We start from the raw sequence: 57,671 nt of genomic DNA on the forward strand, positions 1-57,671 counted from the left end.
TGATGTTCTTTTTCTCAAAGACATCATCATGAATAAGCCCATCACTCGTCAACAACACGGCGGTATCGACTATGCCTACAGTGCCGCCGTTGCCATCTTGCCCGAACTGCTAAAATTTAAAGAACAAAAAAGCGCTACAACACTTTGCCGTGCACTGGCTGGTGGTGCGCTTGTGTATAGCCTGCTCACTAAAGCAGAATGGGTTGCTGCTAAAATTATTTCTTTCAAAACTCATTTGCTGATCGATTTTACTACAAGTTTGTTTGCCTTAGGTGCGCCCTGGTTATTGGGCTTTTCGGCCAATGCTAAAGCACGTAACACGTTGGTAAGTGTTGGGCTGGCCGGATTAACTGCATCGCTGCTCACTCAACCTACTGAAATGAAGCCGTAACTACTTTTATGATACAGCACTGATATTTAGCTGCCAACATAGTTCATTATTATATGTTGCTACATCTGTTAATTAAACAAACCATGGCAAATAATATTCAATTTAAAAAAACATTCGAATTAGGCGGCGACCTGAGCATTAACCGTTTGGGTTACGGCGCCATGCGTATTACCGGCGAAGGCATCTGGGGGCCGCCTAAAGATCATGATGAATCTGTCCGCGTTTTAAAACGTGCTGTTGAATTAGGTGTAAACTTTATTGATACCGCCGACAGCTACGGCCCTAACGTTTCGGAAGAACTGATTGCAGAGGCGCTTTACCCATACGGTAATGGTTTGGTAATTGGTACCAAAGGTGGCTTGCTGCGCACCGGCCCTAACCAATGGCCTGTTGATGCCAGCCCTAAACATTTGCAGGAAGCATTGGAAGGCAGTTTAAAACGCCTGAAACTGGAGCGTATTGACTTGTACCAGTTACACCGCATAGACCCCAATGTACCGGCCGAAGACACTTTTGCCTTTTTGCAAAAAGCACAGCACGAGGGTAAGGTAAAACACATTGGCTTATCAGAGGTGAGTGTAGATGATATTAAAAAAGCCCAGGAGTTTTTTGAAGTGGTATCGGTACAAAACATGTATAGCGTAGATAACCGTAAATGGGAAGAGGTACTGCAGTATACCAAACAGCACAACATTGCCTTCATCCCGTGGTATCCGCTAAGTGCCGGCAATGTTAAAAGCGAAACCGCCTTGCAGCGTGTGGCCGAAAAACACCAGGCAACGGCTCATCAGGTTGCTTTAAGCTGGCTGTTACATCACGCCGATAATATTCTGTTGATTCCGGGAACTTCTAAAGTATCGCACCTGGAAGACAACATGAAGGCTTTGGAAGTAAACCTAACCGAAGCCGATATGCAGGAACTGGAAAGTATAACACAGGCATAATCACAAAACTAAGGTCTAACTTAACAAAGGCAACTGCTGATGAATGCGGTTGCCTTTGTCATTATAGCTGGCTCTGTCGACCTTAAGCAGTAAGCGTTCGCGACTTCTTGCCGCAACAATAGCAACTAATGTTGCCGAAGCTAAAACAAGCCTGCCTATAAAACCTTATTCTAAAAACGTTTATGCAACTTTCACATAATACTATACTAATCACCGGTGGCACCTCGGGCATTGGCTTGGCTTTCGCACAGGAGTTTAAACAGCGCGATAATACCGTTATTATTTGCGGCCGGCGCGAAGACCGCTTGAACGAAATCACCGTTCAGCATCCAGGCATTATTACCCGCGTATGCGATGTGGCTGACGAGCAGCAACGCCGTGAACTGGTAGAATGGCTGGTAACCAACTACCCTGATGTTAATATTTTAATTAACAATGCAGGCGTCCAGCTATTAACTGACCTTACCCAGCCGACCGATTTAAGCCGGGTTCGCTCAGAAATTGAAACTAATCTGATTGCGCCCATTCACCTGTCATCGCTGCTGGCGCCTCACCTGCGCGATAAAAACGGAGCGGCTATTATTAATATTTCGTCGGGTCTGGCCTTTGCACCTTTAGCATTTATGCCGGTGTATTGTGCTACTAAAGCCGCCGTTCATTCCATAACGCTGTCGCTAAGGCATCAGCTAAAGGATACGCACGTTAAAGTTTTTGAAATTGCTCCGCCAGCAGTGGATACCGAACTGGGGCACGACCGCCGCGAAGATAAAAGCCAGTCGCATGGTGGCATGCCTGTAGCGGATTTTATTGCCGGCGCTATTGATGCCCTGCAAAACGACACCTACGAAGCCGCTATCGGCCAGGCCGAACACCTCCGCACCAAACGCGAAGAACTGTTTGATGCAATGAATAATCAATAGAAAGTCAGCCCCACCTAAGTCCTCCCCTGAAGGGGAGGACTTTTTGATTGCATACCTGACAAATATTTAGACGGTAGCTTGTCTAAACGGTTTTACATCAATAGTTTCCCATACGCGTTCGGTTACGTAGGGGTCGCTGTTTTTCCAAGCTTCCATTTGCTCATCGCTCTCAAACTGTACAATCATCACCGAACCTATCATTTTATCTTCGGCGTTTAAAATCGCACCTCCTGCTATATAATTGTTGTTTTCTTTCAACTCTTTAACTTTATCTAAGTGGTGAGGACGTACATTCATGCGGCGTTGCAGGGCATCAGCATCGGTAAAATCGTAAGCGGTAATTACGTATTGTTTCATAATCTTAAGTATATACCAAGTTCAACAAGCTACCAGTGCTGCCTGTTTTGTTAGTTTTAAAGTTTAGCAAATACTGTTTAAACCGATTGCATACAGCCAAATTAAGCGTTTCTGTTTTCTCCTTACCAAACTTAGTAAGTGTAAAAATTACAACTAAATAAATCGCCCAAAATTTGAGTAGCTTTTATACTTTTGCTTACCATGAATTTAGAACAACTTAAACAGCAATTTGAAACGGTTTTTGACCAACAGGCACTTGGAAGCTACTTTTGCCCTGGCCGCGTTAATTTGATAGGCGAGCATATTGATTATAACGGCGGTTTAGTAATGCCTTGCGCCATTAACTTTGGCACCTGGATGCTTATTGCACCTAACCAGGATAATGTTTTCCGTTTCAGAAGCATCAATTTTGAGGAGTTTTATGAAATTGGTGTACAAACATCTTATACCAAAACCGGCCGCGAATGGTACAACTATCCTTTGGGTGTTTTACACCACTTTGTAGCCGATGGTAAAAAGGTAGAAGGCCTTGACGTGTTGTACTACGGCAACGTACCTATCGGTTCGGGCTTATCATCATCCGCCTCTATTGAAATTGCTACGGCGTTTGCATTTAATCAGTTTTTTAAAAGTGATTATAGCAAGCTTGAGCTGGTTAAAATGGCTAAATCTGTTGAAAATAATTTTATCGGCTTAAGCAGTGGTATCATGGACCAGTTTGCCGTAGCCTTTGGCGAAGCCAATAAGGCCCTGATGCTGAATTGCGACACGCTGGATTACCAGGCTGTTGATGCCTATTTAGGCGATAACATTTTAGCAGTAATTAACACCAACAAACCCCGCAAACTGGCCGAGTCTAAATACAACGAGCGTGTACAGGAATGCAAGCAGGCTTTGGCAAATTTGCAAGAGAAATTGAAAATTAATCACCTTTGCGATATAGACGGCGCCACTTTTGAACAGTATCGTTACCTGATTAATAACGATGTTATATTAAGACGTGCCCGCCACGTGATTGAAGAAAACGACCGTGTTAAATTAGCTGCCGAAGCTTTGGCTCAGCATAATTTAGCTGAGTTTGGCCGTTTGATGTATGCCTCGCACGAGTCATTACAAAATGATTACGAAGTAAGCGGTGTAGAACTGGATACCATTGTTGAATATAGCAAAACTGACGAAAATGTAGTGGGTGCTCGTATGACGGGAGCTGGTTTTGGCGGGTGTGCCATTGCCATTGTTAAAGCCGATGCGTTCGATAGCTTCCGCCACAACCTGGTTGCTTACTATACCGACAAAGTTGGTTATGCTCCTTCAGTGTATGCGACCAGCATTTGTGATGGTGTGCACGAACTGAGCAACTAACAAGAAAAAGACATAACTTAATGGTTTACTGCTGATGTAACAGGCCTAAATTAGCCCTATCGCGTCAGCAGTGAACCATTAATGTTTTATAAGTATTTATGCGAAAATTAAAGTTAGACGAGCTTAACCGGGTTTCGGTTGATGAGTTTAAAGAGCAGGAAAAACTGCCCATAGCTATAGTGCTGGACAATGTGCGGAGTATGCATAATGTAGGCTCTATATTTCGTACCGGTGATGGCTTTGCCGTTGAGCAAATTTGCTTATGCGGCATTACCGGGCAGCCGCCCCACCGCGAAATTGAAAAAACCGCATTGGGTGCTACTCAATCGGTTAACTGGACCCACCACGCAGATACCGCAAGCGCGGTAGACCAGCTTCGCGAAGATGGTTATATTATTATAGCTGTAGAGCAGGCCGAAAACAGCACCATGCTGCACGAGTACCAACCCTTGCCCCAGCAAAAATTTGCACTTATTTTTGGCAACGAGGTAAACGGCGTGGCCGACGATGTAATGGCCAAAATAGACACCTGTTTAGAGATCCCCCAGTTTGGCACCAAGCATTCATTTAATATTGTAGTATCTGCAGGTATCGTATTATGGGACTTCTTTGCCAAACTGAAGCTTACCCGTTAGAATGAATGCTGTTGCCAAAAAATTATTGATGAAACCGGGGCAAAGCTGGTTGTTATACAACGCACCCGAAAATTATCTGAACACGCTCGCCCCGCTGCCTGACAATTTGCAGATCAGTTATGCACCGAAGGGCCAGTTTGACGGCATTCAGCTATTTACGTTAAACCGAGCCGAATTAGTAGCAAACCTAAAGCAGATACAGCCGGTATTACAACCCAACACCGTCTTGTGGATTGTTTATCCTAAAAAAAGTTCGGGCATAGCATCTGACCTGGCCATGATGAGCAGTTGGGACGAAGTAACGCCTTACGGCTTAACAGGCGTGGCTGCCGCAGCTATAGATGCCACCTGGACGGCCTTACGTTTTCGCCCGATTGAGCATTCAAATATATCGGCCACCCGCAATAGCGAGATTGAGAAAAACAATTATGCAGCTTACGTTGATATAATTAATAAAAAGGTAACCTTACCTACCCAAATGGCTGTTGAGCTGGCAAAAACACCATTGGCTTTAACTAACTTCGAGAAGCTCTCGTACAGTAATCAAAAAGAATATGTTTTGTGGGTATTAACCGCCAAGCAGGATAAAACCCGGATAGACCGGATAACAAAAACCATCGAAAAATTGCTGGACGGTAAAAAGAATCCGTCTGATAAATAATCGGCTTTTTTCATATCCTACGCGTCAACCATATGCGGTTTGCGCTGTTGTAGCAGCATGACAGCAAAATTTATTGAACTTACAGATAAAAATGACCGCCCGGTCCTTATTAACGTTAATCATGTTACTTCAATCGTAGTATACACCGAACCCGAAGAACGTGTGCATGTATATGTTACAGGCGACAATCAATCCTTCGTTACCGTAAAAGAAAGTTACGACCAGGTAAAGCAAATGGTAATGGCAGCTGAGTAAGTGATTTATCGATTTCATTGATTTGAGGAAGATTTCACTGATTTTTTTGATTTCGCAGATAAAGGATTGATTTGATTGATAATGGTTGTTATGCAGAATAGCAGACGAATATCTGTCTATCTTTCTAACTATTACAGAGCAAAGTTGCTTCGCATAATTCATCCAACCGCTAATAAATAAAACAGTATCAATAAAATCATTAATTGTAATTGATGCAATCAATCAAAAATCAGTGAAATCACACACTTACTAATCAGTGAAATCAATCCCCAATCAGCGAAATCACAAAACCCAAAAAATCAATCAATAAGAAACTCAATATTCCGTTTCAAACCGGTGAACTTGGTGCGTTTAACGGCTGATTTTTTAAAGACTTGCTGGAAGGTTTCTTGTGTAATTTCCTGCCAGTCGCGTTGGGTCATGCCTAACAAATCCGGGTGCGGGTTAAAGGCCGGTTCATGGTGAGGGGTAGAAAACCGGTTCCAGGGGCAAACGTTTTGGCACACATCGCAGCCAAACATCCAGTTGTCGGTTTGGCCTTTAAATTCTGTTGGGATGTTGTTTTTGAGTTCTATAGTTAAATACGATATGCAGCGGCTACCATCAACCACGTAAGGGGCAACAATGGCATCAGTGGGACAGGCATCAATACACCGGGTACAGGTTCCGCAATGATCGGTGGTGGGCGCTACATCGTACCCTAATTCGGCGTCTACAATCAATTCGGCCAAAAAAAAGAAGGAGCCGTTTTTTTTATTGATGAGGTTGGAATTTTTACCCACCCAACCCAATCCCGCCCTTTTGGCCCAGGCCTTATCCAATACCGGGGCCGAATCTACAAAAGCCCGGCCGCCTACATCGCCAATCTGTTCCTGGATAAAATACAGCAGTTCACGCAGCTTTTCTTTAATCACCTCGTGGTAATCCAGTCCGTAAGCATACTTGGATATTTTGGGAGCCAGAGGATCGGTTTGCTGCTGGTCGTTATAATAATTTAACGCCAGTGATATAACCGACTTGGCACCATCCACCAGTAAACGCGGGTCGAGGCGTTTATCGAAATGGTTCTCCATATACTGCATTTCGCCGTGCCGGCCCTGTTGCAGCCAATTTTCCAAGCGCGGTGCCTCCTCTTTCAGAAAATCTGCTTTGGCAATACCGCAAAACATAAAGCCCAGGCGTTGCGCTTCGGCTTTAATTAATTGGCTGTATTTGTACAGATTTTGGTTCACGATACAAAGTTACGCATTTGAATATCAGCTAATAGTTTGTTTTTGCTTTGTTGATATGACCTAATATTAAACTACGAAGGAGTTTTAGGCTAACAACTTAAGTTTGATAGAGTATCATAAACATCACGCTTGTAGAGTTATGAGTAGCTGCGTACAGTTCGTGACGCTATAAATCGACTTATTAAGTCGCACAAGCAGGCAAACACAATACCCCTACCCGCGTTGTATAAGCAAATAGTAAAAGTTTAATGCTGCAATTTATAAACGATTTACCCGAAAACATTATAGGCATACATGCCGTGGGCGAAGTAACTAAAGAAGATGTAGACACGGTGCTTATTCCCCGTTTAGACGATCTGGTAAAACGCCAGGGCGAAATAAATTACCTGTTGGTATTAGAAACTGACGCCCAGAATTTCACAGCCGGCGCCTGGCTGGACGACATCAAAATAGGTCTAAAGCATTTTACTAAATGGAAAAGGGTAGCTGTTGTTACCGATCAAAAAAGTGTAGAATGGTTTACCAGCCATATCTTCCGCTTTTTAATACCAGGTACGGCACAGGGTTTCCCGCTGGACGATTTGAAAAGCGCAGTACAATGGATAGCAGAATAATAGTTAATCATTAATTACATATACATAACCTATGGCAACTGAAAACACCCCGAATGGTAACGAAGATACCAGCCCAAACAACGACCAACTTGGCGAAAACGCTGGCGACAGCGAATTGAGCAAAGGTAATACCCCTACCGAGCATAATAAAGATGATGCTGAACTGGTAGACACGGTAGTGCCCGATAACGACAATGGGACACCCGGCCCACCGAGCGATGAGAGCTCAAATAAAGGCCAAGGCCCTTCAAACGAAAACTTATAAAAATAACAAAGCCCCTGCTCATCGTTAGCAGGGGCTTTGTTATAAAATGGATATAATTAAAAGCTGTTTCGGATACTGTTGCTCAGCGTTTTGGCGCTCCAGTAACCACTGTCTAAAATACGGCGAACGGTCATCAGCGGATCATTAGGATCGCGTTTTTCGGCCAGTTGGAATGCCATTTTGAACCCGCGTTTATGCAATTCGGGTAAGCCCTGCGCATTCCACAACCCAAACGGGTAAGCAAAATAATCAATCTTTTTACCGGTAATTTCTTCCAGCTTTTTGGTAGGCTTGTCAATTTGTGTTTCCCAGTCTTTACCGGCAAACTTTTTAAAGTTATGATGGTCCCAGGTGTGGCTGGCAACAATATTACCTTCGTCAGACAACTGTTTGATCTGCTCCTTGTTCATGTAATGCGGTCGGCTTATAGATACCGTCATGATGAAATAAACTCCCTTAAAACCATATTTCTTCAATTCCGGATTAGCTATGGTAAACTGGTCAAGATCGGTATCGTCAAAAGTAAGCATAATGGGTTTGCTCGGTAAAGCCGCTCCCGTAGTAAGATACTTGTACAACTGATCGGGCAGAATGGTATGGAAACCGCTGTCAGCCAGCATTTTTATTTTCTCTTTAAACGCAGCTATGGGTACAATATAGTCCTTAGCGCTTTTAGAGTCGCTGCCGCGCCAGTCTCGTATTTGGTGATAACACAAAACAGGCACCTGTTTACGGGCTATAATTTCGGCATTGCTTGCCATTTTACCGGGCTTGGTTTCAGTATCCTTGGCTCCGGCGGCTGTAGTTGTTGCACTGGTAGTAGTAACCGTGCTATCAGTAGTAGTATTGGCGCCTTTGCCCTGCTGGCAGGCGGCTAAGCTGAGTGTGCAGGCGGCTGCAACGGCTGTAAATAATCTAAACATTTGGCTTTAACAGAAATAAGTAGCTGCCGCAAATTAAAGAAAACCATTTTAAAAAAGAGAGCCTGATAAAATTTTATCAGGCTCCTGCAGCTAATTGCTTCAGCAAATAGCTTGCAATTGCATCAATTGTTTTTAAAATAACCTGCTCCGGCTCATCGTCAACAAACAGGCGAAAGTGCCAAGGCTTGTCTTTAAAAAAGCCATGGATGAACATAGTGCCTACGGGCTTTTCGTCTGTTTCGCTGCCGCCCGGTGCCGCCAGCCCCGTAACTGCAACAATAACATCCGCCGATATCAGTTTGCGCAAACTAACGGCCAATTGCTCAGTTACCTCAGCCGATTCGGGCGTATATTGCTCAATCATTTCTGGAGAAACACCCAGCAAATTTTGTTTCACACTCACATCGTAGCATACAATGCTTCCCTTTAGCACGCAACCGCAGTTGGGTATTAAAGCAAATTCCGAAATTACTTTGCCGGCAGTAACGCTTTCTGCAAAGGCAATGGTTAAGTTATGATCTTTTAAAGCATGACTACAGCTAATTACAATATCTGATGGCATAACAATAAATGTGTTTATTGTTGGGTAGACATCGAAAAAGGGTAATCTGTTTGCTTGGTTCCTCTTATTTTATTAGGTGAATTTTGTAATTTAAAATTAATTACGCCTCCCTTTTGCAATTGTTCGTGGCTTAACCAGTTGGCATTGTAGAGCTTATCGTTGTAATCTAAGCTGTTTACATATTTATTTTCGGCGCTGTTTGCCGGAGAGTTAATCACCACTTTTTTTCCGTTCTCTAAATTCAAAGTCATCTTTTTAAACAGTGGAGCACCTAGCACGTACTGGTCTGACGCCGGACAAACCGGGTAAAAGCCCATGGCCGAAAACAAGTACCAGGCTGATGTTTGCCCGTTATCTTCATCGCCGCAATAACCATCCGGAGTTGCTTTATATAAACGGTTCATGGCCTCGCGTACCCAATATTGAGTTTTCCAGGGCTGACCGGCGTAGTTGTATAGGTATATCATATGTTGTATGGGCTGGTTACCATGCGCATACTGCCCCATATTCATAATCTGCATTTCGCGTATTTCGTGAATTACACCGCCATAGTAGCTATCATCAAAAACAGGCGGCAGGCTAAATACTGAGTCGAGCTTGTTGGTAAACTTATTTTGCCCCCCCATCAGGTTAATGAGGCCTTGCACATCATGAAAAACAGACCACGAGTAATGCCAGCTGTTGCCCTCGGTAAATGCATCGCCCCATTTAAACGGATTAAAGGGTTTCTGAAAATTACCATCCTTATTTTTTCCGCGCATCAGTCCGGTTTGCGGGTCAAACAGGTTGCGGTAGTTTTGCGAACGTTTCTTGTATAAATCAATTTCTGCCTGGGGGCGTTTCAGGGCTTTAGCCAGTTGGTAAATGGCAAAATCGTCGTACGCATATTCTAAAGTACGCGCTGCATTTTCGCTTATTTTTACGTCATAAGGTACGTAACCCAGGTCATTATAATATTTTACCCCGTAACGGCCGGTGGCACTAATTGGGCCTTCATTGTTGGCACCGTGTACTAAGGCCTCATAGAGTTTATTAATATCATACCCTCTTAAGCCTTTTACATAAGCCTCAGCTACAACCGAAGCCGAATTGTTGCCCACCATAATATCGGCGTAGCCCGGGCTGCTCCATTCGGGCAGCCAACCACCTTCCTGGTAATCGCTGATAAGGCCTTGCTGCATTTCTTTATTGATGGAAGGGTACATCAGGTTAAGGAATGGATATAAGGCGCGGAAGGTATCCCAGAAACCGGTACCAGCAAACATATAGCCCGGCATGGTTTTACCGGTGTAGGGGCTGTAATGCACTACCTTGTTTTGAGCATCCACCTCATACAACTTGTTCGGGAACATTACAGCCCGGTACAGGCATGAGTAGAAAGTACGGGTTTGGTCAACGCTGCCACCTTCCACCTGCAAACGGCCTAATACTTTATTCCAGGCTTGGTGCGCTTTTTCTTTTGTAGCTTCAAAATTGTCGGTGTCAATCTCACGTTTTAAGTTAAGTTCGGCCTGGTCAAAGCTGATGAATGATGACGCCACACGCAGGTGAACTTTTTCGCCTTTAGTAGTTTTAAAACCGATGATGGCACCGGTATGATTAGCACTGATCTCTAACGAATCGTGTGCCAGGGTTTTGCCATGCCATGCTTTGGCAACGGTAAATGGCTTGTCGGTATAAATTACAAAGTAGTTCTTAAAGTTAACCGGCTTGCTGCGGGCATTTTTGGTGCTATAGCCGATAATCTTATTTTCTTTTGGGAAAATTTTAATATACGAGCCTTTATCGAGCGCATCAATCACAACGAAAGAACTGTCGCTCTTGGGATAGGTAAACTGAAAGTGAGCCGCACGTTCGGTGGTCGTCATTTCGGCAGTAGTGTTGGCATCGGCTAAAAAGACACTATAATAATAGGGTTTTGAAATTTCTGATTTATGGCTAAACCAACTGGCCCGGCTATCCTGGTCAAACTTCATTTTTCCGGTAACCGGCATTATAGCAAACTGGCCGTAATCATTCATCCAGGGCGATGGCTGATGCGTTTGTTTGAAGCCGCGAATTTTATCTGCTGCATACTGATACATCCAGCCATTGCCCATAGTACCGGTTTGAGCTGACCAGTAATTCATGCCCCAAGGCAGGCCGACGGCAGGATAAGTATTGCCGTTAGAAAGGTCGGGTTTAGAATCGGTACCCATTAATGGGTTTACCCAGTTAGCCGGATCGCTTACGCGATTTACCTGTTGAGCAAATACTGCTGCAGGTGCCAATAGTGCAAATAGGAAAAGGCGGAGTGTTTTCATCAAAAAATGAGTTGTAGTTTTCAAATATATAAGCTTTGCCCGAATTACCTACGCTGGCAGCAAACCGATAAGCTAAAACGTTTAATTTATTGCAGAAGCTTATACAACTTGCCTGCTTATTCAAGGCCGCTAACTCAATGTTTAGTCTGCTGACAATAGTTTACTGAAGGGCCGTTTTCGGTTTCGTTATACTCAATATTTTCTCTAAAAAACAATTTTATTTTTCTCGTAACTATTGATTCACCGATTCAGTATAAGTGCTTAATTATAAAAATAATATGCGCTGCAATGCTCAAAAACAAGATTTAAAATATTGCAGCTTATCAAATAATTGAATTAATAATATAAAATAGCTATCCATGTCTAAACTAATACTCTTTTTGTTTACCCTGTTATTATTTGTGTGCACAGGGCTATCTGATTCACACGCACAAATCATGAATGAGCGTTACAACAAACTGGCCTTTCAGCTTTCAGCTGGTACGCAAGGTGTAGGCGGCGATTTTCATTTTGGTGTAGCCAGGCAACTTTCGCTGCGTGCAGGTGCTGCTTTTATACCGGTAAAAGCTAACAATGTGTTTACCATCTCAGGGTTTCAGAGTACCAATAACGTATCGGTCAAATTCAGCAACATTCACCTCATGGCCGACTTTGCACCGTTTGTAAAAGCTCAGGGGTTTAGGTTAGTTGCCGGTGCCGGTTACTTGTACAAAGCTACAGGCGGTTTAGAAGTAATTCCAACCGGAACCTATAATGTAGGTAACTACAACTTAACCCCGGCCGATTTAGGTAAACTGAACATTGATGTAAGCTGGAAGGGTGTAGCTCCATATTTAGGCATAGGCTTGTTTAAAGGCATACCTAAACGCCGGTTCAATGTAAACTTCGATTTTGGAACCTATTACATGTCTCAGCCACGCACCCGTGTAGTGGGTACCGAAATGCTGGCCGACAACTACAAGCTGGAACCGCAGTTTAATTCAAACCTCAAAAATTACCGCTGGATGCCGGTAATGCAAATGAACTTCAATTTTAGAATCCGTTAATCAAACTTGTTTAAATAGATACTCATGAAATTATTTACTCCACGCCCTGTAATTGCAGGCTTAGTAAGCGCTTTGATGATTGTGGGCATCCATGCCTGTAAAAAGCCGACTGAAGATATTAACTTAATGGTAAATACCAGCACACTGTCTAAAGCGCCTACGCTGGTACAGTTTGTGAATGCCAACGCATCTACCGGTACTACCCTTCCAACAAGTTTTACTGTTAAAATTACCGGCACTGATGCTAAATTGGTACAGGTAGATGGTGGCGGCACCAACTTTACTGCTACTAATGGCGTGTTGCCTTTAAGCCTTACTAAACAGGCTAACCCAAGTGTAACTAACCCTGTAACCTATACTATATATGCAGAAGTACCGGGCTTTTTACCGGTAACCAAAACAATTACCGTAACCGGTAACACGGCATCAATGCCGGTTATACCTTTGGTTGAGTACGCTAAGCCGGCGCAAGGCACGGCTGCGGTAACTAAACAAACAGAATTAAATAACGGTGTTACCACTACCACCATGGTTGCCACCACCACTACAAATGCAACCACTACTGAAAACAGCGCAATCAGCATACCTGCTGGTACACAAATGCTTGACGCGAGCGGTGCTGCTATCAGCAGTTCACAGTTGAATGTTAATGCCGTATATTTTGGTACCGGTAATAAGGAGTCTTTAACTGCTTTCCCTGGTGGTTTTAAGGTTACTAACGCTATTGGCCCTAACGGTCAGACTATCTCAACCGGAACTACTTTTGTAACTGCGGGTATGTTATCTATTAACTTAAATGCTGGATCAACCGCAGTAAAAGCATTTTCTAAACCGGTAACCCTTACCTTAGAGATCAACGACAAACTGGTAAACCCGCAAACCCACCAGGTTGTTAAGGCTGGCGATGTGATACCAATATGGAGCTTAAATGAGCAAACCGGCCAATGGAAATACGAAAGCACAGCTGCTATTGCTCGTAACAATGATGGCAAACTGTCGGTATCGTTCCCAATCACCCACTTATCGGGTTGGAGCGCTAACTGGTATGGTTCAACTTGTCCGTCACCTTTAACGGTTAAAGTACATACTGCACAAGAATTAAACGGCGATTTTGTATTGAGCCTAACTACTGCTAATGAGCAGCAAGTTAGCTCAAGCGAGGTTACCCAACTAAAAGAAGGCTTCTCGACTGTGTTGAATGATTGCCCGGCAGATGCAGGTGATGTAAAAATTGTAGTGTACTCACGCAATGGCAGCACTTTAACCAAGCTTGGAGAAACAGCTACGTTTAGCCCTTGCGGACAAGGATCGATAGATGTAAACTTAAACACACAACCTACGGTTGATTACATCAAAACCACCATCCACATGACAGCTAAATGTTCTACACAGCAGGTAGTGGCTTATCCATCTACCTGGTTAACTCTGAAAGATGCCACCACCGGCGAAAACACAAACGTTTACATGTCTGATGGTGTAGCTACGGCTAACTTGGTTAACGGTCATAGCTATGGTATAACTACAAATTACTCTAACAGGCTTTACAATTCGGCTTCGTTCAAGTTAGACAAAGCTTCAGGTGTAGCGGTACCGGCAGTAAATGGTTTAAGCGGAACTGCTAATTACGACGCCGCATCTAATACCATCATCGTTGATGCTACTTTTGTAATGAGCAACTGTAACTAAATCACCCAGTTCTTAAAAAAAGAGCGGAACCTATAGCAACGGGTTCCGCTCTTTTTTATTTAGTGTCAACGCAATACACAACTTACATAGCGGCCGTGCTTGATGCTTTTGTCAGTAATTGCTTATCAATCTTTTCGTTCCACTCTTGCTGCAACTGCTGGCGGGTGCCGTTACCGGTTTCTTTATCATACGCTTTTTGCATCTCGTATAAGTCTCGGTACGAATCGAGGTACTGCATATTGATAATCGCTTCATAATTATCCGGCGTAAGCTGCTGAGCCAGTATTTTTTGTTTAAACTGACCGGCAATAATTTGAGCAATATCAAAATGGCGTTGCTCATGGTTTAAGTTATAATCGTCTTTGGCAAAAGGCTTGGCCCAGCAAGTACTTTTGGGCAACGATGTTTTCATGTCAACGTAAACTATTATAGTACCATTAACTACTTTGGCATGCTGGTTATAACCAATGCTTGGCATCACCCCTGCAGCGTAAGGCGTGTTATTAGGTGCTTTACCCTGAAAGTCTTTCCAGCTTAAAGGGCGATTAGCGGTATAATAGATGGTATCGCCTTCTGCATTTTCAGTATAATCGTTAAAAATGATTTTGACGTTTTGAGCAAGTTTGGCGTTTTCGGTTTGGTTGGTTTGCATCCAGTTATTAAAAAACTGCAGGCTGCTTTTTAAACTACTGCGCAGATAGGGCTCAATGGCAACCACGCTGTTTATAGATCGTACATAGTGTAAGCCACCTTTATATTCAACCAAAAGCTGGGTGCCATAGTCTTTCTCCAATCCAAAAGCTAACCGCAATTTAAGCTGCCCATCTATACGCGACGCCCCCATTGGTGTTTCGGTTAGTTTAAACTCCTTGATAATGATATTGACCGCTTTGAGCGACTTGTTTTGTGGCAGATTATGATTAATAAATTTACCAACAGCAGTTGCGGCACCTCCTTGTAAATCGAGTTGTTGCGTACCAGTGTATAGCTTGTTGCCAGGCAATAGGTTTATTAATTGGGCAATATTGCTTTTGTTGCTTCTTTCATCAATTACATTGGCTATATAATAATCTGCAGGCTTAAAGCCCATCGGTTCATCTTGCAAAATAATACCGCCAATTCCGGTAAAAGCACATAAAACGAAGAGCGTAGCCGTTATAATAAGCCAGTAGCCTTTAAAATAGTTCCGTAAAGTTTTTTGCATTGTTTAGTACCTGATAAACGCAGGTAACTAAACGGTAGTATATAAATATAAAAGGCAAGTCAGCAATGACTTAAGATTTACAATCAGGGCTTTTTCAAAAAATCTAAGGCCAAAGGAGTGGCAACGCCGATACCGATACCAGCTAATACATCGGTGGGGTGATGCACACCTAAATACATTCGGGAATAACTGGTTGCACCGGCCCATGCAAAGGCCGGGACAATGACATACCATTTAGGGTACGCCATGGATAACGCGGTAGCTGTAGCTACGCTTGATGAGGTGTGCCCCGACGGGAACGAATACCGCGTAGGTTCATAAATAGGAATAACTTTTACGTTTCGGATAAAAGGGCGACGACGTTTAAAAATCAGTTTGAGCAGCGTAGTAGTTCCCATAGAAATGGCCGTGCTGCTGGCCACAAATAAAGCATTCTGACGTAACTCTTTATTGTTTGCTGCTATGCCTCCGGCCAGCATGCCAACCGGGATGCCAAGTTCGATGACCTGATAATTTCTCGACAAAAACATCAGGGCCTTGGTTTGTGTAGGTGTACGTGTTTTGGCCAGATCAATCAGTATGCGATCGTCCAGATCAACTATTCGGTTTTGAGCTTTTACGCCAGAGTAGCTTAAAAATATAAGGGTATAAAGCAGTGCAAACTTAATTTTCATTATAGATAAATCGTCGTAGGTGTTTTGCCAGAGTAACTAACCATTTATGTGGTAATTTACTGGTGAAAAGTGTTACAGGCAAAATCATATTTACACGGCGAACAAACTTTACATTAAAATGTGTTTGCTTTCCATTAAATATTACTGGCCCTTGAAATGATGTAGTAATCATCTCAATATTTAAAAGACATCGATTTTAACACACATAAACAAAACAAGCGGCCTTACAGCCGCTTGCATGTTTAAAATAACCTTGGCGCCTGTCCCGCCCGCATAATGCCTAAATGCCGATAGGCATGATCGGTAGCTTCGCGGCCGCGTGAGGTACGCATTAAAAAGCCCTCCTGTATCAAAAAAGGCTCGTAAACCTCTTCAATCGTACCTTCATCTTCGCCTACGGCAGTGGCAATGGTTTTTACGCCTACCGGGCCGCCTTTAAATTTCTCAATGATGGTGGTTAAAATCTTGTTATCCATTTCGTCCAACCCATGCTCGTCTACGTTCAACGCGTTCAGCGCGTACTTGGCAATTTCGGTATCAATGCTGCCGTTGCCTTTAATTTGAGCAAAATCGCGCGTACGGCGTAACAGTGCATTGGCTATACGTGGGGTACCCCGGCTGCGGCGGGCAATTTCATAAGCGCCTTCGTCGGAAATAGGTGTATTTAAAATAGATGCAGAGCGCAGTATAATCGTCGTCAGCAATTTGGCATCATAATACTCCAAACGCGAGTTGATGCCAAAACGGGCCCGTAATGGAGCGGTTAATAAGCCCGAACGTGTAGTAGCACCAACTAAAGTAAATGGGTTAAGTGATAATTGCACCGAGCGGGCATTAGGGCCGCTCTCGAGCATAATATCAATCTTAAAATCTTCCATGGCCGAGTACAGGTACTCTTCTACCAAAGGGCTCAACCGGTGAATCTCATCAATAAACAAGATATCGCCGGGTTCCAGGTTGGTTAGCAAGCCAGCCAGATCGCCGGGCTTATCCAGCACAGGGCCTGAGGTAATTTTGATGCCCACCCCCATCTCGTTAGCAATGATATGCGACAGCGTAGTTTTCCCCAATCCCGGCGGACCATGCAACAACACATGATCGAGCGACTCGCCGCGCTGGCGTGCTGCCTGTACAAACACTTTTAAGTTGGCTAATATTTTATGCTGACCGGTAAAATCTTCAAAAGCCTGCGGCCGCAACACCTTCTCGATGTCGCGTTCGGTAGTGCTTAAACGCTCCCGGTTAGGATCTAAATTCTCGTTCATTTACCAACAAATTTAGCATTTTTTGAGCGGATTTGCAATCTTGGTTGATTGGTTGATTGGTTGATTGGTTGATTGGTTGATTGGTTGATTGGTTATTTTAAACTTGTTTACCGGTGAACTAATGAACAATGAAACCAATCAACTAAACATCAATGCTCCGCATCCTCTACAAAGCCATCTTTCTGGAAACTGTAATAGAGGTAATATAACGAAGGCAGGATGAATATACTACCAATGATGAGGGCCCAGCCTAAGGCAGTCATGGTGGCGTGCTGAGCCTGGTGTTTAAACAACGACAAGTGCTGCCCATTCTTCATAATTAACAGATTTGGAAAATGCACGTAACTCACCGCCAGTAAAATCATACTGGCCTGAAAACCGGCTAAAACCCGAGGCAACATGCTGTGCCCATTACGTACCAAAATCCATAATATCACCAGTGAAACTGATGCAGCTAATACGGCGGTTAAACCCACCGAATTACCTAAAACCCATTTGATAAGCGGGATACCGTCTACCCAGGCCGCTGTAAACACCAGGGCGCCACAGCCCACGGCTACTACATTCCATTTTACGGCTTTGCTTATAAATATCTGTTTGTCAAAATCATCTATGGCTTCGCCTATTAAATAGATAGATGCTAAAAAGCCACATAAGGCCACCGTAAATAAACCAATGGCAACACCAAACCAATTTAACCAAACCCAAACGTAAGCCTCTAAAAAACTATTAGCATCCGGGTTGATGCGACCGGATATAGCCGTACCTGCAATAATGCCCAAAAAAAGCGGCGTAATGAAACTGGAATATAGGTATATACGGTTATACACCTGCTGCATTTCGTCAACCACGGCATCATAATTACGAAACACGAATGCTGTACCGCGGGCCGTAATGCCTAACAGCATCACTACCAAGGGGATATGCAGATAAATTGACATAGTGCTATAGATAAGCGGAAAGCCCACAAATAAAATTACAACTGCGATTATGAGCCACATGTGGTTAGCCTCCCAAATGGGGCCAATGGCTTTATAAGCTGTTTTGCGGGTGCGATGCCGGTTGTCTCCCCTGCTGAACAGCTCAATAATACCTGCGCCAAAATCGGCACCACCTAAAACCAGGTAAAGTAAAATAGACAGCCACAAAAACCCGATGATTAAATATTCCATAGCTTAAGAGTGGCTTAGTTGTAAACTATTAGGTTGTTTGTCATACAATTGCGGCACCATCCTGATTTGCCTGTACAGCAGAAACACTACCACAATACTTAGCGAAAAGTAAATGGCTGTAAACAGGTAAAACGAGTAAGCAATGCCGGGCATAGGCGTAACGGCATCGGCCGTACGCATAATGCCGTTGATAATCCAGGGCTGCCGGCCAATTTCGGTAACCATCCACCCGGCCTCAACAGCAATAAAACCCGTAGGTATGGCAATTATGAATAACTTAAGCAGCCAATCACGCTCCAGCCAGTGCTTTTTAAACCACACGGCTATGAGGTACAATACGCCCACCAGCATCATAAACATACCGAAACCCACCATCACCTGAAAGGAGTAGTGCGTAATCGCGACTGGCGGCTGATCTTTTTCTGGTATCTGGTCCAAACCCTTTACCGGCTCGTGAAAGTTATCGTATACCAAAAAGCTCAGCAAACCCGGAATTTCCAGGCCGTAGTTCACTTTCTTTTGTTTTTCGTCGGGTATACCGCCAATGACCAGTGGCGAGGCAGGCTGAGTTTTAAAATAAGCTTCCATAGCGGCCAGTTTGGCGGGCTGCCGCTTGGCCACGCTTTTGGCGGCAATGTCGCCGGCCAAAGGTTGTAAAATGGCTGCCACGGCAGCAAAACCAGCTGCTATCTTGAAGGCCTCCCGATGAAAATTCACATTGCGTTTCCTCACAATCATCAGCGCGTGTACCCCGGCAACTGCAAAACCGGTTGAGGCGAAGGCCGCCAAAGTCATGTGCAGTGCCTCCGAAAACCAGGCCTGGTTAAACATGGCTTTCATCGGGTCGATGTTAATGTATTGACCATTCACATAATCAAATCCGGCGGGGCTATTCATCCATGAATTGGCCGCCACTACCAGGATACCCGACGCCAACCCGCTTATGCCCACAACCACACCTGTAAACCAATGAAAAACCGGGTTAAGCCGGTCCCATCCGTACAGAAAAAATCCTAAAGCAATAGCTTCTATAAAAAAAGCAGTCCCCTCTAAAGAAAAGGGCATGCCAAATATAGGTCCGGCGTGTTGCATAAACTTAGGCCAAAGCAAACCCAGCTCAAACGATAATATAGTACCTGATACCGCACCCGTAGCAAAAAATATCGCTACACCTTTGCTCCAGGCCTTGGCAATGTTTTTATGATTCTCATCCCTGGTTTTTAGCCAGCGGTAATGAGCCACCGCCATAAAAAACGGCATAACCATACCTATGCAGGCGTAAACTATGTGAAACCCCAGCGAAAGGGCCATCTGTGATCGGGCAGCCAAAAAGTCGTTCATAGGCGTGTGTTGTTTAACTTATGCAGCTAAATTACTGTCAATCAATATCGGTGCTGCACTTATTTGCAAATTATATTGAATATAGATTGCAAATAAGTGCAGTTCCGGCAAATTCTGGCATTAACAAAAACGCCGGTATACTTTAAAATATACCGGCGCTGATTAATATTATTTAAAATCTAGTTAAAGCTTTACATCAAGAGCGGGCCTGGCCGGCGATTGTGATACCAGCCAGCCAGTTGCATACATCCATCGGGTCATTTTAGCCAGTTTGGGGATGCTGATATATTGCGGCTCATCTTTAGGTGTGTGATAGTCGGGATGAAGTAAACTGGTAAAAAATATCGACGGTATGCCGGCCTGAGCGTAAGGCGCATGGTCGCTTCTAAAATACCAGTTTTCGGGGTGGGTAGCCTCATCCCAGGAGTTGTCAACCTTAAACTTAGTGAGCCCCTGGTTGGCCTGCATAGCCATATTAACCAATGCCAGCGAATTGCGGTGCGGTGGTATAGCCCCTAACAAAGCCGCCGAATCAATAGCGTTGCGGCCTATCATGTCACCATTTAATACTGCCACAATGCTGGCTTTGTTTACCGTTGGATGTACCGCAAACCAGCGCGAGCCTAACAAACCACGCTCTTCGGCACCGTGCCATACAAAAAGCGCCGAGCGTTTGCCTGGTTTAACTACCCATGCACGGGCAATAGCCAGCATGCCAACGGTTACCGAAGCATTATCATCAGCACCGTTCCAGATAGAATCCTGCCCTACCGGATTGCCAATGCCGTCGTGGTCATGGTGGCCGCTAAAGAGCACAAATTCGTTACGTAATTTTGCATCACTTCCATTGGCTTTAGCCACAACGTTAACGGACGGGTACAAGTAAGTTTCCATCACTACGTCAGCTTGCAGTGGTGCAGCTTGTTTAATAGCATTTTCCAGTTCAGATCGTACCAGAATAACCGGTGTAGCTAATCGCGCTGCTCCGGTGTTTGCCCTGGCCACTGTGGCAGGTAAGCCTACATTTTGATAGGACCCATCTTCATAATTGTGCCCAATAAACGCTATACCCTTCTCTGTAATATCATTAGCAACAAATATAATAGCCGATACACCTTTGCGCCTTAAAGCCATTCCCTGCTGGCGAATGGCCGAAGCGGTATAACGGTATTCCCATAAACTCATACCGTTAGCAGGTAATGGATTGGGTGCTTCTATTTTGAGCGCTACTGTTTTACCTTGCAGATTCATGGTAGTGTCGGCCATAGAATTTAGCCAGGTAACGCTGCCATTTATGTGCGCATCAACCGGTTGTGTTACCCAAAAGTCTTTACCCAATAGCAACCGCTGGTTACCAGCCTGCAGTGTACTACGGTCGGCCGTGCGGGTACGGCGCATGTTAAAAAACTGAAAGCAAGTACCATCGTCGCCTGCCGGCTTCAGCCCGGCTTCCTGCGCTTTTTGAGCAACCCAGGCGGCGGCCCTCATCTCATCTTCGGTGCCGGCCCGCCTGCCACGAAAGGCATCACCGGCCAGTTCAAAAATATCCCGCTTTAAATCAGTTTCTTTAATGGCGCTTAAAGCCGGTGGCAAGTCAGCAGGTTTTACCTGGCTAATACCCTGCAATACCCAACCCGAAAGCAAGGCAACCATCCATATTTTTTGTAAACCCATATCAAACATTTTGTATCAGCCTAATATATGTTTTTATAGCCTGATGCGTTTATAACATCTGTATTACGTTACAGCGTTGCGCTTTAGGGGCGGAGCTGTTATTTGACTAAATTTAATTTACCTTTGCGGCCTTGCAGCCGTTAAGGTTGTTTACATTTTTGTATGAAGATTTTGGTTACCGGCACAGCTGGCTTTATTGGTTTTTACGTAGCGCAAAGGCTGGCCAGTTTGGGTTACGACATTGTGGGTGTTGATAACATTAATACCTATTATGATACCAGCCTGAAGTATGGTCGTTTAGAAGCCTCTGGCATTGACACGACTACCTTGAAAGATAACCAGCCGGTATACAGCAAAATTTACCCGAATTACTGTTTCATTAAGCTTGATATATCCGACCGGGCTTTGATGGAATATATCTTTAACACTTACCAGTTTGATGTAGTTTGCCACCTGGCTGCACAGGCAGGTGTTAGGTACTCTATTACTAACCCGTATGATTATGCCTTGAGTAATTTGTCGGGCTTTTTAAATATACTGGAAGGCTGCCGTAATATACAGGTTAAGCACTTGGTTTATGCCAGCAGTTCGAGCGTTTACGGTTTAAACAGCAACACGCCATTTTCGGTGCACGATGGTGCGGCCCACCCGGTGAGCCTGTATGCGGCCAGCAAAAAAAGTAACGAAATGATGGCACACAGCTATAGCCACCTTTACCAGATACCCACTACAGGCCTACGATTTTTTACGGTGTATGGCCCCTGGGGCCGCCCGGATATGGCCTATTTTAAGTTTGCTGATGCCATCATCAAAGAAAAACCCATTGACGTTTACAACAATGGCGATATGCAACGCGACTTTACTTACGTTGATGATATTGTAGAAGGCATTGTGAGGGTATTGGATAAACCAGCCCAGGCCGATCCTGAATGGGATAGTAAAAATCCCGACCCCGCTACCTCAAGTGCACCTTATCGTTTGTACAACATCGGCAATTCAACGCCGGTTAAACTGATGCATTTTATCGGCGCGTTAGAAAACGCCATAGGTAAAAAGGCCATTATTAATATGCTGCCGATGCAAGCCGGTGATGTGCTGCTTACTGATGCCGACATGAGCGATCTGGAGGAACAATTTCAATATCATCCGCAAACAGACATTCAAAACGGCATCAACCGCTTTGTAGACTGGTTTAAAGACTTTTATCATGTTTAGGCTTTAGAGTAAGTGCCTATCTTATCTGTTAATTTATTTTACGATAGGTTACAACCTGCGCGTTTAAAGATCTGACGAACAATAACCATAACGGGTTGTAGTATTTATACATTTAGATACTAAAACACCACTTATGAAAAGCACCATCATTTTCATTCACGGTATGTTTCAGAATGCCAAAAGCTGGGACGCGTGGGTAAATTTTTTTACTGATAAAGGTTACAATTGCATAGCTGAATCATGGCCTTTGCACGAAGGTGAACCATCTCAACTACGCACTAATCCTCCGGCAGGCTTAGGCGAATTAAAGCTGGCTACCGTGATTGATAAATTCAGAAATCTGGCGGCCAGCCAGAGCGAAAAGCCAATTCTTATCGGCCACTCGGTAGGTGGCTTAATTACACAGATACTGGTAAACGAAGGTTTAGCAAAACTGGGTGTCCCTATCAGTTCGGTAGCGCCAAACGGGATGATATCGCTGGATTTAGACTTTGCCAAAAACAGCGCACTGATTATGAATCCATTAAAAGGCGATGATATTTTTGACATGGATTTGGAAAGTTTTCAGGGTGCTTTTGCCAACACGCTGAGTATGGATGCCGTAAAGGAGCCATATGAAAGAACTGCCACACATGATAGCCGTAATGTATTGCGCAATTGTTTGGGCGACGACGGCAAGGTTGACCTTGATTTACCACACGTACCTTTGCTGTTTGTAACTGGCGAAGAAGATAAGATCATCCCTTATGAGCTTTGCGAGAAAAATGCAAAAGCTTATACTGACCAGATTAGCTACGTAGATTACCGTAAATTTAGCGGAAAAAGCCATTTTATATGCTGCGAACCAGGCTATGACCAGGTAATTGCTGCCGTATACGACTGGATACAGCAAAAAGAAAACGTACCCGCTTACAATACAGCAACAGTGGTGAACGACTAAATCGTATTTATTTACTGCTGTTAGCAATGAAGCCCCGTGGATGCCGTTATAGGTAATCACGGGGCTTCGTTGCTTTATAATTACCTTTACAAATTTATTTGAATTAATATCAACGAAAGTTTTTACCTTTAGTTTACTAAAACATACTAACAAAACTTATTATTCCACGCATGAAGAAAAAGAGTTTCAGATGGTCGGATGAAGCGGAACCACATAAGCAACGCACAAAAACAATTATTAAAGAGCACCCCGAACTGCGCCAGCTTATAGGCCGTAATCCTTACACTTTTTTGGTTATTTCCTTATGTGTAGGAATACAATTAGCCACTGCCTACTTGCTGCGTGATGCTGCGTGGTACTGGATTGCATTAGCAGCCTATGGCGTTGGTGCTTTTGCCTGCCATACCCTTTTTGTTTGTATACACGAGTGTGCCCATAACCTGATTTTTAAAAACAAAACTGCAAACACCTGGGCCGGTATATTTGCCAACCTGCCAACCTTATTACCAAGTGCAGTTTCGTTCCAAAAATATCATTTAAAGCACCACTCGTACCAGGGTGTTGAGGCTTTAGATGCCGATATGCCTTTTAGATGGGAAGCCCGTTTAATTAACAACTACACCTTTGGTAAAGCAATATGGTTGTTATTTTACCCGATATTTCAGGCTTTACGCCCTTTCCGTTTAAAAGAGATTAATTTATTAGACGGTTGGACAGCAGTAAACTGGATTGTACAACTTGCATTTACTGCGGCGGTATGGTTTTTCCTGGGTCCTAAGGCTGTTATTTATTTGGCGGTAAGTTTCTTCTTTTCGGTAGGCTTACACCCGCTGGGTGCACGTTGGGTACAAGAGCATTTCTTAACACACGGCGAGCAGGAAACCAAAAGCTATTATGGCCGTTTAAATTTCCCTAACCTCAATGTAGGTTATCACAATGAACACCATGATTTCCCTTCTATCCCCTGGAATAACCTGCCAAAAGTGAAAGCTATTGCAGGCACACATTATGATAGCCTGGGTTACCATACCTCATACACCCGCTTATTATTCGAATTTTTGTTTAACCGCGAGTTGTCTGTATTTTCGCGTACGGCGCGCTCTAACAGGGGTGGTAAAATAACTGCTCCCAAATCAAAAGATATACAGGAAGCTACTGCTGCTGTTTAATCGTAACATTACTTATAAAGCAAAGGCCCGTACAATAAATGTACGGGCCTTTGCTTTGGTAATAACTTTAAAACTAACAGTCGCCGCCCGGCTCACAACTTGGGCCGTCGGTTACATTCAATTGGATAGACCTTTTTTTAAACCCGGTGTAAGCCGTTTGCAAAGTATTTAAAAACACCTCCGTTGGCTGCGCCCCCGATACAGCGTATTGGTTATCCACTACAAAAAACGGAACGCCCCTGATGTTTAATGTTTGTGCTTCGTAAACATCCCGGTGCACGTCGTCACTGTAGGCATTGGTGGCAAGCGTTTGCTTCACTTCGGCTTCATCCAAACCCACCGATAAGCCTATTTCAGTCAGCATCTCTGCATCATCGATATTTTTACCTTCGGTAAAGTAAGCTTTAAACAGTTGTTCTTCTAAAGCGTCGCCTTTATCATATTTTTTGGCCAGATGACTTAGCCGGTGAGCATTAAAACTATTGGCTACCACAGCACGGTCAAAATTATAAGTTAAACCAACTTGTGCAGCCATTTCGGTAACCTGATCGGTCACCTGCCTGGCATAATCCATCTGCCACCCCTTACTGTCTGATAGCGATTGGTAGACACTGATGGTCGGGTCTGTTTTAAGTGTAGGATTAAGCAAAAAGCTTTTCCATTCAATTTCAATTTCGCTGCTATGCTCAAAAGACGACAATGCCTCCTCGAACCTGCGTTTACCTATATAACAAAACGGACACTGCACGTCCGACCATATTTGTACTTTCATGATATTCAGTTTCTTGATGTACAAAGATAACAGGTAAAAGTACCGTTAGGGTAAATGCCGTACAAGGTATTACGGCTCGCTGACATAAGTTAACGTTATTGTCTGGGAACAGGGTAATGATATATTGGCTGGTTTGTACCTTCGCTAACTGTATAAAAGCTCCTGCCATTGGGGGCAAAACCAATAGCCTCGCCTAAACGTTCCTGCTCGTAAGCAGGCTGGTTAGGTTTACGTTGCAGCGTTTGCCAAATAGGCTCGTTGCCCTCGCGCTTCCAGTAATACACCCGGCTGTAGCTTTTAAGCACTACCTGGCTCCCATCTTTAGTAATATCGCCGCTTACAATCCACTTAAAAGGTTGCAACCCCCTAAAGTGCAGCATGCAGCGTTTGGTTAACATCACCGTATCATTCGCCTTAAAGTTGAGCGGAGCAGTATATACCCCCACATCTTTATGCCGTTTAGTCACAATGTAAACTAACTTTTCAATCGGGTCAATCATCAGCGTCTCGGCATCCTTGGCTCCGTCCGGGTATTTTACAAACAGGGCGTCGCTTTGCACGTTAGTGTTGGCATCGGCCTTAGCGGGTAAACCGGGCTCGGGCACACGATAGATGGTTACAAACTTATTGAGCTCAGCATTATCACCAATGTCGGCCACATAAACATAGCTTTGCTTATCAACCGGACCAGGCCCAACCGCAATATCCTCACAATCTTTAGCTCCCAGATACTTTTTGTCTGCCGGTGGATAATAATATATGCCTTTTAAAGCGCCTTCGGAGTTTATGGCAAAGAAACGACTGGTATCACCACTGTCGTTATGAATGTAGAATATATCGGGATGAATAGAAGAAGCTGCAATGCCTGATGTTTCGTTATTAAGGCTACTTTGTAAATGCCCGGCAACATATCTGCGGTCGTCCCTTTTGTTTTGGGCATAAGCGGCAATTTCCAGCACCAAAATAAGTACTGCCCACAAGAAGCTTCGTTTCCACGTAAATTTTAACATCCGGTCTATAACGACAAAAATGCGCATTTTGATATAAAACCGATATTACTAAATTGTTTTTATTGAAAATAATTAAACCTTAGGAGTTTTTAAATAACAATCCGTTAATACACGCTAACGCATTCAGCAAGTGTTAGTATCTATTTAGTGGAGTGAGGATAGGAATATTTGATTATTAACTTCAGCTCACTTACTTTGCTGCATGCGCCAAGACTTCAACACCCTAAACTATAATCGCAAAGCTTACGGGATAACCCTTTTTGTGCTTACGCTGTTATTGTTTTCAATTTTTTGGCTTGGTAATTATCCTGAATGGATAGAGACTTATTATGCCGAAGGCTTATACCCAGCCATTAACGCAGTCAGAAATTTTTTAATTGGCTGGCTGCCTATAAGTTTAGGCGATTTATTATACTTGGCACTGATTGCTTACCTGGTTTATTCGGTTGTCAGATTTGTTCGTTTATTAATCAATAAATCTTTCAACCACATACCATTAAGCATCATGCGGCTTATAATCGGGTTTCAGATTTTTGCCTGTGCATTTTATTTATTGTGGGGTTTAAATTACTTCAGGCCTCCGGCTGCCGTATTGTTACAGCTGCCTCAGCAAGAATATAACTTAAACGACCTTACAAAAATTACCCGTTTGCTGATTGATAGCACCAACGCCACGCAACGTGCTTATTCGCAGTGGGCCCGCATAAATAAAAGCGAACCTGATTATTGTGCTGTTGCATCGGCCGCTGTTAAAAAGCTGCCTGACCATTTTAAGCAATTTAAAACTTACCGGCCAGTTGCTAAAACATCACTATTTACGCCTTTATTAAATTACATGGCTACCTCCGGCTACTTTAATCCCTTTACGGGTGAGGCTCAGGTTAATTACCAAATGCCATTAGTTAATACGCCAGTAACTGCCTGCCATGAGATGGCGCACCAGATGGGTTTTGCACGTGAAGATGAAGCCAATTTTGTAGGTTTTTTGGCAGCCAGGCAGTCAACCGACCATTTAACGCGTTACTCGGCTTACTATCTGGCCATGCAGGAGTTTATGCGCCAGGTACGCAGACGCGATACGGCAGAATTTAACCAATTAAAAAAGCAAATATCTCAACCGGTTAAAAACAACCTGAAAGCCGACCGGCTGTACTGGGAACATTACGAAAACCAGATAAGCTACGTGACAAGTATCTTTTACGATAACTTTTTAAAGGCCAATAACCAACCGCAGGGACTGCTCACCTACAACCGCATGATTTATTTAACGATGGCCTACTATCGTAAATACGGAAGGCTGTAAAACGATTAGCTGTTTTTTACCAGGATGCTTTCAACCACATAAGATACTTGCTCGCATTTATCAGTGGTACGTTCTAACGACGCCAGAATTTCACCGTACTTAATTAACCTGAAAGTATCGGTTTCCTCGTTGTTTAGCACCGCAAACGCTTTGTCGTATACCATATCAGCCTCGTGTTCCAGTTGTTTGATGCGGTTACAGCTGTCAACAATAGCCTTGCCGTTACTTAAATCTTTCAAAGCCATTACGCAAGCCTCAAGCTCCAAAGCACAATCAAGCACTATTTTGCAAAGCTGGCGTATGGGTGTTGTTATAGAATCGATGGAGTACAGGTTGATCCGGCGGGCAGAAGCATCAATGTAATCAGAAAATCCATTCATCGCCGATACCAATGCATACATATCGTTACGTTCAAAAGGAGATATTAACGCCTTACCAGATACGGCATATACCTGGCGCTTTAATTCGGCCGATTGTGCTTTTAACCTGCCTATTTGCGCAAATTCAGTTTTTTGTTCAGGAACCCATTCGCCTTCAATAGCCGTATTCAGTAACTTAGCCATAGCAACGCTATTACTCGCCGCTTTATTAAACAAACCGTAAAATACGTGATCGTTATTGGGCATTAATTTGGTCAGAAAATTATTCATGGGTTTTTAGCAACAATAGGGATGTCAACAATAGCTAAACTTTAGTGATTGCAAATTTACACTATAAATTGAATGTTAAGACAATGTTTATTTGTTAACAAATTGTTAATTATACATCAACGCAAGGTTAAGATACATTTGCACATGCCAAAAAATGATCTTCCTACTTACGCCATCGTCGAATTACTGATCCGTTTATCATCTTGTAATCCCACAATAGGCAACTACAAAAATCATTATTATAATAACGAAAACGTAATTGTAAAAACATTATACGGGCTATAACCTTACCCCAGGAATTGATTATGAGACAGTTTGACGCGCCCGAAAATATTCCAGATCATGAACTGGAAGCCGTTGCACAGCAGCTAAAATAAGTTAACTTATTTTTTTGAGTAAATACAAAGCACCCACCACTACACCGGCAATGCCGGCAGCACGAACTACTTTTTTATTACTCACTCTTTTCGAGGTATAACCACCCGATATTTTATTATCCTGGCGGGTAGGCTCAAAAATACTACCATTGGTTACCGGAGCAGGTTCGGCATTTTTTAAGTACATTTTTACAAATTTGGTAGTAGCCAAACGGGTTAACGTTGGCGACAACCACTGGCTAAACCGGGCAAAGTAAGCCGAGCTACCCAGCATCACCGAGTTTTTGGGATTTTGCGCCAGCATAACCAGGGTGTGCGCTACTTTATAAGTAGGCACTACCGGAGGCGCAGGTTTTAAAACCTTACCGGTATAATTGGCTGCGTGGCTTGGACCCGGCGTATCAACAAACCCCGGAAAAACATCACAAATATGAATGCCCGGACAATCGTGTAACTCGGCCCGCAGCGCTTCTGAGTAACCGCGCAGTCCGAACTTACTGGCTGTATAAGAAACTGAGTATGGGAAAGCTACATAGCCTCCTACCGAGTTTAAATTGATAAGCACACCGCGCTTTTGCTTTTTAAAATGCGTAAGCGCTGCATGTGCCCCGTTAACATAACCCAACAAATTGGTTTTAATAACTTGATTGTGCACCTCAATGGGTATAGTAGTAAACTCGCCCAGTGCGCCCAAACCTGCTACGTTAATCCATACATCTAAACTACCGCCAAAAATACAGGCGTCTTTAGCTAAGCGTGCAACCGATTCGGCATCAGTAACATCGGTAACTACTGCAATAGCCTTGCCTCCCAAACGGTCGCAAAGATCAACCATTTCGTCCAGTGCTTCTTTTTGCCGGGCAGCCAATACCACTTTGGCACCATAACGTGCAAACTCTAAAGCTGTAGCCCGGCCAATACCACTAGTAGCACCGGTTATTACTATTGTTTTTTTATTAAGAGGTGCCGCCGGCAGATATTTCGATGCTGTCATAAAACTATAAAATGCAGGATTGTAACTGGTATACAACCCTGCATTGGTGCAAAAGTTTAATTAAAATGGACAAATACCATACGTCTACACCGTTTGTGCTGCGTTGGTATGCAAAAATGTTACTCTTCCCAACTCCCAAATTTACCATCACGATAATCCTGGTAGGCTTCGGCTATCTCTTGTTGCGTGTTCATCACAAACGGCCCCTGTGATACCACCGGCTCATTAAGCGGCATGGCGTGGCCTAATAATAAAACGGCATCGGTTTGAGCACTGATTTTCAGTTCATCACCGTCGTGGTTAAATTCAACCAATTGCAATGCTTTAACGTTCGCAGTGTTAACAGCGAGCTCGCCGGAGATTACATAGAAAAAAACGTTATGCGCCGATGGCACTGGTATCTCTAACTGCGCGCCTGCTTTAAATTTAATGGTGCTTAAAAAGATACTGTCGGCCGAGTCAAACGCACCTTTTACCTCGTTCCACTGGCCCGAAATTAAACTAACTTCTGCCCTGCCGTTATCCAATGGCAGGGTTGGTATTTCGTCGCGCTGCTTGCCAATATAAAAAGGCTCAGACATTTTAAGGCGGGCAGGCAGGTTTATCCATAATTGCAAAATCTCTAAGGGACCACCTTGCTGCTTAAAATCATCGGATGATATTTCGGCATGAATCAATCCCTTACCGGCCCGCATCCACTGTACGCCTCCCGCTTGTATCACGCTTTCGTGCCCGCTGCTATCTTTATGCGCTATATCACCTTCTAAAATAAACGTAACCGTTTCCATACCCCGGTGCGGGTGCGGGCCAAATGGCAAGCCATTATTGTTACGTTGATACACCTGCGGACCATGATGATTTAAAAATAAAAACGGGTCAATATATTGTATCGATGCCGTTGGGATGGCCCGGTAAGTAACTAAATCGGCAATGGGCGAATAGGCAGCTTGATGGATTTTATTTATGGTTCTCATTAACGTTTGATTAGAATTTGACTTACAGTGACTTTAGCACAACTAAAGTTTCGGTTAAAATGTTTAAACACCAGTTAGCAGCCCTTACTGTTTATAGTAAATCGTTACTTTTACAGGCACATTTAACTTTATACATGCCATATACTTTGGGTAAATTATTTTGCTGCCTTGCCTTTTTACTTTGTTCGCTATCTGCCGTGGCACAAAAAAAGTTCACCCTTAGTGGCACTATCAGAGATGCTGCTACTGGCGAAACGCTGATAGGTGCTTCTGTAATTATGCAGGCGGCCGGCGGCCGCGTGGGCACCTCTACCAACGCTTACGGCTTTTACTCCCTAACCGGCGCCGAAGGCACTTACAATGTTACCATTAGCTATATTAGTTACCAGCCCATTATAAAAAGTGTTACACTTAATAAAAATACATTGCTCAACATTGAGCTTAAGGCCGGATCGGAATTGCAGGAGGTAGTGGTAAGGGCCGGCGACCGTAAAAACGAAAATGTACGCAGTCCGCAGATGGGTGTTGAGCAAATTGATATGAAGCTGCTGGACAATATCCCCGTATTGTTTGGCGAAAAAGACGTGCTCAAAACCATTCAACTATTGCCGGGTGTAAAATCGGGCGGCGAGGGCAATACCGGCTTTTTTGTACGCGGCGGCGCATCCGACCAAAACCTTATTTTGTTAGATGAGGCAACGGTTTACAATTCGTCGCACTTGCTTGGCTTCTTTTCTACCTTTAATGCCGATGCTATTAAAAATGCTGATTTGTATAAAGGTGGCATGCCCGCACAATATGGCGGCAGGCTATCATCGGTTTTAGATGTTAAGATGGATGACGGCAACAATAAGAACTTTGCTATGCAAGGGGGCCTGGGCCTCATCGCCTCCAGATTAAAAGTGGAAGGACCGCTGATTAAAGATAAAAGTTCGTTTATGATTAGCGCCCGCCGTACGTATATCGACTTTTTGCTCAAGGCCTCACCCGATACGGCAATTAAAGGTAATACCCTAAATTTTTACGATTTAAACGCCAAGTTTAACTACAAATTTAACGACAAAAACACTGTTTACCTGTCGGGCTATTTTGGTCAGGATAACATCGGTATTAAGGATCTTTTTGCCAACAACTGGGGCAACACCACCGGAACCCTACGCTGGAACCATGTTTTTAACAGCAGGTTATTTTCTAATACTTCGCTTATTTATAACAAATACAGCTACATCATTGAGCTGTTAGATGACGTTAATAATTTTAAGGTAACGTCGCTTATTCGAGATTTCAATTTGAAGCAGGATTTTCAATACTTCAGCAATAAGCATACGTTGCGCTTTGGCTTGCAGGCCACCCACCACCGTATTGCACCATCCGATATCAGCACAAGCACCACATCCAGCTTTAACAATTTATCAATTGAAAACCGCTACGGTGTCGAAACCTCTGCTTACTTGTCTGACGAGTATGTAGTGAACCAGCACCTGAGTTTGTTGTATGGCTTGCGGGCCAGTTGGTTTGCGCTGTTAGGCCCGGGCACTTTCAGCACTTATAATGCTGCCGGTGATGTTACCTCTTTTGCTACTTATGGCAGTGGCCGTATTGCCAAAAATTATTTCAACCTGGAGCCACGCTTTTCGGCAAGCTATCTTTTTAATGACGAAAACTCGGTAAAGGCCTCTTACAACCGCAATACACAGAATATCCATATCCTATCCAACACGGGTTCCAGCTCGCCTACCGACCAGTATGTGATGAGCAGTAACAACATCCGCCCCGAAATTGCCGACCAGGTAGCCCTAGGTTATTTTAAAAATATAAAGGATAATACATTTGAGTTTTCGGGCGAGGTGTATTACAAGTGGATGCAAAATCAGATTGAGTACAAAAATGCAGCACGCCTGATCGCCAACGCCAGCGTTGAGTCGCAATTACTGTTTGGCACCGGCCGTGCTTACGGCTTGGAACTGTTTGCCAAAAAACGGGTAGGCAAACTTAACGGCTGGTTAAGCTATACCCTGTCGCGCACGGAGCGTAAGTTTACCGGGCTGAACAATGGCAATTACTTTCCGGCCCGGCAAGACCGCACACACGATGTAGCCCTGGTGGGTATTTACAAACTGAGCAAACGCTGGACGCTATCTGCCAACTATATTTACAGCACCGGAAACGCTGTTACCTACCCGGCCGGTAAATATCAGTTAGGTGGCATCACCACTTATTACTATACGGAGCGCAATGCCAACCGACTACCCTACACCAGCCGCCTTGATTTAAGCGCTACGCTGGAGGGTAAAGACACCGGCAAACGTTTCCACTCAAGCTGGTCGTTCGGTTTATACAATGCGCTCAACCGTAAAAACCCTTATTCGGTAGATTTTCGCAACGTGCCATCCGACCCTACCCGGACAGAAGCTGTACAAACTTCGTTGTTTGGGATTATCCCATCCGTAACCTGGAATTTTAAGTTTTAACTAGATGAAAAAATTGGTTTACCTGTTTTGTTTAGCCATTAGTCTTTCAGGCTTGCTAACGTCTTGCCAAAAAGTGATTGATATTGATGTGAATACATCACCCTCGCAATTGGTGATTGAGGGCAACATTACTAACATTCGCGAAACGCAGTTTATAAAAATTAGCCGCTCGGTTGCTTACACGGCTACCAACGTTTATCCTGCCGTTTCGGGCGCAACGGTGCAAGTGAGTGATAATGCAGGGAACACCTATCGTTTTGCCGAAACCGCAGCTGGTTCGGGCTTATATAGTTTTGGGCCGTTGCGTGGCGTATCAGGCCGTACTTATACGCTCCGGATTACGGTAGACGGGCAGACTTACACTGCAAACTCGGTAATGCCCAACCCCGTGAGGACAGACTCATTAACCTTAAGCAAAATCACCTTTGGCAGTAATTCGCGCACCATCGTATCGGTTAACTTTACCGACCCTAAAGGCGTAGCTAACCAGTACCGGTTTATACAATACATCAATGGCAAGCAGGTAAACCGTATATATGTAATTGACGACCGCTTAACCGATGGTAACCGCATTAAGCAGGATCTGTATTTTGATGATGACGATTTTGAAAGTGACAAACTCATGAGCGGAGATATAGCCCGTGTTGAGATACAGTGCATTGACAAACCGGTGTTTGACTATTTTTTCACTTTTAGGCAGCAAAGCCGTGGCGGCCCCGGTGGCGGCACTACGCCGGGCAACCCGCCATCAAATATTGACAATGGCACCCTCGGATATTTTAGCGCACATACCTATCAAACCATTGAAATAAAAATTCCATAACCGAAAGGACATTACTTTTACTATTTACCAATAAAAAGACGGTAAATTTGCAGCCGTATTAAAATAAGCAATCTTGTACAACTGTTGCTTGTAATAAATTTTGCTGCATGACTGAAACAACGGCTACACTTTCTTACCCCAAACACTATTTACGGTTTGCCGTTGGGATGGTGTTTTTTTTACCGGGATTGATATTTGCCAGTTGGGCATCGCGCATTGCTACGATACAACAAACCTTAAACTTATCTGACGCAGCGCTGGGCGCTATCCTGTTTTCTATCCCGGTTGGATTGATGGCCTCTTTGCCTTTAGCCGGATGGATGATATCGCACATCGGCAGCCGCAAACTGGCCATCATTGGTATTATAGTTTACGGAATAGCGCTGATTGGATTGGGTTATGCGCCAAATGTTACCTCATTAATTGCCTGCATGGTGTTTTACGGCTTTGCCAGCAACACCGTAAATATAGCTGTAAACACCCAGGCCGTAGCCACCGAGAAAGTTTATGGCAAGCCCATTATGGCCTCGTTTCATGGTTTATGGAGCCTGGCAGGTTTTGCAGGTGCCGGAATCGGTACTTTTATGATTGGCAAGGGCGTTGTGCCTATTCATCATTTTACCTACATCGTTTTAGTGGTTATTTTGGGAGTAATTGTTTGCCAGCGTTATCTTTTTAACGACAGCTCGACGGGCGATACCGGACCAGCCTTTGCCCTGCCCGACCGGCCTTTAATCAAATTAGGCATCATTGCCTTTTGTTCCCTCATTTGCGAAGGCGCCATGTTTGACTGGAGCGTAATCTATTTTAAAAAAGTAATACATGCCCAGGCCGGATGGATGGCTGCCGGTTATACATCATTTATGTGCACCATGGCTTTAGGCCGTTTTGTAGCCGACTGGTTTGCCGAACGTTTTGGCTTAAAGCAAATACTGCAGTTAAGCGGGTTGCTTACTGCATCTGGTTTAATGGTTGCGGTTATATTTCCGCACCTGTACACCGCCATGATTGGCTTTTTACTGGTAGGCTTCGGCGTATCATCAGTAGTACCTATGGTTTACAGCGTAGCCGGTCGCTCCAAAACGATGTCGCCCGGGCTGGCATTGGCAGCAGTATCAACCATTGGCTTTGTGGGTTTTTTGGTTGGCCCGCCTGTTATAGGCTTTGTTGCCGGTGCGTTTAGTTTACGTGTAAGCTTTGTTTTAATAGCTGTGATGGGCTTGTGTGTAACGGCCCTGTCGAGCAAGCTTAAACTTTAAACCAATTACCGTATCGGTTTCATAATCCGGTTCCAGCGGACTTTGTTGAGCAACGTTGCTGACGAATCTGTACTGAACCAGGTAATCATGGCCTTGCCTACTATGTGGTCTTCGGGCACGTAACCCCAAAAGCGCGAATCGAGTGAGTTATGGCGATTATCGCCCATCATCCAGTAATAATTCATTTTAAAGGTATAACGGTCGGCCGGTTTGCCGTTAATTGAAACTTTACCGTTTCTGGCCTCCACACGGTTACCTTCGTACAACTCAATGGCCCTGCGGTAAAGAGCCATAGTTGAATCGTTAAGGGCAATACTCATCCCTCGTTTAGGCATCACTAAGGGGCCGAAGTTATCTATATTCCAGGTAAATTTGGGATTATGCGGAAACACTTCTGCATCATACCGGCCAGCCGGGTCAATTACCGGCGCTACCTTTTTAATATTGCTGTATTGCTTAAAAGCAGCTAAACTATGGGTCGGTATGTTGACGACGAGTGATGTATCATTTAACTGCTGCAAAATTTCCATACGGAGTTCTTGTAACAATTTGGGGTTAAGGGTATTGCCGTCAGTAGTTACATGATAAGTAGTTTCCTGATCCGGCGCTTCGGGTGCTGACTTACCGTTGATAAAAACACGGCCGTTAATAATGCGCAGTTCATCGCCGGGTGTGGCCTGGCAACGTTTGATTAAATTGGTGCGCACATCTACCGGCCGGCCATACGCCGGATCGGCTTCTTCGGGTTTGTTAAAAACCACAATGTCGCCTTTCTTGACTTCGGATAATCCAGGCAGGCGAAAATAACGCAGCTTAATACCGTCCCAATAAGTTTTAATATTGTTGCTGGTTACGGTCGACTCTAAAAATGGAATAGCCACCGGCGTCATTGGCATACGGGGCCCATAATGTATTTTACTAACAAACAAGTAGTCGCCGGTTAGCAAGCTACCTTCCATCGATCCTGATGGTATAGCATAAGCAGAAAACAGTAAGCCGCGAACCAAAGTAGATGCCACCAGGGCAAACAAGATGGCATCACCCCATTCGCGAACTTTAGATTTTTTTACCTTGGGCGACGGATTGCGCCTAAACCAGTTGAATACAGACATAAGGGTAGCAATTAAGTTATACCTCTATCTGACCAGCTATACCTCAACTTGTTACAACGCCACTTTACTTTTTACCGGTATTTAAATCCTGGTCGGTCGGGTTTAAAACATACTCATGGCTTTCGCCGGCATGCCGCAGTATAAATTTAAGCCGTTCGGCAGGCACCGTAATATCTAAAGCCAGCGTGGCTATCACATCGGGCAGGTTTTCCATAATGGTAGATACCTGGCTGCCATCGGGTAAATCAACCAGTATATCATTACCCATCGGTTTAATTTTCCAGTCTTTAATTTGGGCATTATTGAGTACTTCAATCCACTTTTCTTGATATGCATTCATTTTTTGGCGTTTTATTCATAAAGCACTTAGCTCTTAAAATGTTTTGTCATCAGTTTTTAGGTACCGGTAGCAGGTAGCATTACAAACCATGCGTCATGCCAAATCAACAATTTTCAGGCTAACAATATTAGCATCGTTATTTTTCTTAATTTTGATATTAGATGTATGCAATTGTTGATATTGAGACTACGGGCGGGCATGCCAGCGCTAACGGAATTACAGAAATAGCCATCTGTATTCATGATGGTAAAGAGGTAATTCAGCGCTACCAGACTTTAATTAATCCGGGCAAAGAAATCCCGATTTATATACAAACCCTTACCGGTATCAGTAATGATATGGTACAGGATGCGCCTTATTTTAAAGAAGTAGCTTATGATATTTACCACCTTATACAGGGGCACATCTTTGTTGCGCATAACGTAAATTTCGATTATTCTTTTGTAAAATATCACCTTGCTGCTGCTGGGTACGATTTGCAATGCGCCAAGCTATGTACAGTACGTTTGAGCCGTAAGATTTTGCCGGGCAAGACCTCATATAGCTTGGGTAAGCTTTGCCACCAGTTGGGTATTGGCAACTCGGCCAGGCACCGCGCCGCCGGCGATGCAGATGCCACGGCCGAACTATTTTCGCTGCTGCTGGAGAATGACAGCAACCAGCACATTCCCGAAGCGTTAAAGCAACGCTCGAAAGAACAGGTGCTGCCGCCTAACCTGCACCGCAGCTTTATTGATAAACTGCCGCCTACACCGGGCGTGTATTACTTTCACGATAACAAAGGGAAGGTAGTTTATGTAGGTAAAGCGGTAAATATTAAAAAGCGGGTGGCCAGCCATTTTAGCGGCAACAACTCGGGCGCACAGCGGCAGGATTTTATGCGCAATATTCACCAAATCAGTTTCCAGGAATGCGGCACGGAGCTTATGGCGCTGCTTACCGAGGCTGTAGAAATTAAGCGCCTTTGGCCTAAGTTTAACCGCTCGCAAAAAAAGCTGGAATTTAACTTTGGCTTATACACCTACGAAGACCAGCGCGGATACCTACGGATCGCTGTAGACAAGCGCCGTAAATACTCGACCCCGGTACATACCTGTAGCTCGCTGCTAGAAGGGCGAAATGTTTTACTAAAGCTGATTGACGCATACCAGTTATGCCCAAAGTTTTGCTTCATCCAAAAAAATAATGATACCTGTACAGGTGCCTTGCAAGCTCAGTGCGCCTGCACCGGCCACGAAAGCGTAGAAGATTATAACCAAAAAATACAGCAGGCCATTGACGGCTTAAAACAAACCCTGCCTACTTTTGCCATACGCGATGAAGGACGGACCAGCGACGAGCATAGCTGTATTTTGATTGAAGAAGGCCGCCTTTACGGTATGGGCTATATTTCGCATTATTTTGAGGTGAACTCTCTATCGCAACTCAAAAACCATTTAACGCCTTACCCCGGTAATGACTATATGCACAACATGATTATTAATCATGCGGAAGAGCATCCGTGGAAAAAAGTTGCGTTTACGGAGTTGCGGGAGATGGCGTGAGGGAAAGATTTAATTATAGCTATTCTTTTTGAAGTTCTTTAGTTATTTCATTTTTCAAGTTACTAAAGAATGCTTTTATAAAGTTCACTTTGTCTTCCTGAGTCAAATGCTCGTGATATAACTTTTTAATGATGAAACTGCTTTGCGGCCCCGTTAAGACATAATCAAAGATGTTGAATTGTACTGAAAACCCACAAGCTATATCAAAATTTCTTTTGGAATTTTTGAATCCATAATACTTACCTCTTACAATCAAACCGTCAATCATAGTACTTTTTTGTATTTGATTAATCATGTTAGTTATCATATCGCTTTTATTGGTATATTTCACCTCGTGGTTATGATGACCTGATGTTTTTAAATTTAAAGACATCGAATAATCGAAAAAAAATTCAGTAAAGTCATTTGCTTTGGTAACAATACTACTCAACAAGGGTTGAATATCATTTAGTAGTATGGATTTATAATTTTCTACTGTTTTTTTCTCTTTAACGTCAACATTATTTCTCAACTCCATTCTAAACAAGGCCAACTCTTTATCAATATCGCTTTCATCTTCAATGTCCTGCCCGTTAATTGCCTTTATATAAATTGACAAAGAATTTTCAACCCTTTCCGCAATGTACTCAACGAAAGGCCAAAAGTCTCTCTTATCAGCTTGGCTTAAAAGCGAGTAATAATTATCTTTATCGTCGTTTTTGATAACGGCAACAGGATACCCATGACGCATTAAAATTAAATTCATCAAAATTCGTGTCATCCTTCCATTACCGTCGTCGAATGGATGAATAGCAACAAAGCGGTGATGAAATAAAGCTGCGATAACGATGGGATGAATGCTGCTATCTTCAATAGCGGCATTATACCATTGCATCAAATCATTCATCTTGGCAGGCGTCTCCTCGGGCGTAGCGTAATAGTGAATTTCGCCTGTTCGGGTTTTTACGTGGTTAGGCAGCTTTTTGTACTCGCCTGACGTAAGCATCTTCGTTGTCGGCGTTCCATCGGCAGTCTGCGCTGCAATTTTGTGGGGCTCTCCAAGAATCACCTCATGCAGGCCACGAATATCTGTTTCGGTCAAAGGTCTGCCATCTTGAACCATTTGCATTAAAAATTCAATTGCTGCATTGTGTCCCTGAATATCCAGATGGTCTTTCAACGGTTTGCCTTTAGCGGTAACACCGTGCTGTAATAAAGCATTTGTTTCTCCGTAACTAAGTTTGTTCCCTTCAATAGCGTTAGAATTATAATTCCAGTCCAAACGCAGCTTTTGCATTACTTTACCGGCAATCTCGTCCGGAAGCGGGCGCACGGCATCAATTTGATTTTTTAGTTCATCAATACGCTCAAAAATCTCAACTTTGCTAAATTCTTTCTCTAACGTCAGGTTCATGGGTTAAAGATAATTTAACTTGCCACTGTAACAAAATGCGTCGTCTGTTATCTAATATTTAATACTAAATTCATCAACTTAAACAACTGACCTCCTTTTACCATGCTTAGTATTCGGAACATTGTAAAACAATATGCCGGGCATACGGCCTTAAGCGGTGTAAGTTTAGAAGTTACCGGCGGACAAATATTTGGCCTGCTTGGGCCTAACGGCGCCGGTAAAACTTCGCTTATCCGTATCATCAACCAGATTACCGCTCCCGACTCGGGCGAGGTTTATTTTGGGGGTGAAAAATTAAACCAGTCGCATATTGAGCGCATTGGCTACATGCCCGAAGAGCGCGGCTTGTATAAAAAGATGGCCATTGGCGAGCAAATTGTTTACCTGGCCCGACTTAAAGGCTTAAGCCATGCCGAGGCAACCCGTCGCATTAAATACTGGTTTGAGAAACTCAAAATAGAAAACTGGTGGAATAAAAAAGTAGAAGAGCTATCCAAAGGTATGCAGCAAAAAGCTCAATTTGTAGCCACCGTACTGCACGAGCCCGACCTAATTATTTTAGACGAGCCCTTTAGTGGTTTTGACCCGGTAAATGCCGAGTTAATAAAAAACGAAATACTGGAACTTAACCAAAAAGGAGCTACCATATTATTTTCGACCCACCGCATGGAATCGGTAGAAGAATTATGCGACTCGATAGCGTTGATCCACCAATCACATAAAATTCTGGATGGCCGGATTAAAGACATTCGTAACGCTTACCGGAACAACACTTATCTGGTTGAGTACAGCGGCAATCAGTTAAATTTTAATGGTAATGAGCCTTTTACCTTACTCAACGAAAACACAACCGACGAAGGCCACCTGATGCGCCTGCAGCTTAATGCCGATGCCAGCACAAACGACGTGCTGCAATACCTGATACCGCAGGTAAGTGTTACCCGCTTACAAGAAGTGATACCAAGCGTTAATGAAATTTTTATTCAAAAAGTAAATCAAAAAGACTAAGCGATGGACAAAGTTTTACTCATTATACAACGCGAATACTTATCGCGCGTACGCAAAAAAGCTTTTCTGATTACCGTTTTTCTGGTGCCCGCTTTATTATTGGGTATGTATGCCGTAATGTACCTGCTCTACAAAAACAGCAGCGAGATGAACAGCACCCGCGTGGTAAAAGTACTTGACGACAGCGGCGTTTTTGCCGGCAAACTGAAGGATAAGAAAAACCTAAAGTTCGAAAACCTTAACGCCTCACTATCATCAGCTAAAAAGGGGCTGCAAAAAAACGAGGACGAAATTATATTGGTTATCCCTAAAAACTATGAAGAGCCAAAGGCTGTTCAGGTACTTTCTAACAAAAAACCGAGCGTAGTAACTGCCGACGAGATTGAACGGCAAATGAACAAGATTGCCACCAGTAACTCGCTGGTAGCAGCCGGTATAGATACGGCCCGCCTTAATGCCATTCACAGCAGTATTAGCATTAGTGCACGTGAGGTTACTGACGATGGCGATAAGGATTCAAACATCGGTGCGCTTTACGGCATTGGTGTTGCCGGTGCCATTATGATTTACATATCGCTGTTTATCTATGGCGCTCAGGTAATGCGTGGCGTAATTGAAGAAAAAACTAACCGTATTATAGAAGTTATTGTATCATCGGTTAAGCCATTTCAACTCATGCTGGGCAAAATTATCGGGGTAGCGCTGGTAAGTTTAACACAATTTACTTTGTGGATCATCCTGTCGTTGGCAGTTAGCTACATTGCCAGCAAAAATTTTAATGCACCGCAAAGTCCGTTATTAAGTTTAATTGAAGGATTAAAAGGCGTGCCTATAGGCCATATCATTGCTTACTTCCTATTTTACTTTTTGACCGGATTTTTGCTTTACAGCGCCCTTTTTGCGGCCGTGGGTTCGGCGGTAGATAGTGAGACAGAAACACAACAGTTTATGTTTCCGATTACCATGCCACTGCTGTTTACCTATATTATTTCGGTAAGCTTTTTAGCTCAAAATCCGGATAGTACACTTGGTTTTTGGCTATCGGTGATACCGTTTACAGCCCCGGTGGCTATGATGGTGCGCATACCCTTTGGGGTGCCCGATTGGCAATTGTTCCTGTCTATGGGCTTAATGGTAATCGGTTTTATATTTACTACTTGGGTAGCCTCACGTATTTACCGGGTAGGCATTTTGATGTACGGCAAAAAAGCCAGCTATGGCGAATTAGCCAAATGGTTTTTTTACAAAGAGTAATTCTGCATTGTAATATTTTTATGCAATCCCTGCTGAATAAAACCTTGGCCGGGATTTTTTATTTTTAGCATTATGAACAACCGCGTTGCTGTATTGGATTTGGGTACCAATACCTTCCATTTACTAATTGCCGAATACCATGCCGAAAACCTTTTTACCGAGATAAGGCATGAATACGTTGGCGTAAAATTAGGCGAAGGCGGCATTAACGAAGGCACCATTAAACCTGATGCTTACCGCAGAGGCGTTGACACCTTAATTAGCTTTGGACAGTTAATTAAAGAGCACGGCGTAAAACAAGTAAAAGCCATTGCTACCTCGGCCATGCGCAGTGCATCCAACGGACAGCAATTTATGGCTGAAGTTGAAGAACGTGCTGGGATCCGCATAGAAACTATCAGCGGCGACCGGGAGGCTGCTTATATATACGAGGGTGTAAAAGCATCCGGCTGTATGGGTGATGTAAACAGTTTGATTGTTGACATAGGCGGTGGCAGCGTTGAGTTTATTTTAGGCAATGATAGCTCCATCCTGTACAAGCGGAGCTTTGAAACTGGTGCGGCGAGGCTGATGGCACTTTTTCATAAAACAGACCCCATCAGTAACCAGGAGATTAATGAGCTAAGCCGATATTTAGATGAACAACTGGCGCCGCTGTTTGCAGCGTTAAAAAATCATGCTATTTATAACCTGATTGGCTCCTCAGGTGCGTTCGAAACTTTTGCCGAAATGGTTGAACGTAATAAGGGAAAAGAGTTTGACTTGAAGCATACGCCGGTTTACCATTTTGAGGAGCAGGCATTAAACCAAGTGATTGAAACTATAGTTAAAGCCAATCATAACGAGCGTGCCGCCATGCAAGGTATTATACCGGTGCGGGTAGATATGATTGTAGTAGCCTCGCTCTTTACCCGCTACTTGACCGGCAGGTTAAATATCAGGCAGTTAGTTATGTCAGCTTATTCCTTAAAAGAGGGTGTTATTGCCGAGCTGTTTGATTTAAACAAATTACAGGGCACTCAGCCGCAATAATTGCTGGTACACTTTTTCGGTAGGTAAACCAACCACGTTAGTGTAAGAGCCTTCGATGCGTTGAATAGCCGTAATGCCAACCCACTCTTGTATGCCGTACGCACCAGCCTTATCATAGGGTTGGTATTTTTCTACGTAGCTTGCTATTTCGGCATCCGTTAGCTTACGGAAAAACACCTGAGACACATCGTGAAAAAGATTGTATTGCTGCTTATACAAAATACAGACGCCAGTAACTACACGGTGCACCCGGCCAGATAACAACTTCAGCATCCGTACCGCGTCTGCTGCATCAGCAGGTTTACCCAAAATCAGGTCGTCAATAGTAACAATGGTATCCGCCGTTAATACAGCCTCATCATTCAAGGTACCATCATACGCCTTCGCTTTCTTTTCGGCTATGTGAACAGCGACTTCCTCGGGAGTCAGGCTTTCCGGGTACGACTCATCAACTTCCTTCAATACAATCTCAAAATCAACGTCCATCTGGCGGAGTAATTCTTGCCTGCGAGGTGATTTTGATGCCAGAATAATTTTTGGAATATTCATAGGTATGCTGATGAGTTTTGTGGCTGGCCATGCAGGCACAGCCAACCCTAAAAAGATAGCTACCAGCTGTAAGCTTCGGCACCCATCCACTTGCCTTGTATTTTCAAGGCCTTTTCTATCACGTCGCGGGCACAACCTCTGCCACCGGCAATAGGCGAAATGTACTCACAAAGTTCTTTAATTTCTTCGGCAGCATCGGCCGGGCAAACCGGCATGCCTACCTGGCGCATTACTTCCAAATCGGGTATGTCATCACCCATGTACATCACATTCATGGGGCTGATGCCGCGCTCGTTGATATATGTTTTAAAGGTATCGGTTTTTACACCTGCCCCTAAAAATATATCTTTAATGCCCAGGCTATTTAAACGGTAGATAGCAATCTTAGAACGACTGCCCGAAATAGCAGCTACATTATAGCCACATTTAACCGCCAGCTGCAATGCGTATCCGTCTTTAATGTTAAAAGAACGGGTTTGCTCGCCAGCCTCATTCACATATACCGACCCATCGGTTAACACACCATCTACATCAAAAATAAAGGTGGTGATTTCCTTAAATTTAGTCAACAACGTTTTGTAAGTTTTTAATCAAATCACACAATTTTAAGGAAATAATTCAACAAATCCTATAATTACTTATTGATTATCACGCCATTCGTAAACCCAGGCCGACTGTATTTGTTCCAGGTGACCTTCATTGGCTTCTTCGCGTTTGCCGGCAAAATGGGGTATACTTAACACCCATTCCATCAAATCGGTGAAACGGATACGGTAAATTTTTGATTCGTCAAAGTTATCGCCAAACTTTTCGTAAAGGCCCATGGCTATGTCTTCATAGTCGTTCCAGTGAATGGGCAAAGCGAATTTATCGTTGTTCATGATGATCTGAATGATTAAAATTAGTAATTGAGTTTTATTTAGTGCCCCATAAACTGCGACTGATCGGGAATCAATACCTCGATGTCACCGTCGATGATTACACACTGGCAACCTAAACGCGAGTTGATGCGTGGGCTAACGGCACGGTCAATAAAATCTTCTTCTTTGTCTGATATTTCCTGGATATTGTCCATGCCTTTGGTTACGTACACGTGGCAGGTACTGCAGCCGCAAACGCCACCGCAATTGTGTTGTAATTCAATACCATTTTCCAGGCATACATCCAGTACCGACTCCCCTTCAGCAATCGGCAGTTCAACCGGTGCATGATCCGGTTCCTCAAAGCTTATCTTGACTTTAAAAATATCCATCGCGGCAAAAGTAACAAATTTACTCAACGGTGGGTTACGCCTTACCCATTTTGATGATAGCCTGACTTAACAAATTGTAAATTGCAGTTAGCTCGTCATTTCCGCTCAACAACGCCAGGTGAGCTGTCATTGTTTTTTCATCATTGCGTATAGCAGGTCCCGTTTGCACCTCTGCAGGCAAGTGTTGCTGCACCTTATCAGCCGTCTCGCTGATAAGCGGCCGTAGCATGTTAAAATCGAGCTGATGCTGCGCTAATAGCTGCTGCGATGCTCGGTAAAGGTAATTTGGGAAGTTACAGGCAAAAACAGCTGCGAGGTGCAGTATTTTTCGTTGTTCGGAGTTTACGCTATATACATTGTTGCTGATGGTTGAGGCAAGTTGTTGCAGTATACCGTCCAAACCCTCACTGGTTGCTTCAATGCACAACGGTACAGTTTTTAAATTAACTTCTTTAGTTCTACTAAACGTTTGCAAGGGGTAAAACACACCTGCCTCCGCGGTATATTGCTGTAATACAGCTAAAGGTGTAGCACCCGATGTATGTACTATAGGCTTTTGATGTATTGCTAACAATGATGCCATATCTGCAATTACATCATCTTTTACGCTGATGATAAACAAATCGGTATTAGAGCTGATGTCATTTAGATTGCTGATGGCTTCGGCTTTGAGGTGGTAAGCCAGCAACGCCGCATGACCGGCGTTTCGGCTGTACACCTGCACAATCTGATGTCCGGCATTTTTCAACGCTGCCCCTAAATGGGTAGCTACATTGCCCGAGCCTATAAGTGTTATTTGCATAAAGTTAACTATTATATCTTTCGGCCCATTGTAGCGGCTGCGGTAAAGCAGCTTTACTAAATTCAATATGAATTACGCGCCGCTGCCTGTTATTTACCGTTCTGTCGGATGCATGCATCAATAGAGGACGCATGATCATCACACCACCCCGGCCTACATCACAAACTATTTCCTTTTCATCGGTAAAGTCAATATCATCAGGCCGCCTTACGCCATTTAAATGAGAGCCGGGTATTACTTTTAATGCTCCGTTATCTTTGTTAGTGTCATCTAAATGAATTCTGACCGTAAAACTTTGTTCAAGAATTTTGGCAGGTGGTTGAACGGCATACTGATTTTGTTTGGTAGTCCAATGCGTATAGCCAGATACTTCCGCCTTTTGATTGACTGATATGGTTAAATCCTGATGGTAAGCTACAAACCAGTTAGACCGCGCAGGCTTGTCAAAATAAATGGATTTAGTTACAAAATAACCTTGCCCAAAAATACCGTTAATCAAGGCGTTCAGCTTCGAAATTAATACAAGGGGAGCAATGCCGGGCAGGGTTTTGAAAAACTGCCTGATGGCAAATAGGTCTTCAGATTTCCTGAAGGGATCGGTCTGAGCATCTGACTGGTTGATCAGGTCGATGATTTCTTTGATACCATCCTCATCCAAAATATGCTCCAAAACCGTAAAACCCTTGCTGCTGATGTTTTGCCGATGCCAATCAAAATCCATGGTTGCTATTTTATAAAACAATCCAATTATAGCAAAGCCTTTAATAAAAGCAAAACAAAGACATTTTAAAAACAAAAACCCCTTCCGGCTTTACCAGAAGGGGTTTTAAATATAATTATCGTACTAAAGCAGGTTTCTTTTTCACCGGCTTGGCACCAGTTTTAACCGGAACAACTCTCAATTCACTGTTTCTGCGGAAGATTGACATCAGGAAGCCAATCACCATAATGATGGTACCCGACCAGAAGAAGTTGATGTAAGGAAACTCAATAGCCCGCATTACGATATAAGGCTTTGCACTTTCAGGCTGCTGATAAACCATAATTTCGAACTTATTTTTTTCAGGAATAATTTTTGACAAACGTAGTTTTAAGCCTGCATCGTCTACCTTGCGGGCAAAATCAAAGCTGTTGCCATCCTTAATCATAAATACTGGCTCAGACTTAAACGCTTTTCCGTGCGAAACGATGTCCAGCATCGCACCTACGGCAACATCGTTATCCTTAAGCGGGATGTTTTGCAGTTTAGGTTGCTTGTTTAAGCCGCGTAAAATCATATAGCCTTCTCTAAAACGGATAGTATCGCCAACGCTGGCTTCATAAACTACGGGCGGATTATAATGGCTATCCTCATTAGCATGATCGTGGCTGGCTTCGGTAGCTCCTGCGGCCATGCTCTCTTCTTCTTTAATCGGAGCAGCAGTAATGTGTGTGTATAAATCGTGCAGCAGATAATGCTTGGTATCGGGCGATGAAACCAAACCAAATTTGGGATTAGCCTGAGAGTTTGGCATTAGCACAAAATGCTCTTTTACTTTACCCGATGCATCAAACCTTTTATAATCTACTTTAAAATAATGGTTAGGTGCCACCAGCGAGTCACCAAAATAGGTAACCTGATAGTCGCCCATGGTAACCGGTTCATTTTTGTAAAGCATGATATTTTCGCGCGGATTACCTGCCTTATCAAAATCTTTCACTCTGATAACGCCTGTTTCATTTTGCGAAACTATTTTGCTGGTACCTGCCGCAATAAGGGCACCAACCAGCAACAAAGCAAACCCAATATGCGCCACTGCCGATCCGGCCAGTTTAAGCTTTCCTTTTAAAGCATCGCCCAGTACTTTGGCATTGGCCAGCACGCCGTAAACAGCACCAAACATGGCCAGCATAAATACAACGCGCAGCTTATAAAGACCGGTAATGTAAATGATAACGCCGGTAATTAAAGCCGCTACAAACATGTACACCAATGTGGTGATGAAGAAACGGGTGGCGTCAGTCTTTTTATATTTTAAGAATTGTGTAAACCCTAAAAACAAAGCAATAACCACAGCAAAGCCGCCCTGGAAAATATTATACAGTGTGATAGGATTGGCCGGCGGCGCAATGTTTGTTTTAAACATGGCATTCCATACCGGTACTGAGGTTACCACAACTAATTGCAAACAGGATAAAGCTAAAAATGCCGAACCTACAAACATCCAAAACTCACGCGAATAAGTTTCTTCTTCTTTTTGTGAAAACGGTAATTCTTTCCAGCGCAAAACCAATAGCCCAACCATCAATACCAAGAAAACCATGATATCAATCACCAAATGCCAGAACATGCCCAAATCTGTAAAGGCGTGAACAGAGGTTTCGCCCAGGATACCGCTACGGGTAAGGAATGATGCATAAAGCACCAGCACAAAGCTAATAAGCGTTAAAAATGTAGCTGTAAAATAAGAGTGACCGGTATTTTTATAAACAATTAAAACGTGTACTGCCGAAATAAGCACCAGCCACGGAATCAATGAGGCATTTTCAACCGGGTCCCAGTTCCAGAAACCGCCAAAGTTTAAAGACTCATAGGCCCAGAAAGAACCCATGATGATACCTGTACCCAGTATCATCACCGCAAACAAAGCGTAAGGGATAGCAGCACTTACCCATTCTTTATAACGCCGCTGCCATAAACCGGCTATTGCATAAGCAAACGGAACTATCATCGATGCAAAACCCAAAAACAGGGTTGGCGGGTGGATAGTCATCCAGTAGTTCTGCAGGGTTGGATTTAAACCGTTACCATCTTTGATGTATTGTAAGTAATCCGGACGGCTAAAAATTGGAGCCTCAATAGCTTCGCGCAGTAAAATGAAAGGTGAACTGCCCACACGACTGCCCAATATTTCAACGCCAATCAGCATAGAGCTCAACAGCACTTGCGAAAGGCTTACCACTGCCATTACCGGCTTTTCCCAGGTTTTCGCCTTCCAGATGAGGATGTTACCTAAAACGGCTTGCCAAAAAGTCCATAGCCAGAAGCTACCCTCCTGCCCTTCCCAAAAACTGGAAATAATATAATGAGTAGGCAAAGTGCGCGAAGAATGCGCCCAGGCGTAATGGTATTCGAAAAGGTGATTGTAGATGATGTAGAAAAGGCATGCGCCAATAGCCACCACCGAAAAAGAATTGATAAAAAAGCCAAGACGTCCCAGCTTATACCATGATTGATCGTGCTGATCTCTTTGATTGGCAGCGTAAAAATAACTGATGGCAGATAGCAGCGCCGAGCCAAAAGAAAGGATGATGAACAGCTGTCCTAATTGCCCTGGCAGCAGGTGCTCGCCTTCAAAAACTTTAGTCATTAAAAAATATTTAAACTAAGCAGCTTGGTTATAAGCTGGCTTGTTTTGATTTATATTCGGTGGTTTCTATTTTATCTTGCGTGTATTTCGACGGGCACTTCATCAAAATTTTAGAGGCATGAAACTCTCTGCCGCGCATTTGCCCGGTTAACACAATTTGCTCCGAGCGTTCAAAATCCTGAGGTTTGGTACCAGTAAATACAACCTTACACTCCTCGCCCTTGTTATCGAGCATATAAAAAGAGAAGTAATTGGCATCTTTGGTAGGATCATAATACAACTCTTTAACCTTGTTTAAGTGGCCTACAATGTGCAGCTCTTCGGTGCTTTTTTTGGCATCATTAAAAGAACCATAAGTACTTGAAGTTGAGTAAGTACTTATAATTACCGCAATAGCTACGGCAATAACGATGATACCTAAGATGGAACTTTTTTTCATGAAATGTTACCTGCTGTAAAACAATCTACAAAAATACAAAACGTAGCGCTAATACACTTTATTACAACCGATATATCTTATTTATAATCGTTCTTAACTAAAGAAAATAAAAATTTTTGGTATGAAGACTCGATAAAACAAAACGCCGTTGCTTTTGCAAGAACGGCGTTTGTTTTAATGACAGAATTACCTGAACAATTATGGCCAGATACCTAAGTTTTGATAAGATACAGCAATTTTGTTGATAGCACCAACAAACGCTGCCACACGCAAAGTAGTGATACCCGGCGTATTTTTATAAGTTTCACGTATCTCGTGGTAAGAGCGAATCATGGTGTCTTCAAGGCCCGAATTTACCAGTTCTAATTCGGATGCGCCTTTAACAATAGTTGATCTTTGCTCAGGTGTTAAAGCTACGCCTGTAATACCTTCTACCATATTTACCAGATTAAGATTTGAGTTTTCTTCAAACCTGCGGTTCATACGACCAAATGATACGTGCGACAGGTTTTTTAACCATTCGAAGTAAGAAACGGTTACCCCACCGGCGTTCGCATACATGTCTGGTACAATGAGACCACCATTTTCATAAAAAATGGCTTCAGCTTCGGGAGTGGTTGGCCCATTGGCACCTTCTACAATGATTTTTGCCTGGATATTACGAACGTTATCCCCGGTGATCTGGTTTTCTAATGCAGCAGGCACCAAGATATCACAAGGCTGCTCTAAGCCTTCGCCAGAGTTTGTAAACTCGCTGGCAGCACCCGGGAAACCTAATATTGAGCCTGTAGCTTTACGATGCTGAAAAACAGCTTCGTAATCCAAACCATCTTCATTGTAAACAGCGCCTTCAAATTCGCACAAGCCTACAATGGTGGCTCCAAACTCTGAAAGGTACTTGGCCGAATAGTAACCTACGTTACCCAGTCCTTGTACAATTACTTTTTTACCGGCTAAGCCAGGCATCAAACCAATGCGCTGCATATCCTCGCCCACGCTTACACACTCGCGTGCAGCAATGGCCACACCACGGCCGGTAGCCTCACGACGGCCGGCAATGCCATGCAAAGCAATAGGTTTACCAGTAACACAACCTAAGGCATCACCCTGACCTGGGTTCATGGTAGCGTAAGTATCGGCAATCCAGCTCATTTCACGCTCACCCGATCCGTAATCCGGAGCAGGTACGTCAATGCTTGGGCCTAAAAAGTTCTTTTTAGTTAATTCTACCGTGTAACGGCGGGTAATATTTTCCAGTTCTTGTACAGTGTAATTTTTAGGGTTGATTTTAATACCGCCCTTAGCGCCGCCAAAAGGTACATTTACAATAGCACACTTATAAGTCATTAATGCCGCCAGTGCCATCACTTCATCTTCGTTCACCATCTCGCTGTAACGAATACCACCTTTAGTTGGCGACTGGTGATGCGAGTGCTCTACGCGCCAGGCATCAATTACCTCGAAACCGTTGCCTTTACGTATCGGGAAACGGAAACGGTAAACACTGTTACACGATTTAATCTGATCGAGCAAACCTGAATCATGCTTGGTAAATTGGGCAGCATGATCAAAGTTGGCACACACATCATCAAAAAAATGCGTGTCCTGATCAGAAATTATTAGATCATTCATAATTGATATATTGAGTAAATAATTGGTAAGAGTATTTGCAACAGATTTAAATTGCTTAGGTGCTATGTAAACAATAACACTAACCGGAAAAGGTTTTAGTCTTTGTTTTTTTCCAATTTACTTAAACGCCTGTCTATTGCAAAAAGATATATGGCAAGGCCAACAAATACGATAGCGATAGTAATCACCACCACATAAATTTTACCCGAGCTACGCAGCTGATCGGCCATTTCCACCTCTTGTGCCGAGGCTGCAAAATGAGTTGCTAACAAAACGGCCAGAAAGGTCAGTTTCTTAATCATTACTTATATTGAGTTTTGCTTATTTTCAATTAAACGGATTCGGTAACGTAAGGTTGCCACCCACACTGATATCAAAATCCAGCCAATAAATGCCGGGTAAAGTACTGCCCGCATATTATTGTCCATATCATAACGGCCAAACGCCGGGTTACCGCCGTTGCCCGGGTGTAAAGAGTCGGTCATGCGCGGCAGGATAAACAGCAGCACAATCATAATCGGGAAAGCGAAAATATTATAGATGGCAGATATACGGGCGCGTTTTTGGTCTTCATCAATGGCGTTACGTAAAACCAGGTATGCACAATATAATAAGAAGGCTATGGCTGCACTGTTTTGTTTAGGGTCACTGCTCCAGTATTCGCCCCATGCAAACTTTGCCCAAAGCATACCGCTTACCAATCCTAATGCATAAAAAAATATGCCCGTGTTAACGCTTTCCACAGCTACCAAGTCATACTCCTCGCGGTTTGTTGCCAGGTACTTAATACTGTAAACAACCGAAATACCAAACACCACCAGCATGCCCAACCACATAGGCACATGGAAATACACATTGCGTATAGTTTCGTGCAAAATAGGCAGCCTGGGTACCGGCAGTAAAAAACCGGCTATCATGGTATAAAATACCAACACAACGCCCAAAATTTTCCACCACGACTGATATATAAATTTCATAATTTTTAAACGCGCAAAGGTATAACAAATTACGCAAATACTATGTAAGCATAGCATTTGCCAGGGTTTAAATAGAGCTACTTTAAGTAAGGGGGCGTATATGATGCCGATGGTACGTAGTCAACCGGCAAGAGTTCAGCTACCTTACTTTTAGACCATGTGCCTTCAAACAATGTGCTTCGTGATGATACTATGGCACCGTTATTATCAAACACTGCATAGGGCCTGTATAAAGTTACTACACTGGTTTCATAATTTTCCATATCTAATGGCCGGTAAATATCTTTGAAGTCCATGGTTTCGCGTTTTTTCGTATAAATGACATACAAGCATTCCGGAAACTGTATGGCAAATAATCCGTTACGATCTGTGGTATGCACTACCTGGTCGGGAGTTAACGGCTGACGGTATAATGTTTCATGGTACTTAGGTAATTCATACATCCTTACCCAATAATTGAGAGAGTCGCGGTTAACCATTTGAAACTTGTCAATTTTTCGCTGTATCAACTCCTGAGGCGGACGTTCCGGGTTAGGCCTTCGGGCCAGAATATTCATGATAAAACCCTCTTTAGCATAATTGCCGCTAACCAACGACCTGAAAAAATGCAGGCTTGATCCATAATACGTATCCTGCCTTCGCTCTTCCCATTTACGTTTTTGAACCTCGCTGCCCGGCAAATCTTCATATAAAATTCTGCCTTCCCATGATATTAAGTTGTTGAGCTTATCGCTTTTAAATGATTTTAACAAAAATTTCACCCGGTAACCCAAAGCCTTATTTTCGATATTGATGAAGTCGTAGGAGAAAGCTTCGAGTGTTCTTTTTGAGCGACGGTAAACCAAAGTAATATCATGGGGATTGGTAATTTTGCATTGTTTGGCATTAGCCGACGTACCTAAAAACTCAGTCAAAAACATGGCATAATTGCTTTTCCAATTGGCATTATCGGTAACAACTACCTCGCCTAACTGCATTACCTGCGGCTTAAGCTCAGCGTTAATGGTAAGCGCCTGACTGCCTACCAACACCTGCTGCGTTTGTTCTTCAAAACCTACCGAGGTCATCACCAAATCATATTGGCCGGGGCGTATGCCTCTCAGAGTGTAAGTACCATCCTCGGATGTGGTAGTGCCCACCGTAGCGTTGCTTAAAAACACGCTTACTTTTGCTAAAGGCTCTTTAGTATCGGCCCTCAATACTTTACCGGTAATAACACCTGTTTGCGCCAACAAAATTACCGGAAAAAGCAGGTATACAGCAATGAGTATTAAGCGGCGCATGGGGTATTTAAACGGCTTGTTAATCAATAGTGATGGTACTGTTCAAAAGTAGTATTTAAACGTATTTTATTAAATAAATTGTAGCGCACTTTAATCGCGCCATAAGAAAGGAAACAGGATGAGCGAAATAGCAATCACAATCACATTGATAGCTGCTAATACGCCAAAGTTTCCGTAGCTTAAACTACGGTCTAACCCATCCATAGCGCTCTTACTGATTTTAACCAGCAGCATAATTACTGGTAATATAACCGGGAAGCTCAACACCGCCATCAGCGTACCGTTATTACCTGCTTTAGCGGCAATAGCCGAAACCATAGTAAACACTGTTGAAAAGGTGATACCGCCAGCTAATACCACTAAAAAATACCATAAAGTATCACCTATAGTATTAGTAAAAAACACCATATACACCAGCAATGCTAAAAAGCTGAGGAGGCTCATTAATAAAGCGTTGTAAATAGTTTTGGAAAGTAAAATAGCTTGCGGACTGGCAATGGTATAATAATAAAGCAACCGGCTGCGGCTCTCCTGCAAAAAACTTTTGGCGATAGCGTTCACTGCGGCAAAAAGAATAATAATCCAGAACAAAACGTTCCAAACTAACGAATAACCCGAACTGCTTTTGAAATTTGGGGTAAGGTTGAAGGCAATATAGCAAACAAACACCGTTGACACGATATATAACAATACACCGTTAAATGCGTATTTGGAGCGCCACTCAAGTATGATTTCTTTTTTTAGCAGGGCAACAGTTTGGCGCAACAAATTCATCAGCGCAAATATAGAAATTATTAACTTTGACAGAGGCCGCGCTTAAGCAGCCACCATTAACCATATGCCAATCTACCACCATCCGACGCCCATTGGTACAGCCGTCATCACCGAGCAGGATGGTTATATCACCGCCATATCTGTAAATGGAGACGATCAGCCGACTAATATTGATGCGCCTAACCAAACTCTACTGACAGCTATAGAACAGCTTGACGAATACTTTGCCGGCAAACGTTTAGTGTTTGATTTGCCGCTAAAACCCGAAGGCACTCGGTTTCAGCAAGAAGTTTGGCAGCATTTGCAAACCATCCCTTTTGGTAGTACCGTTACTTACACACAGCAATCCAGGCAAATGCAGCAACCACTTGCTATCAGAGCTATAGCTGCGGCCAATGGCAAAAATAAACTTTGGATTGTGATACCCTGCCACCGCGTAATTGGATCGGGTGGCGAGCTTACCGGTTACGCCGGCGAAATATGGCGAAAAAAATGGCTGTTAGAACACGAGGCAAAAATTGCGGGAGTTGGCCAGCTCAGCTTATTACTCTGAAACCGGCTTTAAGATAGGCAGTTCGTTAATTAACCTTTTCATTTTTTCGTGCAACTGCTGTGGCTGAAACGGCTTAGACAGTACATCGTTCATACCTGCCGACAAGGCCTGCTGCTGCTCATGATCAAAAGTAGCTGCCGACAGCGAGATGATAGGAATACTACGTTTAGGCTCTTCAAAATTTATGCGGATATGTTTTGCCGTTTGATAGCCATTGAGCTCAGGCATATGCGTATCCATCAAAATAATATCGTAATCATTCTCGTTGAGCTTGTCAATTACCTTATTCCCGTTTTCAACAATATCAACGTTTACGTTCCAGTCTTTCAGCATTTTGGAGAGCATAAACTGATTAACCAGGTTATCTTCGGCAATCAAAACGTTAACGTCTGTAAACGGCTCCAGGCACCCTTGTTCTACCACATTGGCAGATGCAGGCTGAATTACTTTGTCGGCTACTTTGTACCAGTTAACAAAGCTGAATACGCTGCCTTTACCTAACTCGCTTGTAACGGTTAGCTCTCCGCCTTTTAGTTCAACAAGCCTTTTAACAATAGTTAGCCCCAACCCGGTTCCGCCATATTTGGCAATCGTGTCTGGCTCGGCCTGCTCAAACGATTCAAATATTTTATTTAATCTGTCTGCAGCGATGCCAATGCCGCTATCGGCTACATTAAACGCAACCCTCACATTGTCATTAATGCGCTGCAAAACACTTACGTGCAGTTTAACGAAACCACGTTCTGTAAACTTAATGGCATTACTAAGCAAGTTCAGTAAAATTTGATTTAACCTCAGCGGATCAATCAGCATTACTTCAGGCAGTTCGTTATCAATGTCAAGAATAAGTTCAATACCCTGCTCGTCGGCTTTATACTTTAATAAACCAAAAACCGAATGCAGCTGCTGCCTAACGAGGCTTGGCTTGTATATGATATTAAACTTACCGGCTTCAATTTTTGAAATATCAAGCACATCATTAATTACACCTAATAATGATTGTGAAGAAACGTCAAGCAAATCCAAAAACTTGCTTTGTTGCTCATCAAGATCCGTTTTGCGCATCATGGTCGTTAAGCCAATAATGCCATTGACCGGCGTGCGCAGTTCATGGCTCATGCTCGCCAAAAAGTCCTCTTTCGACTTACGTGCCCTATCTGATTCTTCTTTGGATTTAATCAGATCTTGCTCATAGCTTTTTTGAGGCGAGATATCGCTCATGTTTAGATAAAGCACCTTATTACTGTAGGTGATACGGCACTCTGCCCATACCATGCGCTTATCAAAGGTTTCGAACGGAAACTCGGCAACGGCAAAGCTCACGTTATTATTAACAATGCTTGACAGCTTGTTTCTGAATTTCGTTTGCTCAGGTTCCAACACCAAGTCTACTATGCTCTTTTGCAATACTTCGGCGGGCTGGTAACCCAATAGCTTGTGCACGGCCGGGTTAACAGATTTAAGCCTGAAATACTGTGCATCTATAGTAGCAATTACATCTGCGGAGTTTTTTACCATAATGGCATAACTCATCAGTTCCTCATTTTTGGCCTTTATTTCTTCTTGTGAGCGGGCCAGTTGTATGAAGGCATCAACTTTAGCTGCAGTGATATATGGATCGAGTGGCTTATATAAATAATCAATAGCACCGGTGCCAAAACCCTTTACCGCGTACTTAGACTCTTTAGAAATGGCAGTAACGAAAATAATTAAAATATCTTTGGTACGTGGGTTGGATTTGAACATCTCTACCAATTCAAAGCCATCAATATTAGGCATTTGAACATCGACCAAGGCGATACTGATTGGATTTTCCCAAGCAATGCGCAAAGCATCATTTGGCGACGTGGTAGACATCAAATTAATATCGTCCCTTCTAAGCAAAGCTTCTAAGGCAATAATATTTTCTTCTTTGTCGTCAACAATCAGTATGTTAACAAGACTCATAGTTCAAACGTAAAAATATAAAAGTAAAGGCTAAATCTGCAAAAATTGATAAATTTCCTCTACATTAAGTATTAATTCTGCCGCATCAATATTCAAAGCGGCTTTCGGCATATCAGCCATTTCGGCATCCGCCGGATTCTGTACTACAGTAAGCGATCCCTGGTTACGCAGTTTTAATAATCCTTGTGCCCCATCCTGGTTAGCGCCGGAAAGTAATATAGCTGTGCACTGATTTTTAAATATCTCACCAGCGCTCTCAAAAGTCACATCTATAGATGGTTTTGAGTACCAAACCGACTCAGATACATCTAAACTAAATTGCTTTTCGTTTTCAATGAGCGTATGGTAGTTGGCCGGCGCAATATAAATTGTATTATTTAAAATCGCGTCCTTATCGCAAACCTCACGTAGATGCATACGACTATGATCACCAAACAGTTTCTCTATTTCGCTAAAAAAGTTTTTTTTCCGGTGAATGATGATAATTACCGTTTTACTAAAATCGGACGGAAGCGTTTTTACGATACGAAAAAGTATCTTGAAAGACCCGGCAGAACCTCCCAATAGCAGCACTTTTGATTGTTGCCACCGCTTTTTCAGATCGTTGTTAAGCTCCAATTTTTTGGTAAATGTTTTCTTTTGAACTAATAGTTTTAAAGCGTTTTTTAAACGCTTCTGACCGTATAGCCTCCTTGCTGCCCAAGCATAAAAAACCTAAAGGGCACAAACTGCGGTAAAATAAATCAAGTATTTTTTCTTGCAAGGCAGATTCAAAGTATATAAACACATTGCGACAACTAATTAACTGAAATTCATTGAATACGTTATCAGAGATTAGGTTGTGGACCGAAAAAAGTGTGTTTTGCTTTAGTTCGGTGTGTATGGTAGCCGCATCATACAAAATAGTAAAATGATCGGTAATGGTTCCGGGCAAACCAGAATACTGGTAATTTTCGGCATACGATTTTATTTTACGCAGACTGTATA

The 57,671-nt window shown here is 43.3% G+C and carries 58 protein-coding genes (1 of these 58 only partly in view); 23 read left to right on the forward strand and 35 right to left on the reverse strand.

Features of this window, described 5'->3' with window-relative positions; genetic code table 11:
• The first annotated feature begins 28 nt into the window (after positions 1-28).
• From AAGR14_RS15425 to AAGR14_RS15435, 3 genes are all read left to right on the forward strand, one after another.
• Positions 29-391, forward strand: a complete 363-nt coding sequence (locus AAGR14_RS15425; protein WP_342645130.1) for a hypothetical protein — start codon at positions 29-31, stop codon at positions 389-391.
• Between the two features lie 83 nt (positions 392-474).
• Entirely contained in the window at positions 475-1,335 is an 861-nt protein-coding gene (locus AAGR14_RS15430) for an aldo/keto reductase (protein ID WP_342645131.1), read from the forward strand.
• 182 nt (positions 1,336-1,517) lie between these two features.
• Positions 1,518-2,255 (forward strand): SDR family NAD(P)-dependent oxidoreductase, encoded by a 738-nt coding sequence (locus AAGR14_RS15435; RefSeq protein ID WP_342645132.1) that lies wholly within the window; start codon positions 1,518-1,520, stop codon positions 2,253-2,255.
• Positions 2,256-2,321: 66 nt separating this feature from the next.
• Here the strand turns inward: AAGR14_RS15435 and AAGR14_RS15440 are convergent, their stop codons facing one another.
• Entirely contained in the window at positions 2,322-2,612 is a 291-nt protein-coding gene (locus tag AAGR14_RS15440) for a YciI family protein (RefSeq protein ID WP_342645133.1), read from the reverse strand.
• 201 nt (positions 2,613-2,813) lie between these two features.
• Between AAGR14_RS15440 and AAGR14_RS15445 the strand changes: the two genes are divergently transcribed.
• The 4 genes from AAGR14_RS15445 (at position 2,814) to AAGR14_RS15460 (ending at position 5,525) form a co-directional block, all read left to right on the forward strand.
• Positions 2,814-3,974 (forward strand): galactokinase, encoded by a 1,161-nt coding sequence (locus AAGR14_RS15445; protein ID WP_342645134.1) that lies wholly within the window; start codon positions 2,814-2,816, stop codon positions 3,972-3,974.
• Positions 3,975-4,072: 98 nt separating this feature from the next.
• Positions 4,073-4,609 carry an RNA methyltransferase gene (locus tag AAGR14_RS15450; RefSeq protein ID WP_342645135.1) on the forward strand — a complete coding sequence of 179 codons (537 nt, stop codon included), beginning with the start codon at positions 4,073-4,075 and terminating at the stop codon, positions 4,607-4,609.
• Between the two features lies 1 nt (position 4,610).
• The gene (locus AAGR14_RS15455; RefSeq protein WP_342645136.1) at positions 4,611-5,270 is read left to right on the forward strand and encodes a YdeI/OmpD-associated family protein; all 660 of its coding nucleotides are present in this window, start codon (positions 4,611-4,613) and stop codon (positions 5,268-5,270) included.
• Positions 5,271-5,327: 57 nt separating this feature from the next.
• The gene (locus tag AAGR14_RS15460) at positions 5,328-5,525 is read left to right on the forward strand and encodes a hypothetical protein (protein WP_342645137.1); all 198 of its coding nucleotides are present in this window, start codon (positions 5,328-5,330) and stop codon (positions 5,523-5,525) included.
• A 299-nt stretch (positions 5,526-5,824) separates the two neighbouring features.
• Here the strand turns inward: AAGR14_RS15460 and queG are convergent, their stop codons facing one another.
• Complete coding sequence (gene queG, locus AAGR14_RS15465; protein ID WP_342645138.1) at positions 5,825-6,757, reverse strand: tRNA epoxyqueuosine(34) reductase QueG; 933 nt, start codon at positions 6,755-6,757, stop codon at positions 5,825-5,827.
• Between the two features lie 248 nt (positions 6,758-7,005).
• Here queG and AAGR14_RS15470 point away from each other — a divergent pair, with 248 nt between their 5' ends.
• Positions 7,006-7,371, forward strand: coding sequence for an STAS/SEC14 domain-containing protein (locus AAGR14_RS15470; protein ID WP_342645139.1), 366 nt, complete (start codon positions 7,006-7,008; stop codon positions 7,369-7,371).
• 31 nt (positions 7,372-7,402) lie between these two features.
• Positions 7,403-7,636 carry a hypothetical protein gene (locus AAGR14_RS15475; protein ID WP_342645140.1) on the forward strand — a complete coding sequence of 78 codons (234 nt, stop codon included), beginning with the start codon at positions 7,403-7,405 and terminating at the stop codon, positions 7,634-7,636.
• A 56-nt stretch (positions 7,637-7,692) separates the two neighbouring features.
• Here the strand turns inward: AAGR14_RS15475 and AAGR14_RS15480 are convergent, their stop codons facing one another.
• From AAGR14_RS15480 to AAGR14_RS15490, 3 genes are all read right to left on the reverse strand, one after another.
• Complete coding sequence (locus AAGR14_RS15480) at positions 7,693-8,559, reverse strand: polysaccharide deacetylase family protein (protein ID WP_342645141.1); 867 nt, start codon at positions 8,557-8,559, stop codon at positions 7,693-7,695.
• A gap of 76 nt (positions 8,560-8,635) precedes the next feature.
• Entirely contained in the window at positions 8,636-9,121 is a 486-nt protein-coding gene (locus AAGR14_RS15485) for a nicotinamide-nucleotide amidohydrolase family protein (protein ID WP_342645142.1), read from the reverse strand.
• Between the two features lie 14 nt (positions 9,122-9,135).
• The gene (locus AAGR14_RS15490) at positions 9,136-11,424 is read right to left on the reverse strand and encodes a GH92 family glycosyl hydrolase (RefSeq protein WP_342645143.1); all 2,289 of its coding nucleotides are present in this window, start codon (positions 11,422-11,424) and stop codon (positions 9,136-9,138) included.
• 359 nt (positions 11,425-11,783) lie between these two features.
• Between AAGR14_RS15490 and AAGR14_RS15495 the strand changes: the two genes are divergently transcribed.
• Positions 11,784-12,470 carry a hypothetical protein gene (locus AAGR14_RS15495; protein WP_342645144.1) on the forward strand — a complete coding sequence of 229 codons (687 nt, stop codon included), beginning with the start codon at positions 11,784-11,786 and terminating at the stop codon, positions 12,468-12,470.
• 24 nt (positions 12,471-12,494) lie between these two features.
• Positions 12,495-14,156: a hypothetical protein gene (locus AAGR14_RS15500; protein ID WP_342645145.1), complete on the forward strand. Its 1,662-nt coding sequence runs from the start codon at positions 12,495-12,497 to the stop codon at positions 14,154-14,156.
• A gap of 82 nt (positions 14,157-14,238) precedes the next feature.
• Here the strand turns inward: AAGR14_RS15500 and AAGR14_RS15505 are convergent, their stop codons facing one another.
• From AAGR14_RS15505 to AAGR14_RS15530, 6 genes are all read right to left on the reverse strand, one after another.
• A complete protein-coding gene (locus tag AAGR14_RS15505) occupies positions 14,239-15,360 on the reverse strand; it encodes a hypothetical protein (protein ID WP_342645146.1) in 1,122 nt (373 codons plus the stop codon).
• Between the two features lie 83 nt (positions 15,361-15,443).
• A complete protein-coding gene (locus tag AAGR14_RS15510) occupies positions 15,444-16,034 on the reverse strand; it encodes a phosphatase PAP2 family protein (RefSeq protein WP_342645147.1) in 591 nt (196 codons plus the stop codon).
• A 242-nt stretch (positions 16,035-16,276) separates the two neighbouring features.
• Positions 16,277-17,299 (reverse strand): Holliday junction branch migration DNA helicase RuvB, encoded by a 1,023-nt coding sequence (gene ruvB / locus AAGR14_RS15515; RefSeq protein WP_342645148.1) that lies wholly within the window; start codon positions 17,297-17,299, stop codon positions 16,277-16,279.
• A gap of 149 nt (positions 17,300-17,448) precedes the next feature.
• Entirely contained in the window at positions 17,449-18,471 is a 1,023-nt protein-coding gene (locus AAGR14_RS15520; RefSeq protein WP_342645149.1) for a cytochrome d ubiquinol oxidase subunit II, read from the reverse strand.
• A 3-nt stretch (positions 18,472-18,474) separates the two neighbouring features.
• The gene (locus AAGR14_RS15525; protein WP_342645150.1) at positions 18,475-19,812 is read right to left on the reverse strand and encodes a cytochrome ubiquinol oxidase subunit I; all 1,338 of its coding nucleotides are present in this window, start codon (positions 19,810-19,812) and stop codon (positions 18,475-18,477) included.
• Between the two features lie 183 nt (positions 19,813-19,995).
• The gene (locus AAGR14_RS15530; protein ID WP_342645151.1) at positions 19,996-21,486 is read right to left on the reverse strand and encodes a M28 family peptidase; all 1,491 of its coding nucleotides are present in this window, start codon (positions 21,484-21,486) and stop codon (positions 19,996-19,998) included.
• A gap of 162 nt (positions 21,487-21,648) precedes the next feature.
• Here AAGR14_RS15530 and AAGR14_RS15535 point away from each other — a divergent pair, with 162 nt between their 5' ends.
• The 3 genes from AAGR14_RS15535 (at position 21,649) to AAGR14_RS15545 (ending at position 24,810) form a co-directional block, all read left to right on the forward strand.
• Entirely contained in the window at positions 21,649-22,701 is a 1,053-nt protein-coding gene (locus AAGR14_RS15535) for an NAD-dependent epimerase (protein ID WP_342645152.1), read from the forward strand.
• 133 nt (positions 22,702-22,834) lie between these two features.
• Positions 22,835-23,641 carry an alpha/beta hydrolase gene (locus AAGR14_RS15540; RefSeq protein WP_342645153.1) on the forward strand — a complete coding sequence of 269 codons (807 nt, stop codon included), beginning with the start codon at positions 22,835-22,837 and terminating at the stop codon, positions 23,639-23,641.
• Positions 23,642-23,811: 170 nt separating this feature from the next.
• Positions 23,812-24,810, forward strand: a complete 999-nt coding sequence (locus AAGR14_RS15545) for a fatty acid desaturase (protein WP_342645154.1) — start codon at positions 23,812-23,814, stop codon at positions 24,808-24,810.
• 73 nt (positions 24,811-24,883) lie between these two features.
• Here the strand turns inward: AAGR14_RS15545 and AAGR14_RS15550 are convergent, their stop codons facing one another.
• Both AAGR14_RS15550 and AAGR14_RS15555 read right to left on the reverse strand, forming a co-directional pair.
• The gene (locus AAGR14_RS15550; protein ID WP_342645155.1) at positions 24,884-25,582 is read right to left on the reverse strand and encodes a DsbA family oxidoreductase; all 699 of its coding nucleotides are present in this window, start codon (positions 25,580-25,582) and stop codon (positions 24,884-24,886) included.
• Between the two features lie 95 nt (positions 25,583-25,677).
• Complete coding sequence (locus AAGR14_RS15555; RefSeq protein ID WP_342645156.1) at positions 25,678-26,592, reverse strand: hypothetical protein; 915 nt, start codon at positions 26,590-26,592, stop codon at positions 25,678-25,680.
• A 202-nt stretch (positions 26,593-26,794) separates the two neighbouring features.
• On the opposite strand from AAGR14_RS15555, the gene AAGR14_RS15560 reads away from it, so the two are divergent.
• Complete coding sequence (locus AAGR14_RS15560; protein WP_342645157.1) at positions 26,795-27,895, forward strand: DUF3810 domain-containing protein; 1,101 nt, start codon at positions 26,795-26,797, stop codon at positions 27,893-27,895.
• Positions 27,896-27,900: 5 nt separating this feature from the next.
• On the opposite strand, the gene AAGR14_RS15565 is transcribed toward AAGR14_RS15560, so the two are convergent.
• The 3 genes from AAGR14_RS15565 to AAGR14_RS15575 form a co-directional block, all read right to left on the reverse strand.
• Complete coding sequence (locus tag AAGR14_RS15565; protein ID WP_342645158.1) at positions 27,901-28,545, reverse strand: DUF47 family protein; 645 nt, start codon at positions 28,543-28,545, stop codon at positions 27,901-27,903.
• A 378-nt stretch (positions 28,546-28,923) separates the two neighbouring features.
• Complete coding sequence (locus AAGR14_RS15570; RefSeq protein WP_342645159.1) at positions 28,924-29,916, reverse strand: SDR family oxidoreductase; 993 nt, start codon at positions 29,914-29,916, stop codon at positions 28,924-28,926.
• 119 nt (positions 29,917-30,035) lie between these two features.
• Entirely contained in the window at positions 30,036-30,890 is an 855-nt protein-coding gene (locus AAGR14_RS15575; protein ID WP_342645160.1) for a pirin family protein, read from the reverse strand.
• Positions 30,891-31,024: 134 nt separating this feature from the next.
• On the opposite strand from AAGR14_RS15575, the gene AAGR14_RS15580 reads away from it, so the two are divergent.
• From AAGR14_RS15580 to AAGR14_RS15590, 3 genes are all read left to right on the forward strand, one after another.
• Positions 31,025-33,361 carry a TonB-dependent receptor gene (locus AAGR14_RS15580; protein WP_342645161.1) on the forward strand — a complete coding sequence of 779 codons (2,337 nt, stop codon included), beginning with the start codon at positions 31,025-31,027 and terminating at the stop codon, positions 33,359-33,361.
• Positions 33,362-33,365: 4 nt separating this feature from the next.
• Positions 33,366-34,184, forward strand: a complete 819-nt coding sequence (locus AAGR14_RS15585) for a DUF4249 domain-containing protein (RefSeq protein WP_342645162.1) — start codon at positions 33,366-33,368, stop codon at positions 34,182-34,184.
• 107 nt (positions 34,185-34,291) lie between these two features.
• On the forward strand, positions 34,292-35,443 hold the full coding sequence (locus tag AAGR14_RS15590) for an MFS transporter (protein WP_342645163.1): 1,152 nt from the start codon (positions 34,292-34,294) through the stop codon (positions 35,441-35,443).
• Positions 35,444-35,448: 5 nt separating this feature from the next.
• Here the strand turns inward: AAGR14_RS15590 and lepB are convergent, their stop codons facing one another.
• Together lepB and AAGR14_RS15600 are read right to left on the reverse strand one after the other, a co-directional pair.
• Positions 35,449-36,555 carry a signal peptidase I gene (lepB, locus tag AAGR14_RS15595; RefSeq protein ID WP_342645164.1) on the reverse strand — a complete coding sequence of 369 codons (1,107 nt, stop codon included), beginning with the start codon at positions 36,553-36,555 and terminating at the stop codon, positions 35,449-35,451.
• Positions 36,556-36,619: 64 nt separating this feature from the next.
• Complete coding sequence (locus AAGR14_RS15600; protein WP_342645165.1) at positions 36,620-36,895, reverse strand: hypothetical protein; 276 nt, start codon at positions 36,893-36,895, stop codon at positions 36,620-36,622.
• A gap of 161 nt (positions 36,896-37,056) precedes the next feature.
• Here AAGR14_RS15600 and AAGR14_RS15605 point away from each other — a divergent pair, with 161 nt between their 5' ends.
• The gene (locus AAGR14_RS15605) at positions 37,057-38,439 is read left to right on the forward strand and encodes an exonuclease domain-containing protein (RefSeq protein ID WP_342645166.1); all 1,383 of its coding nucleotides are present in this window, start codon (positions 37,057-37,059) and stop codon (positions 38,437-38,439) included.
• Between the two features lie 19 nt (positions 38,440-38,458).
• Here the strand turns inward: AAGR14_RS15605 and AAGR14_RS15610 are convergent, their stop codons facing one another.
• A complete protein-coding gene (locus AAGR14_RS15610; protein WP_342645167.1) occupies positions 38,459-39,832 on the reverse strand; it encodes a Fic family protein in 1,374 nt (457 codons plus the stop codon).
• Between the two features lie 102 nt (positions 39,833-39,934).
• On the opposite strand from AAGR14_RS15610, the gene AAGR14_RS15615 reads away from it, so the two are divergent.
• The 3 genes from AAGR14_RS15615 (at position 39,935) to AAGR14_RS15625 (ending at position 43,126) form a co-directional block, all read left to right on the forward strand.
• Complete coding sequence (locus AAGR14_RS15615) at positions 39,935-40,840, forward strand: ATP-binding cassette domain-containing protein (RefSeq protein WP_342645168.1); 906 nt, start codon at positions 39,935-39,937, stop codon at positions 40,838-40,840.
• Between the two features lie 3 nt (positions 40,841-40,843).
• Entirely contained in the window at positions 40,844-42,094 is a 1,251-nt protein-coding gene (locus AAGR14_RS15620; RefSeq protein WP_342645169.1) for an ABC transporter permease, read from the forward strand.
• A 72-nt stretch (positions 42,095-42,166) separates the two neighbouring features.
• Entirely contained in the window at positions 42,167-43,126 is a 960-nt protein-coding gene (locus AAGR14_RS15625) for an exopolyphosphatase (protein ID WP_342645170.1), read from the forward strand.
• Here the strand turns inward: AAGR14_RS15625 and AAGR14_RS15630 are convergent.
• From AAGR14_RS15630 to AAGR14_RS15690, 13 genes are all read right to left on the reverse strand, one after another.
• On the reverse strand, positions 43,103-43,675 hold the full coding sequence (locus AAGR14_RS15630) for a Maf family nucleotide pyrophosphatase (protein ID WP_342645171.1): 573 nt from the start codon (positions 43,673-43,675) through the stop codon (positions 43,103-43,105). The two genes, AAGR14_RS15625 and AAGR14_RS15630, sit on opposite strands and share 24 nt — an antisense overlap.
• Positions 43,676-43,734: 59 nt before the next feature.
• Positions 43,735-44,244 carry an HAD-IIIA family hydrolase gene (locus AAGR14_RS15635; RefSeq protein WP_342645172.1) on the reverse strand — a complete coding sequence of 170 codons (510 nt, stop codon included), beginning with the start codon at positions 44,242-44,244 and terminating at the stop codon, positions 43,735-43,737.
• Between the two features lie 69 nt (positions 44,245-44,313).
• Positions 44,314-44,556, reverse strand: a complete 243-nt coding sequence (iscX, locus tag AAGR14_RS15640) for a Fe-S cluster assembly protein IscX (protein WP_342645173.1) — start codon at positions 44,554-44,556, stop codon at positions 44,314-44,316.
• Between the two features lie 38 nt (positions 44,557-44,594).
• Entirely contained in the window at positions 44,595-44,927 is a 333-nt protein-coding gene (locus AAGR14_RS15645) for a 2Fe-2S iron-sulfur cluster-binding protein (RefSeq protein WP_342645174.1), read from the reverse strand.
• 34 nt (positions 44,928-44,961) lie between these two features.
• A complete protein-coding gene (locus tag AAGR14_RS15650; protein ID WP_342645175.1) occupies positions 44,962-45,729 on the reverse strand; it encodes a Rossmann-like and DUF2520 domain-containing protein in 768 nt (255 codons plus the stop codon).
• Positions 45,730-45,733: 4 nt separating this feature from the next.
• The gene (locus tag AAGR14_RS15655; protein WP_342645176.1) at positions 45,734-46,450 is read right to left on the reverse strand and encodes a phytanoyl-CoA dioxygenase family protein; all 717 of its coding nucleotides are present in this window, start codon (positions 46,448-46,450) and stop codon (positions 45,734-45,736) included.
• Positions 46,451-46,565: 115 nt separating this feature from the next.
• Positions 46,566-49,079, reverse strand: a complete 2,514-nt coding sequence (ccsA, locus tag AAGR14_RS15660) for a cytochrome c biogenesis protein CcsA (RefSeq protein WP_342645177.1) — start codon at positions 49,077-49,079, stop codon at positions 46,566-46,568.
• A 28-nt stretch (positions 49,080-49,107) separates the two neighbouring features.
• Entirely contained in the window at positions 49,108-49,518 is a 411-nt protein-coding gene (locus AAGR14_RS15665) for a cytochrome c maturation protein CcmE (protein ID WP_342645178.1), read from the reverse strand.
• A gap of 198 nt (positions 49,519-49,716) precedes the next feature.
• Positions 49,717-51,150 (reverse strand): Glu/Leu/Phe/Val dehydrogenase, encoded by a 1,434-nt coding sequence (locus tag AAGR14_RS15670; RefSeq protein WP_342645179.1) that lies wholly within the window; start codon positions 51,148-51,150, stop codon positions 49,717-49,719.
• Between the two features lie 95 nt (positions 51,151-51,245).
• The gene (locus AAGR14_RS15675; protein WP_342645180.1) at positions 51,246-51,452 is read right to left on the reverse strand and encodes a CcmD family protein; all 207 of its coding nucleotides are present in this window, start codon (positions 51,450-51,452) and stop codon (positions 51,246-51,248) included.
• Positions 51,453-51,455: 3 nt separating this feature from the next.
• Positions 51,456-52,118 carry a cytochrome c biogenesis protein CcsA gene (gene ccsA, locus AAGR14_RS15680; protein WP_342648700.1) on the reverse strand — a complete coding sequence of 221 codons (663 nt, stop codon included), beginning with the start codon at positions 52,116-52,118 and terminating at the stop codon, positions 51,456-51,458.
• Between the two features lie 86 nt (positions 52,119-52,204).
• Positions 52,205-53,410, reverse strand: coding sequence for a carboxypeptidase-like regulatory domain-containing protein (locus AAGR14_RS15685; RefSeq protein WP_342645181.1), 1,206 nt, complete (start codon positions 53,408-53,410; stop codon positions 52,205-52,207).
• 90 nt (positions 53,411-53,500) lie between these two features.
• The gene (locus AAGR14_RS15690) at positions 53,501-54,184 is read right to left on the reverse strand and encodes a heme exporter protein CcmB (RefSeq protein WP_342645182.1); all 684 of its coding nucleotides are present in this window, start codon (positions 54,182-54,184) and stop codon (positions 53,501-53,503) included.
• Between the two features lie 64 nt (positions 54,185-54,248).
• On the opposite strand from AAGR14_RS15690, the gene AAGR14_RS15695 reads away from it, so the two are divergent.
• Positions 54,249-54,737 carry a methylated-DNA--[protein]-cysteine S-methyltransferase gene (locus AAGR14_RS15695; RefSeq protein ID WP_342645183.1) on the forward strand — a complete coding sequence of 163 codons (489 nt, stop codon included), beginning with the start codon at positions 54,249-54,251 and terminating at the stop codon, positions 54,735-54,737.
• Here the strand turns inward: AAGR14_RS15695 and AAGR14_RS15700 are convergent.
• The 3 genes in view from AAGR14_RS15700 to AAGR14_RS15710 are tightly spaced (at most 30 nt apart) and all read right to left on the reverse strand, a layout consistent with a single transcriptional unit that may run on beyond the window.
• On the reverse strand, positions 54,729-56,684 hold the full coding sequence (locus AAGR14_RS15700; protein WP_342645184.1) for a response regulator: 1,956 nt from the start codon (positions 56,682-56,684) through the stop codon (positions 54,729-54,731). The two genes, AAGR14_RS15695 and AAGR14_RS15700, sit on opposite strands and share 9 nt — an antisense overlap.
• A 30-nt stretch (positions 56,685-56,714) precedes the next feature.
• A complete protein-coding gene (locus AAGR14_RS15705; protein WP_342645185.1) occupies positions 56,715-57,302 on the reverse strand; it encodes a chemotaxis protein CheB in 588 nt (195 codons plus the stop codon).
• Positions 57,292-57,671, reverse strand: partial view of a protein-glutamate O-methyltransferase CheR gene (locus AAGR14_RS15710; protein WP_342645186.1) — the end only. It continues 460 nt past the right edge of the window; the window shows 380 of its 840 coding nt (coding positions 461-840); the start codon falls outside the window, past its right edge; it ends in the stop codon at positions 57,292-57,294. Before AAGR14_RS15710 ends, AAGR14_RS15705 begins: the two co-directional genes overlap by 11 nt.

This window comes from Mucilaginibacter sp. CSA2-8R, from assembly GCF_038806765.1.
GTDB lineage: Bacteria > Bacteroidota > Bacteroidia > Sphingobacteriales > Sphingobacteriaceae > Mucilaginibacter.

Coding starts and splice junctions, on each gene's coding strand:
- AAGR14_RS15425 (WP_342645130.1), top strand. CDS start 29: ATGAATAAGCCCATCACTCGTCAACAACACGGCGGTATCGACTATGCC.
- AAGR14_RS15430 (WP_342645131.1), top strand. CDS start 475: ATGGCAAATAATATTCAATTTAAAAAAACATTCGAATTAGGCGGCGAC.
- AAGR14_RS15435 (WP_342645132.1), top strand. CDS start 1,518: ATGCAACTTTCACATAATACTATACTAATCACCGGTGGCACCTCGGGC.
- AAGR14_RS15440 (WP_342645133.1), bottom strand. CDS start 2,612: ATGAAACAATACGTAATTACCGCTTACGATTTTACCGATGCTGATGCC.
- AAGR14_RS15445 (WP_342645134.1), top strand. CDS start 2,814: ATGAATTTAGAACAACTTAAACAGCAATTTGAAACGGTTTTTGACCAA.
- AAGR14_RS15450 (WP_342645135.1), top strand. CDS start 4,073: ATGCGAAAATTAAAGTTAGACGAGCTTAACCGGGTTTCGGTTGATGAG.
- AAGR14_RS15455 (WP_342645136.1), top strand. CDS start 4,611: ATGAATGCTGTTGCCAAAAAATTATTGATGAAACCGGGGCAAAGCTGG.
- AAGR14_RS15460 (WP_342645137.1), top strand. CDS start 5,328: ATGACAGCAAAATTTATTGAACTTACAGATAAAAATGACCGCCCGGTC.
- AAGR14_RS15470 (WP_342645139.1), top strand. CDS start 7,006: ATGCTGCAATTTATAAACGATTTACCCGAAAACATTATAGGCATACAT.
- AAGR14_RS15475 (WP_342645140.1), top strand. CDS start 7,403: ATGGCAACTGAAAACACCCCGAATGGTAACGAAGATACCAGCCCAAAC.
- AAGR14_RS15480 (WP_342645141.1), bottom strand. CDS start 8,559: ATGTTTAGATTATTTACAGCCGTTGCAGCCGCCTGCACACTCAGCTTA.
- AAGR14_RS15485 (WP_342645142.1), bottom strand. CDS start 9,121: ATGCCATCAGATATTGTAATTAGCTGTAGTCATGCTTTAAAAGATCAT.
- AAGR14_RS15490 (WP_342645143.1), bottom strand. CDS start 11,424: ATGAAAACACTCCGCCTTTTCCTATTTGCACTATTGGCACCTGCAGCA.
- AAGR14_RS15495 (WP_342645144.1), top strand. CDS start 11,784: ATGTCTAAACTAATACTCTTTTTGTTTACCCTGTTATTATTTGTGTGC.
- AAGR14_RS15500 (WP_342645145.1), top strand. CDS start 12,495: ATGAAATTATTTACTCCACGCCCTGTAATTGCAGGCTTAGTAAGCGCT.
- AAGR14_RS15505 (WP_342645146.1), bottom strand. CDS start 15,360: ATGCAAAAAACTTTACGGAACTATTTTAAAGGCTACTGGCTTATTATA.
- AAGR14_RS15510 (WP_342645147.1), bottom strand. CDS start 16,034: ATGAAAATTAAGTTTGCACTGCTTTATACCCTTATATTTTTAAGCTAC.
- ruvB (WP_342645148.1), bottom strand. CDS start 17,299: ATGAACGAGAATTTAGATCCTAACCGGGAGCGTTTAAGCACTACCGAA.
- AAGR14_RS15520 (WP_342645149.1), bottom strand. CDS start 18,471: ATGGAATATTTAATCATCGGGTTTTTGTGGCTGTCTATTTTACTTTAC.
- AAGR14_RS15525 (WP_342645150.1), bottom strand. CDS start 19,812: ATGAACGACTTTTTGGCTGCCCGATCACAGATGGCCCTTTCGCTGGGG.
- AAGR14_RS15530 (WP_342645151.1), bottom strand. CDS start 21,486: ATGGGTTTACAAAAAATATGGATGGTTGCCTTGCTTTCGGGTTGGGTA.
- AAGR14_RS15535 (WP_342645152.1), top strand. CDS start 21,649: ATGAAGATTTTGGTTACCGGCACAGCTGGCTTTATTGGTTTTTACGTA.
- AAGR14_RS15540 (WP_342645153.1), top strand. CDS start 22,835: ATGAAAAGCACCATCATTTTCATTCACGGTATGTTTCAGAATGCCAAA.
- AAGR14_RS15545 (WP_342645154.1), top strand. CDS start 23,812: ATGAAGAAAAAGAGTTTCAGATGGTCGGATGAAGCGGAACCACATAAG.
- AAGR14_RS15550 (WP_342645155.1), bottom strand. CDS start 25,582: ATGAAAGTACAAATATGGTCGGACGTGCAGTGTCCGTTTTGTTATATA.
- AAGR14_RS15555 (WP_342645156.1), bottom strand. CDS start 26,592: ATGTTAAAATTTACGTGGAAACGAAGCTTCTTGTGGGCAGTACTTATT.
- AAGR14_RS15560 (WP_342645157.1), top strand. CDS start 26,795: ATGCGCCAAGACTTCAACACCCTAAACTATAATCGCAAAGCTTACGGG.
- AAGR14_RS15565 (WP_342645158.1), bottom strand. CDS start 28,545: ATGAATAATTTTCTGACCAAATTAATGCCCAATAACGATCACGTATTT.
- AAGR14_RS15570 (WP_342645159.1), bottom strand. CDS start 29,916: ATGACAGCATCGAAATATCTGCCGGCGGCACCTCTTAATAAAAAAACA.
- AAGR14_RS15575 (WP_342645160.1), bottom strand. CDS start 30,890: ATGAGAACCATAAATAAAATCCATCAAGCTGCCTATTCGCCCATTGCC.
- AAGR14_RS15580 (WP_342645161.1), top strand. CDS start 31,025: ATGCCATATACTTTGGGTAAATTATTTTGCTGCCTTGCCTTTTTACTT.
- AAGR14_RS15585 (WP_342645162.1), top strand. CDS start 33,366: ATGAAAAAATTGGTTTACCTGTTTTGTTTAGCCATTAGTCTTTCAGGC.
- AAGR14_RS15590 (WP_342645163.1), top strand. CDS start 34,292: ATGACTGAAACAACGGCTACACTTTCTTACCCCAAACACTATTTACGG.
- lepB (WP_342645164.1), bottom strand. CDS start 36,555: ATGTCTGTATTCAACTGGTTTAGGCGCAATCCGTCGCCCAAGGTAAAA.
- AAGR14_RS15600 (WP_342645165.1), bottom strand. CDS start 36,895: ATGAATGCATATCAAGAAAAGTGGATTGAAGTACTCAATAATGCCCAA.
- AAGR14_RS15605 (WP_342645166.1), top strand. CDS start 37,057: ATGTATGCAATTGTTGATATTGAGACTACGGGCGGGCATGCCAGCGCT.
- AAGR14_RS15610 (WP_342645167.1), bottom strand. CDS start 39,832: ATGAACCTGACGTTAGAGAAAGAATTTAGCAAAGTTGAGATTTTTGAG.
- AAGR14_RS15615 (WP_342645168.1), top strand. CDS start 39,935: ATGCTTAGTATTCGGAACATTGTAAAACAATATGCCGGGCATACGGCC.
- AAGR14_RS15620 (WP_342645169.1), top strand. CDS start 40,844: ATGGACAAAGTTTTACTCATTATACAACGCGAATACTTATCGCGCGTA.
- AAGR14_RS15625 (WP_342645170.1), top strand. CDS start 42,167: ATGAACAACCGCGTTGCTGTATTGGATTTGGGTACCAATACCTTCCAT.
- AAGR14_RS15630 (WP_342645171.1), bottom strand. CDS start 43,675: ATGAATATTCCAAAAATTATTCTGGCATCAAAATCACCTCGCAGGCAA.
- iscX (WP_342645173.1), bottom strand. CDS start 44,556: ATGAACAACGATAAATTCGCTTTGCCCATTCACTGGAACGACTATGAA.
- AAGR14_RS15645 (WP_342645174.1), bottom strand. CDS start 44,927: ATGGATATTTTTAAAGTCAAGATAAGCTTTGAGGAACCGGATCATGCA.
- AAGR14_RS15650 (WP_342645175.1), bottom strand. CDS start 45,729: ATGCAAATAACACTTATAGGCTCGGGCAATGTAGCTACCCATTTAGGG.
- AAGR14_RS15655 (WP_342645176.1), bottom strand. CDS start 46,450: ATGGATTTTGATTGGCATCGGCAAAACATCAGCAGCAAGGGTTTTACG.
- ccsA (WP_342645177.1), bottom strand. CDS start 49,079: ATGACTAAAGTTTTTGAAGGCGAGCACCTGCTGCCAGGGCAATTAGGA.
- AAGR14_RS15665 (WP_342645178.1), bottom strand. CDS start 49,518: ATGAAAAAAAGTTCCATCTTAGGTATCATCGTTATTGCCGTAGCTATT.
- AAGR14_RS15670 (WP_342645179.1), bottom strand. CDS start 51,150: ATGAATGATCTAATAATTTCTGATCAGGACACGCATTTTTTTGATGAT.
- AAGR14_RS15675 (WP_342645180.1), bottom strand. CDS start 51,452: ATGATTAAGAAACTGACCTTTCTGGCCGTTTTGTTAGCAACTCATTTT.
- AAGR14_RS15685 (WP_342645181.1), bottom strand. CDS start 53,410: ATGCGCCGCTTAATACTCATTGCTGTATACCTGCTTTTTCCGGTAATT.
- AAGR14_RS15690 (WP_342645182.1), bottom strand. CDS start 54,184: ATGAATTTGTTGCGCCAAACTGTTGCCCTGCTAAAAAAAGAAATCATA.
- AAGR14_RS15695 (WP_342645183.1), top strand. CDS start 54,249: ATGCCAATCTACCACCATCCGACGCCCATTGGTACAGCCGTCATCACC.
- AAGR14_RS15700 (WP_342645184.1), bottom strand. CDS start 56,684: ATGAGTCTTGTTAACATACTGATTGTTGACGACAAAGAAGAAAATATT.